This window comes from Streptomyces sp. NPDC028928 (assembly GCF_055564915.1).
In genome coordinates, this window is record NZ_JBVHVI010000015.1 from 101,662 (window position 1) to 157,358 (window position 55,697).

Consider the following 55,697-nt stretch of genomic DNA (forward strand, 5'->3'; position numbering starts at 1 on the left):
TCCGCTCTCCCCGCTTCGAAAGGCACAGGCCCTTCATGCCCCTGGCCCTGCTCGCACTGGCCGTCGGCGCTTTCGGTATCGGTACGACCGAGTTCGTGATGATGGGCCTCCTGCCCGACGTCGCGGACGACCTCGACATCTCCATCCCCACCGCCGGCCACCTGGTCTCGGCGTACGCACTCGGCGTCGTCATCGGCGCCCCGCTACTGGCGGCCGTCACCGCCCGCATGTCCCGCCGTACGGTGCTCATCTCCCTGATGGCCCTGTTCGTGGCCGGCAACGCCCTGTCGGCGTTCGCCCCAGGAAACGGCTCCCTGCTGGCCGCCCGCTTCCTCAGCGGCCTGCCGCACGGCGCCTTCTTCGGCGTGGGCGCGGTCGTCGCCACGGCGATGGTCCCGCCCGAGCGCAAGGCCCGCTCGGTGTCCCTGATGTTCCTCGGCCTCACCGTCGCCAACATCGCCGGCGTCCCCGTGGCCACGCTGATGGGCCAGCACCTGGGCTGGCGGGCGACGTTCCTCGGAGTGAGCGCGATCGGCGTGGCGGCGATAGCCTCCCTGGCCCTCCTGATCCCGCACGACGGAAAGCACGAGGCCGCCTCGACGGGCCTGCGCGGCGAACTGGCCGCCCTGAAGTCCCTGCCGGTCTGGCTGGCCCTCGCCACGACGGTGGCGGGCTTCGGCGCGCTGTTCGCGGCCTACAGCTACGTGACGCCGATGCTGACGGACACGGCGGGTTACGCGGAGACGAACGTGACCCTGCTGCTGGCCCTCTTCGGCGTGGGCGCCACGGCGGGCAACCTGCTGGGCGGCCGCCTGGCGGACCACTCGCTGCGCGGCACGCTCTTCGCCGGCCTGGCGTCGCTGGGTGCCGTGCTCCTGCTGTTCCCCCTGCTGATGCGGGCGGAGTGGAGCGCGGCCCTGGCGGTGACCCTGCTGGGCACGGCGGCGTTCATCACCGGCTCCCCGCTCCAGCTGATGGTCATGGAGAAGGCCGCGGCGGCCCCCTCCCTCGCCTCCTCGGCCAACCAGGCGGCCTTCAACCTCGCCAACGCCGGAGGCGCCTGGATCGGCGGCCTGGCCCTCGCGGCCGGCTTCGGCACGACGTCCCCCGCGCTCGCCGGCGCGGCCCTGGCGGTGCTGGGGCTGGGCGTGGCGAGCGTGGCGTACGCGGTGGACCGCAGGAGGGCGGCTCCGTCGGCGGGCCGGGTGGTGGCGTCCCGGGTTCCGCAGGAGTCGGGGGCGCTGCACGGCTGAGGCCGGGCCCGGGGGGCGGCTAGTCGCCGATGAACCACAGACAGCTGCCCGGCGTGGCCACACAGGCCTCCAGCATCTCGGCGAGGTCGAGCAGAGCGGCCTCCCGGAAAGGGTTGGCGCACTCCCGCACGAGGGCGGCCACCTCCGGAAGGGCCGCCCGCGCGTCCTGGTCGGTGAAGCGGGTGTCCCGGTAGGGGTCGATCTGCGCGAGCCGGCCCTGGGTCACCCCCTCGAGGGCCAGCGCGAGCATCTCCCCGTGCTCGTGGGACGTCCGGATCACGGCCTCCCGCTGTCGCCCTTTCCCCCGCGCCGCCGCCTGCTTGACGCGCAACTCCAGCTCTATGCCCATGGCACCTCCAAAGGTGAGTACCGGTACTCATCACAAGCCCCCGGGTGACGACGAGACTTGCGGCACACGTCGACACGGAAGGCCAGGCCGCCCATGCTCCAGCACCGCCGCACCTCAGTCCTACTCCTCGCCCTCGCGGCCGGAGTCGCGGCATCCCTGCTGACCGGCTGCGCCGGGTGGGGGAAGGAGCGGGTCTGCCGGTCCGGCGAGGACCCGGTGCTCGCCGTGAACGACTCGGGCGGCGACTGCGTACCCGAGGGCGAGAAGCCGGCCCCCGGCTGGGCGCGCTACCCCGAGGGCAAGGTGCCGGTGTACCTGGGCGACAAGTGGGACCGGTACTGGTCCGACAAGACCCTCGACGAGAAGGGCCGAGTCGTTCCGCAGCCGCAGCCGCAGTGATCCTTACGGCTGTGGGCAGGCAGCGGGTGACTGCCGGCGCGGGGAGGGCGTTCCCGTTGCCCGTGCTGGGGAGTTGCCGTGGGGCCGCTCGCTTCTCGGCCAGTGTCGGGCTTCCGCGAGGTGAGTCAAGGGCGCTCCCGTTCCGCTGCGCTCCACTCCCGCGTCGCCTTCGGCGATGGGCCTCCGGCCCACCCTTGACACACCTCGCTCCAGCCCGGGGAAGAAGCGAGCGAGCGGCCCGGAAAGGCGGTGGCCCAGCCCGGTACCGGGCCCCGGTGTCGGCTGCGTCCGCGCCGTGGGTGAGGGACGCGGTCCCGTCTCGCATGGACGCCGGGTGCGCTTGGCGGCTTGGGGCCCGGCGGGTGGGAGCCCGGTCGGCGTCCCATCAGTCCCTCTGGCCACACGGGATGGGTGATTGGCGGATCTGTGCCATCCCGCACCGGCATCCCATCCCGCTCACCTGCCCTTTCTCTCCCACCCTCCCTGGCACACATCTGCCAATCACTGTGCGTTCACGACACCCTGGCTGGGCAGGGCACGGCAGGGCTAGCGGTTGATCGTGTCCCGGGTCTGGGCGTAGACGGTCGCGTCGATGAGCAGGTCCGTGTGGCTGAGGCAGGTGGTCTCGGTGTTGGTCGCGCCGGACAGGGGGACGGAGCTGTCGGGGTTGATCACCGTGTCGCAGGGCGACCGCCAGGTCGCGTAGCGAACCGAACCGGGTGTCTCGTCGCCGGAGTTGAGCGCGGTGAGGAAGGCCGAGCCGATACGCATCTCGGTGCAGGACGTGTCCATGCAGGTGTTGGCGCTGTCGGTTCCGTGGTTCGGGCCGCCCAGGGACACCCAGGCGTCGACCTTGGCCGTTCCCGTGAGGTTCTTGAGGTAGTAGCGCGAGGAGAGCCCGCCCATGGAGTGGCTGACGATGTCGACCTGGGTGGCGCCGGTCGCCGCGAGCAGGCGGTCGACCTCGGTGGAGAGCTGCTGGGCGGTCGTGGCGTTCGACTGGTGCCAGTCGTAGGTCCACTGGTCCAGGTGGGAGGACGGCCAGCCGTCGTTCCTGAAGCGGGAGGCCATGGTGTTCCAGTTGCTGCTGTCACCGGTGTAGCCGTGCACGAAGAGGATCGGGTTGCTGCTGGACCGGAACGTGGAGCTGCCGGCCGCCCGCGCTGCGGGAGCCGGCGCCTGCACGGCGAGGAGGACGCCGGTCGCGGCGACGGCCGTGGACACGAGGGATCTGTTCAGAAGGGATCTCTGCACGGGGGCCTCACGGGGAGCGGTGGGGAAACGCGCCTGACGGCGCGACTGACGGGGACTGCGGGGCGTCTCCCGGGTTGCGGGAGTTGCGGGAGGCTGCGCAGGACACCGGTGTCGTTGAGGGGTGACGGGAGCGTACTGACCAGTAGGTATCAATGGTCAAGATGCGTGCGCCCAGTTTTTCACCCGCCCCCTTCACCCAGTGATTGGCGGATTTGTGCCATGCACTGGGAGAGAAAGCCCAGGTGAGCGGGCTGGGATACCAGAAGGGCTGGCCCAAATCCGCCAATCACCCCTCCCGTGTGATCCGAGGGACTGGTGGGGCGCCAGCCCGGCCCGCCCCCCGCCCCCCGCCCACCGGCCGGAAGCCGCTGAGCCGGCCCGGCGTGCTGGCGAGGCGCGTCCGCGCCCCTCGCCCACGATGCGAACGCAGCCGACGGCAGGGCCCGACGGACCTCAGCCGGCCACTTTCCCCGGGCTGCCCGCTCGCTTCTTACCCGTGCTGGAGCGGGCCGGGTCAAGGGTGGGCCGGAGGCCCATCGCCGAAGGCGACGCGGAACGCGCCCTTGACGCGGACCGTGGAAGCACGACACTGGCCGAAGAAGCGGGCGGCCCCACAGCCACGTATCGGCATCCGGTCACATCAGCTCCCCGCTCCCGCTCAGTTCCTCACCTCACACCACACCGTCTTCCGGTCCGGCCCCCGTTCCACGCCCCACCGCTCGGCGAGCGCGTCCACGAGAGCCAGTCCCCGCCCCGACTCCTCCGTCTCCGTGGCGGACAGCAGGACGGGCAAGGTGCGCGGCTCGGGGTCGGTCACCTCGATGCGGGTACGGCCGTGAAGCACCGCCGTACCAATGACCCGTACGGTCACCGGAGTCCCCTCCCCCAAGTGGTCGATGACGTTCGTCAGCAACTCCGTCGCACACAGACGGACGTCGAACCCGTGGTCCCGGAGGCGGTGGCGCAGGTCCGGTGCGGCCTTCGGCGTGGCGCGCAGCTCGAACTCCAGCAGCGTCATCACTCGGCCGCCGCCTTCCTCAACACGGCGGCCAGCGCACGCGCCGTGGCCGTGTTGCAGTTCCCGAGCGTGACGAGCCCGGCGGGCGGGGTGTACGTACCCGCGAAGCTCGGCAGGTCGACCCGGAGGGAGGGGAGCGTGATGCCGTGCAGGGCGAGCGCGGCACGGAGGTCCTCGACGCAGAGGGTCACGTCGTAGGCGGTGGGGGAGTGGTCCGGCATGAGAGTCGGCAACCTTCTGTGCGGTCTGTGACGAACACCTCACAGCGTGTCGCCAACCTCGCTACCGTGAAAGAGGTTTCGCGTTCGCGACCAGGGCAGCGGAGGAGGGTGAGCGGTGGCTCGCGGTAAGGACATCGACGGCTCGATGAGCGTCCCGACCTTCTACGGCAAGGAGTTGCGGTGGAAGAGGGAGGCGGCGGGGCTGTCGCTGGAGGCGTTCCTCGAAGGCAGCTTCTACGGCAAGACGTACCTCAGCGACATCGAGCGCGGGGAGCGGAGGATGCCGATCGATCTTGCTCGGCATGCGGATCGGGTACTCGACACCGACGGTTTCTTCGAGCGGCGTTGCGAGGATGTGAGGAGGGCGAGGACGGCGGGGCATCCCGCATATTTCGAGAAGGTCTTGGAGGCGGAGAAGTTCGCCCTGACCATCGAGGAGTGGTGTCCGACGCTCTTGCCGGGGCTGCTTCAGACTCCGGCCTACGCGCGGGCCGTCATCCTGGCCGGTCTCCCGCTGTCGTCCGACGCCGAGGTAGAGGAGAAGGTCAACGGCCGAACGGCGCGCGCCGACCTCTTCAAAGCGGACCACCACACCCCGGAGTACTGGGTCATCCTGCACGAGTCGCTGATCTTGGAGCCGATCCTCCCGCCGCAGGAAATGGCGGAACAACTTGACCGCATCGCGGAGCTGGCGGACCGGCGCCGTATCACTCCGCAGATTGTTCCGTGGAAGCAACGGGCGTATCCCTTGATGGCCGCCTACATCATGACCATGACGTTCCCGGATGCCCCACCGCTGGTGTACACCGAGGCGTCCTACAGCGGAGTCACCGTCGATGATCCGGCCCTCGTGGAGCGGTACCGCAAGGCATACGATCGGCTCAGGGCCGTCGCGCTGTCACCAGACACGTCCCTCGCCATGATCAAGGCCGCGGCAGAGGATTACCGAAATGGCAAGCAACCGGATCGACTTGAGTGAAGCTCTCTGGTTCAAGAGCAGCTACAGCAACGAAGACGGCGGCAACTGCGTCGAAGTCGCCCCCAACATCCCCGGCCTCATCCCCGTACGCGACTCAAAGGTCCCCCACGGCCCCACCCTCCTCCTCACCCCCACCGCCTGGACCCCCTTCATCACCGCCCTCAAGACCCCGTAACCCCGCAACGCAACGGGGGCGTGAGGTCCGAAGACCCCACGCCCCTTCAGCGAAGCAAGCCCAGCGACTTACCGCCGCCGGAACGACTGCACGTACCCACCCGCAGGCGAGCCCACGCCGGTGACGTCGTCGTAGCCCTTCACAGCCTTCAGCGAGCTGTCCTTGCCCAGGCTGCGAACCGAGGTCGCGAGGCCGCCGGAGGCGTCATAGCCGTTGACGAAGTCCACGCGGGCGACCGCCAGCCCCGACCCCGTCGGGTCGTCCGTGACGTCGTGGTAGACGCCCGCCTTGCCGTACTTGGCGTAGATCGACGGGTTGGCGAAGCCGATGGCCTTGCCGCCCCTCGCCTCCTGGGCCAGGGCCTGGACCGCGGCGATGACCGGGGCGGCGAGCGACGTGCCGCCGATGCGGTACTCGCTGTACTGCTCGGTGCCGTCCGGGAAGGTCTGCGTCTGGCCCACCAGGAAACCGGTGTTCGGGTCGGCGATGGCCGCAATGTCCGGGACGACGCGGTTGCCGGCGGCGTTGTTGGCGGTGGCCAGCGACTTCGGGACGACGCCCTTCTGGTAGTACGGCTGGGGCACCGTCTTGCTGGTGCCGCCGCCCGCGCCGGAGGTGAACGTGCCGGGGAAGCCGGCCCAGCTCTTGCCGTCGGCCGACAGCGAGGCCTTCTGGGTGCCCCAGCCGGTCTCCCACAGGTACTTGTCGCCCTTGCCGACGGCCAGCGAGGTGCCGCCGACCGCGGTCACCCAGGCGGAGTTGGCGGGGGTGTCGACCTGCTTCACACCGGTGTTGGCGACCTGGTCGCCGTCGTCGCCGGAGGAGAAGTAGAAGCCGATGCCCTGCACCGCGCCCAGCTGGAAGACCTGGTCGTAGGCGGCGGCGAGGTCCGGCGTCTGGTTGGCCTCGACGTCGCCCCAGGAGTTGGAGACGATGTCGGCCAGGTGGTTGTCGACGATCTTGCTGAGGGAGTCCAGCAGGTCGTCGTCGTAGCAGGACGAGGCGCCCACGTACGTGATGTCGGCGTTCGGGGCGACCGCGTGGACCGCCTCCACGTCCAGGGTCTCCTCGCCGTACCAGCCGGCGGCCCCGCACTCCTCGGTCTTGGTGTAGTTCTTCGGCAGCACCTGGTGCAGCTGGCCGGTCTTCCAGGCCGCGTCACCGTGCTTCAGCGCGTACGTGCCCGCGTCGTAGGCGATCGTCGGGGAGGCGTACGCGTCCGTGATCGCGATGCGGACGCCGCGGCCGGTGTACGTGCCCGCGCCGTACGCGGCGCGCAGCTGCTTGCCGGTGTAGCCCTTGACCGCGTACGGGATCTTCGAGCCGTACGCGTCCGGGAGGGTGGTCGCGAGGTTCGAGCCGTAGTAGGAGGAGAACGGGCCCGAGTTCTTGAACACCGCGTCCGGGGGCGGGAGCTGGTCGTCGTGGTTCGCCTTGTGCGGGGCGTTGTCCAGGCCGGTGACGGTCAGGACGGCGCCCTTGAGGGCGGCCGGGACCGTGGCCGCCGCGGCCGGGGCGCGGTAGGTCTTCGCGCCCTTGGTGAAGTTGTGCAGCTGGGTGCCGAACGCTTTCTCGGCGGCGGCCACGTCGCCGGAGACGGCGACGTAGTGCGGAGTGACCGCGGTGACGGTCAGACCGGCCGACTTCAGCCACGACGTGACCGCGCTGACCTGGGCCTTGGTGGCGCCGAAGCGGGCCTGGGCCTTCTTGGCGCTCAGGTACTTGCCGTACAGCGGCGAGCTGGGGTCGGACACCGCCTTGGCGTAGGCGGCGAGCCCGGCCGCGTCCTTGCCGGCGAGGTAGACGCGGGCCTTGACCTGGGCGCTGTCCGGGGTGGCGCCCTTGTCCGCCTTGGCCGTGGCCCACAGCGGCTTGGTGCCCTTCAGTACGTCACGAGCGGGGCTGTCCGCAGCGTGTGCCGCGGGTATGCCCAGCGCCAGCGCACCAGCGATCATGGGCAGTGTCGCTGCCATGCTCACGCCGGCGCGCACGGTGGCGCGGTTGGATCTCATAGAACCCCCTGCGATGCGGTTCGCATGCATGTAGTGGTCGGTACGTCGTGGATGCGCGCGCCGGCCCGCGGCGGTGTCGGCCGGCGAGTGGATCACACGGTGGGGGCCACTCTGTCGATGAACCGTTCATGTCAGGGGAACGCGGAAGTCAAGAGACGCTCAAGTAACCCGCCTCGTAGGGGGATTCGACGCTTTCGTCCGGACGGCGGCGTTACGAACGGGGTTGCGCGCCCCGCTCCTTGAGCATCCCGGCCATCAGTTCGATCTCCGGCTGCTGCGCGTCCACCATGCCCTGCGCGAGCCGCTTCTCCACGCCGACGGAGCACTTGGCGACACAGCCCTCGGCCATGTGGACACCGCCCTTGTGATGGTCCGTCATGAGCTGGAGGTAGAAGACCTCGGCCTGTTTGCCGCTGAGCGACTGGAGCTTCTTCAGCTCGGTGTTGGTCGCCATGCCCGGCATCAGCGCGCCGTCCTTGCCGGAGGCCATGCCGCCCATGCCCATCCAGGTCATCGGCGGGTCGGCGGACACCTTGGGCAGCTCCCACAGGTCGAGCCAGCCCAGCAGCATCCCGCGCTGGTTGGCCTGGGTCTGCGCGATGTCGTACGCGAGGCGTCGCACCTCCTCGTCCTTCGTGCGGTCCCGCACGATGTACGACATCTCGACGGCCTGCTGGTGGTGGACGGCCATGTCCCGCGCGAAGCCGGCGTCCGCCGACTCCGCGCCCGGCGTCTTCGCCTCCGGTCCGCCGGTGTCCTCGGCGACCGCGTACGTGATCGCGCCGGCCGCTACGAGCACCGCCGCCGCGGCCCCCGCGGCCCAGCCGATGTGCTGCCGCCTCACTTCATGACCCCGCCGGTGCACGAGGCGCCCGGCTCGGGCGTCTGCTTCCCCTGTACGTAGGTGGCGAAGAACTTGTCCACTTCCGGATCCTTGGCGCTCTTCACCGCCACCTGGTGGCCCCACGCCGACAGCACCAGCGGGGCGTCCTGGTTCTCGTACGGGCTCATCAGCGAGTACGGCGTCTTCTTCACCTTGGCCGCGAGCGCGTCGACGTCGGCCTTCGGCGCCTTGGCGGTGTACGTCACCCAGACCGCGCCGTGCTCCAGCGAGTGCACGGCGTTCTCGTCCGCCACCGGCTCGGTGTAGACGTCGCCGTTGCAGTTCAGCCAGACCGGGTTGTGGTTGCCGCCGACCGGCGGGTGCATCGGGTACGACACCTTGGTCGTCACGTGCGTCCGGGCCAGCTTGCCCGACCAGGTCTTCACGCCGTCCTTGCCGGTGGTGAACTTCCCGGAGTCCCCGGAACCCTTGGCGTCGCCGCTCGGCGTCGCCACGTCCTTGCCGGAGTCGTCCTGCGACTTCACCAGGACCACACCGCCGACGACGAGACCGGTGACGACCACCACGCTGGCGGCGATGGTGAGCACCCGGTTGCGGCGCTCGCGGGCACGCTCCGCGCGCCGCATCTCCTCGATGCGCGCCTTGCGCGCCGCGGTGCTGCTGTTCTTGCCGGAACCCATGAGGCGTGTCCTTCTGCGGAAGGGGACGTGGACGGTGGGGCTCGCTGATCGTAATGCGGCGGGGCCGCACTTCCGTAGGGAGGGCACAGGAACCGGATAATTTGAAGCGGGGATGCGTATTACCTACGCTCGCGGTATGCGGCTGCTGCGCTCCACCGACCTGGCCCTGCGTGTCCTGATGCGACTCGCCGTCGCCGCCGACGCCGTGCCCACCACCCGCCAGGTCGCCGCGGACATGGACGTCCCCTACACGCACGCCGCGAAGGTCGTCGCCGAACTCCAGCACCTGGGCCTGGTCCACGCCCGGCGCGGCCGGGGCGGGGGGCTGGCACTGACGGAGCGGGGGCGCACGGCGTCGGTGGGCGCGGTGGTGCGGACCTTCGAGGGCGACGGGGACGTGGTCGACTGCGAGGGGGCGCAGGGGACGGCCCCCTGCCCGCTGCGTTCCGACTGCCGGCTGCGGGGCGCCTTGCGGCGGGCCCAGGAGGCGTTCTACGCGGCCCTGGACCCGGTCACGATCGCGGACATCGTCACCGCCCCGACCGGCCCCCTGCTGCTGGGGATCTCCCGGGGGCCGGCGGTGCGGGACTGAGCCCGTCCTAGCCCTGTGCCAGCCACAGGTCCGGGCCGAACACCTCGTAGTGGATGTCCGCCGGGGCCACGCCCTTCTCGATCAGCTGGGCGCGGACCGCGCGCATGAAGGGCAGGGGGCCGCACAAGTACGCGCGCGTGCCGGGGTGTACGGCGATGTCCGTGAGGTCGACCAGGCCGGTCCGGGTGCCGGGCTCGGCGTCCTGCTCGTAGAAGAAGTGCACGGCGGCCTCGGGCAGCTTGCCGGCGTAGGCCGTGTGGTCGGTGCGCAGGGCGTGGTCGGCGGGGGAGCGGTCGCCGTGGACGACGGTGACCGGGGCGCGGTGGCCGCCGGCCGCGAGGTCGGCCAGCATCGCGATCATCGGGGTCACGCCGATGCCGGCCGAGGCGAGCAGCAGGGGCGTGTCCGGCTCGCCGGAGAGGACGAGGTCGCCGTACGGCTCGGACAGCTCCAGGACGTCGCCGGGGCGCACGCGCGCGTGGAGGTGGTTCGAGACCTCGCCGTCGGGCGTGGCCTCGCCCTGTACGCGCTTGACGCTGATCTGGCGCACCGCCTCGCCGGGGGCCCCGGTCAGGCTGTACTGCCGTATCTGCCGGGCGCCGTCGGGCAGGATGACGCCGACCGAGACGTAACTACCGGCGCGGAAGGCGGCCACCGGGCCCCCGTCGGCGGGCCGCAGCCGGAAGGTGACCACGTCCGGGGTCTCCTCGATACGCTCCTCGACCCGGAAGGCGCGGAAGCCAGGGCCGCCGCTCTCCTCGTACAGCCGCTTCTCGATCGCGATGAGCGCGTTCGCCATCAGCCAGTACACCTCGTCCCAGGCGGCGGCCACCTCGGGCGTGACGGCCTCGCCGAGGACCTCGGCGATGGCGGCGAAGAGGTGCTCGTGGACGACGTCGTACTGCTCGGGGGCCACACCGAGGGAGGCGTGCTTGTGGGCGATGCGGGCGAGCATCGCGTCCGGCCGCTGCTCCGGGTGGTCCAGCAGGTGCGTGGCGAACGCGGCGATCGAGCCGGCGAGGGCCTGCCGCTGGGTGCCGGCCGCCTGGTTGCCGCGGTTGAAAAGGTCGCGCAGCAGGCCGGGGTGGGCGGCGAAGAGGCGCGTGTAGAAGCGCTCGGTGATCTCGCCGATCGCCGCGCCGACGGCGGGCAGGGTGGCACGGACGGTGGCTGCGGACTGCTCGGTCAGCATCGGGACTCCTCGGAGAACTCGGCTGACTGGCACGCTATGAAAACTTGCATCTGAGATGCAAATTTAACGGGCGTGGTGTCGGTCACGGAGGAAGCGGGATCGGCCATTACGGATGGCGGTGCGAGCAGGCAAGATGGGCGAGAGCGCAGTACACCTGCCGTACGAGAGGCGTTCAGCACGGCGACGCTCGGGCGATCAAGGTCCGCAACGCGCGTGAAATGGTGTTGTGGTGGGATGCTCAGGTGCCCGACCGCCTCCCGTGGTACGGGGGACAGGCGGCCTGACCAGCAAGGATGGGGAAGCGGAAGATGGACAAGCAGCAGGAGTTCGTGCTCCGGACGTTGGAGGAGCGCGACATCCGGTTCGTACGCCTGTGGTTCACGGACGTGCTGGGCTTCCTCAAGTCCGTCGCCGTGGCCCCCGCGGAGCTGGAGCAGGCCTTCGACGAGGGCATCGGCTTCGACGGCTCCGCCATCGAGGGCTTCGCCCGGGTCTACGAGTCCGACATGATCGCCAAGCCGGACCCGTCCACCTTCCAGGTCCTGCCGTGGCGTGCGGAGACCCCCGGCACCGCCCGCATGTTCTGCGACATCCTCATGCCGGACGGCTCCCCGTCCTTCGCCGACCCGCGCTACGTCCTCAAGCGGGCCCTGGCGCGCACCTCCGACCTGGGCTTCACCTTCTACACCCACCCGGAGATCGAGTTCTTCCTGCTGAAGGACCGCCCGCTGGACGGCTCCCGCCCGACCCCGGCCGACAACTCGGGCTACTTCGACCACACGCCCACCAATGTCGGCATGGACTTCCGCCGCCAGGCGATCACCATGCTGGAGTCGATGGGCATCTCGGTGGAGTTCTCCCACCACGAGGGCGCCCCGGGCCAGCAGGAGATCGACCTGCGCTACGCCGACGCGCTCTCCACGGCCGACAACATCATGACGTTCCGCCTGGTCATGAAGCAGGTGGCGCTGGAGCAGGGCGTCCAGGCGACCTTCATGCCGAAGCCCTTCTCCGAGCACCCGGGCTCCGGCATGCACACGCACCTCTCGCTCTTCGAAGGCGACCGGAACGCGTTCTACGAGTCGGGCGCGGAGTACCAGCTCTCCAAGGTCGGCCGCTCCTTCATCGCGGGCCTCCTCCGCCACGCGGCGGAGATCTCCGCGGTCACCAACCAGTGGGTGAACTCCTACAAGCGCATCTGGGGCGGCTCCGAGCGCACGGCGGGCGCCGGCGGCGAGGCCCCCTCCTACATCTGCTGGGGCCACAACAACCGCAGCGCCCTGGTCCGCGTCCCGATGTACAAGCCCGGCAAGACGGGCTCGGCGCGGGTCGAGGTCCGCTCCCTGGACTCGGGCGCGAACCCGTACCTGGCCTACGCCGTCCTGCTGGCGGCGGGCCTGAAGGGCATCGAGGAGGGCTACGAACTCCCGCCGGGCGCCGAGGACGACGTCTGGGCCCTCTCCAACGCCGAGCGGCGCGCCATGGGCATCGAGCCCCTCCCGCAGAACCTCGGCGAGGCCCTGACCCTCATGGAGGGCAGCGACCTGGTCGCCGAGACCCTCGGCGAGCACGTCTTCGACTTCTTCCTGCGCAACAAGCGGCAGGAGTGGGAGGAGTACCGCTCGGAGGTCACGGCGTTCGAGCTGCGGAAGAACCTGCCGGTGCTGTAGGCGCAGGTCGGGCGGGTGTCCCGCCGAATCGATTCCCTGGGGCCGACGGTCGTGGACCGCCGGCCCCAGGGTGTCTCGGCATGGGCGTCACCGGGGTGGGTACCGCCCCGGCTCATTTGCCGCCTGCGGGGGCGCCGGCTTCGTCCATGCCGCTCGGTCTGCCGCCTGCGGGGGCGCCGGCTTCGTCCATGCCGCTCGCCCAGCCGCCCGCGGGTGCACCGCCGCCCTCGTCCACGCCCCCCGGTGTGCCGCCCGTGGGGCCACCGCAGGAGCCGCAGCCGGCGCCGGGGCCGGCTGGGTGCTGGCTGCCTGTGGTACCGCTGCCCGCGCCGGGGCCGGCTGGGTGCTGGCTGCCTGTGGTACCGCTGCCCGCGCCGGGGCCGGCCGGGTGCTGGCTGCCTGTGGTGCCGCGGCCCCCGGTATCGTGCCCGCCGCTGCCCCTCTTGGACGGCTGCATGGTCACGGTGCCGGTGTCCGGCGTGGCGGCGAAGGCGCTGGCCGGCAGCATCGCGGCTCCCGAGGTCAGGGCGGTAGCGAGGGTGAGCATCACGAGGTGACGCCTGTGAGATGTGCGAGGCATGGCAGTTCTCCTTCTGCTGAGAGACGGGAACTGCCGAGGGCCTCATCGGTCATGGGGCTCTCGGCAGCAGGACTCCCGTCCCGGAAACCGCGCCCCGGGCTTTCCCCGGGGGCGCGGCTCGGCGAGAGCCCGTGCATCGAGTAAGCCGCCTGTCGGCGTCCGGTGTCACCTCCCGACAATTCGTGACTTGACGGGTGTCACTCCGGGCGCAGGCACTCGATCTCGTAGTCCCCGCTGTCCTCGTCGATCGTCACGCCGTGGGTCTCGCTGCGGAAGCCCGGGAAGTGGCGGTCGAAGGTCTCCAGGGCGGTGAGGTAGCGCAGCAGGGGTCCGTCGGCGGCGCCGGTGGACTCGCCCGGCATGAGTACCGGGATGCCGGGCGGGGTGACCGTGACCATCGCCGCCGCCACCCGGTGCGCCGCGTCGGCGATCCGGACGCGTTCCGTGCCGCCCCGCACCAGCCGCTGGTAGCAGTGCTGCGGCGGGTGGACCGGCTCCGGGAGCTGCTGGAACGCCGTGTCCAGCAGCTCCACCAGGCGCACCGAGCGCAGCTGCTCGTGCATCTGCCGGCACAGCTCCCGCAGGGTCAGCCCGGCGTAGCGCTTCGGGTGCGCGGCGACCGCCTCGGGCAGGACGCGGTCGAGCGGGGCGTCGGCGTCGTACAGGGCCTTGAAGTCCATCAGGGCGTCCAGCAGCGTGCCCCACTTGCCCTTCGTGATGCCCATCGAGAAGAGGACGAGGGTGGTGTAGCTGTCCGTTTTCTCGACCACGATGTTCCGGGTGGCCAGGTACGCCGTCAGGACGCGCGCCGGGATGCCCTCCTCGGCCATCTCGCCGGTGGCGGTGATGCCGGGGCAGGTCAGGGTGACCTTGACCGGGTCCAGCATGCAGTGGCCCTCGGTCAGCCCGGGGAAGCCGTGCCAGGCGGCGCCCGGCTCGAGCAGCCAGCAGGACTGCTCGGTGCGCAGCAGCTCCGGCGGGGCCTCGTCGAAGGGCAGCCGCTCGCCCGTCGCCGGGTCGGTGACCTCCTCCGGCTGCCAGACGCCGAAGAACCACGGCGGCCGGTCCCCGGCGCTCGCCACCCGACGCCCGAGCCGCACCATCTCCTGCCGGAAGCGGATCGCCTCCGTCACCGCCTCGTCCACCAGCCACTCGCCCTGCGGCCCGTCCATCATGGCCGTCGCCACGTCCAGCGAGGCGATCATCGGGTAGAGGGGGGAGGTGGTGCCGTGCATCATCAGGGCCTCGTTGAACCGGTCGTGCTCCACCGGCGCCCGGGGCGCGGGCCGTACGTGCACCATCGCCGACTGGGACAGCGCGGCCAGCAGCTTGTGCGTGGACTGGGTCGCGAAGACCGTCGGCCGGTCCGGGCCGGGGAAGGCGTCCGCGTCCACCGACATGCCGTACCGGCCCCGGTACAGCGGATGGAAGCGGGCGTACGCGAACCACGCCTCGTCGAAGTGCACCCGGGGCGTACTGGCCGCGAGGGCCTGCGCGGCCGGTACGGCGGCGTAACTGAGCCCGTCGTAGGTGGAGTTGGTGAACACCGCGTACTGGGGGTCACGGGAGACGGCGCCCTCGGCGAGCGGGTGCGCGGCGATCCGGGCCGCGATCGAGTCCGCCGCCAGCTCGGCCGGGGGCAGCGGGCCCGCGAGACCGTACCCGTTGCGCGTGGGCACCAGGTAGACCGGCCGGGCGCCGGAGACCACCAGCCCGTGCAGCACCGACTTGTGGCAGTTGCGGTCCACCAGGGCGAGTTCGTCACGGGTGACGCTGAAGTGGCCGACGAGCCGGTTGCAGGTGGAGTCGCCGTGCAGCACGAAGTAGCTGAGGTCGGCGCCGAACACACGGGCCGCGTTGCGCTCCGCCTCCCCGATCGGGCCGGTGTGCTCGAACAGCGAGCCCAGTTCCTCCACCGAGATCGACAGGTCGGAGCGGAGCAGCCGTTCGCCGAAGTAGTCGTGGAAGGCGCGTCCGGCGGGTGACTTGAGGAAGGCGACGCCACCGGAGTGGGCCGGGGTGTGCCAGGAGTACTCGTGGGCGTCGTGGAAGCGGCGCAGCGCCCGGAAGAACGGCGGCAGCACGTCCTCCCGGTAGGCGCGGGCGGCGCTGGTGATCCGGCCCGCGATGAAGTTCGGGGTGTCCTCCAGCGGCCACACGTAGCCGACGACCGTCTCCGACACCCACAGCGGCAGGTCCCGCACGCCCTCCTCGGCCATGACCAGGAACACCGGCAGATCCCGGTACCGCCGCCCGATCCGCCGCAGCACGGCCGCCCCGCCACAGGCCCCGTCGAGGGTCTCGTCCGGCTTGGCGAGCGCGGCCCCGGGACCGTCCCCGACGGCCCGCGCGCCCCCGGGCAGATCCCAGGCGACCAGGGCCGCCGCCAGCCCCGCCTCGGTCCGCAGCACCGCGTCCGCGTCCTCCGCGCTGACCGCCCAGCGCACCCCGAAGCCGTCCGCCTCCACCGCGTCCCGGATCTTCCGCAGCTGCTCGGCCCCGGCGCCCTCGGCGCGCGGATGCTCCGGCACCGCGACCAGGATCCTGCTGTCGCCCATCCCGTGCCCTCACCTTCCCGACGGCCACCCGGCCGCCGCCCGGGAAAGTCTCCGGGCGACCGGGCACGACGACGGCAGCCGCGCACGGCAGGTCACCGTGATGACGGAAAAGCCGGCTCTCAGGATTGACGTCGCTGCCCGAGGTAAGCAGGCGACACGGCGGCCGGGCTGATCCTGCGCGCCCGCCCCGACCCGTTTGCCGGAACCTCGTACAGATCGGCGCCGTAGTCCCCGGGCAGCGCGTACACGACCGTACGGGCGTCCCGCCACACCGCCTGGTCGTCCACGCTCCGCGGCTCGGCGAGCGGCGTCTCGCGCAGCGTGCGCAGGTCCAGGACGTACAGGCGCCAGGGCGCGTCCTTCGACAGCCCCTCGACCCGCTTCTTGTAGGCGACGCGGGTGCCGTCGGGCGACAGGGACGGGCACTCCACGTTCGCGTGCAGCGTGGTGACGGTACGGCGGCGCAGGTCACCGCGGACCAGGTAGGTCCGCCCCTTCGTGGCGAGCGTCGCGTAGAACGTACGGTCGTCGTCCGCGAAGGTCACGCCCCAGAAGTTGACGTCCGCCGTCCGGTACGGATGCCCGTCCTTGACGATCCGGAAGGCCTCCAGGGAGGGGATCAGCTCCCCGCTGCGCGTGTCCGCGATCGCCGTGCGCGTGGAGAAGTTCGTCCCGGCGTACGAGTCACCGCCCACGAACGCCGTCCAGGCGGCGAAGTGCCCGCTGGGGGAGACCCGCGCCCGGGAGGGGATGCCCGGCACGTCGTACCGGTCCACGGTCCGCAGCCGCGCGTCCAGGATCAGCGCCCGATAGGTGTCCGACACGGCCCCGTGCACGGCCTGCAGACAGACTCCGGTGCCCGAAGCGGCGTGGAACCGCAGGCACGTGAGGCCGGAGGCGGTACGCGGCCCGCCCGGATCGTTGGCCGGTACGGCGGTCACCTCGTCCCGGTGCGGCCCCCACGCCATGTTCCGGAACACCAGCCGCCCGGAGTCACGCAGCGACACCGCGCCCGAGGTGACGCGCGGCCCGCCGGCCCGCACATGGTCACGGCGCTCCGCCCGGGCCGAGGCATGGAGCACGGACGCCACCCCCACCGCCGCCAGCACGGCGACGGCCGAGACCAGGATCAGCACTCGATGGCGTACGGTCATGCGGTCACGGTCCCCTTCGGGCGCAGGGTGAGGGAGAACGCGGCACACGCGGCCAGCGCCACCGCCGCGCCCGCCAGCGCCGCCCGGTCGCCCCACACCGTCCAGGCCGCGCCGAACAGCAGCGAGCAGGCGAACCGGGTCAGCGCCTGCCCGGTCTGTACGACGGCGAGCCCCGAGGAACGCAGCCCCTCGGGCACGCTGTCCGAGGCGGCGGCCATCAGCACCCCGTCGGTGGCCGCGTAGAAGCAGCCGTGCAGGGCGAGCACCAGGTACGGCAGGACGGGGCCGTGCCAGGAGGTGAGCAGCAGCCCGTACACCACCGACAACGCACCATGACCGGCCAGGAAGACGGCCCAGCGGCCCACCCGGTCCGCGAGCCGGCCGAGCGGCACGGCCAGCAGCAGGAACGCGGCGGCCGTACCCAGCGGCAGCAGCGCGAACCAGCGGTCGGGCACCCCGAGGCGGCGCTGGAGCAGCAGGTAGACGAAGGAGTCGCCGACCGTGGCGAGGCCCAGCAGCAGCGCGCAGACGGTGATCCGGCGCAGGTCACGGCGGCGCAGCAGGGCGAGGGCCGCACGGACGGTGGGCCGCGCGGCCCGGACGGCATCACCCCGCCCGCCCGGCACGAAGAGCACCAGCACCAGGACGCCCAGCACGGCGACACAGAAGCTCACGGTGAACACCGCGTCGTACCCGTCCACGGTGGCCCGCAGGATCAGGAACGCCACCAGCGGCCCGAGCAGGGCCCCGGCCGTGTCCATCGCCCGGTGCACCCCGAACGCCCGCCCGCGCGTCTCGGGAGTACTGGCCAACGAGATCAGCGCGTCCCTCGGGGCGGTCCGCAGCCCCTTGCCGGTCCGGTCGGCGGCGAGCACGACCCCGATCGGCGTCAGCGAGTGCGCCAGCAGCAACAGGGGCTTGCACACGGCCGAGATGCCGTACCCGATCCCGGCGACCCACTTGTGCCGCCCGCCGCCACGGTCGGCGAAGTGCCCGCCCACCAGCCGGACGAGCGCCGAGAACCCGTTGTGGATCCCGTCCAGCAGCCCGAACCCCAACGGCGACAGACCCAGCCCGCTCACCAGGTACAACGGCAGCACCGCCGTCACCATCTCCGAGGAGACGTCGGTGACCAGGCTCACCGTGCCCAGCGCGAGCACGGTCGGCGCGACCGCGGCACGGCGCCGCCCGGCGGAGGGCCGGACGGCGCCATGAGCGGACGTACCGGCACGACTGTCCGCTACGTACACGTCAGGACGCCCAGATGCCGGTGATGTCCTTGGCGGAGGCCGCGTTGCCCGCGTGCGTGCTCAGCCCCTGGGTGTCCTCCAGGGTCCGCAGCAGGTCGTAGTGGTTGTACGTGGTGGAGGAGCTGGACCCGGCGGCGACGGGCTGCCCGTAGAACACGGTGGGGATCCGGTTCCCGCTCAGCCGGTTGTCCTCGTCGAACGTCACGACGAGCAGACTGTTGTGCGTCTTGGCCCACGTCGCATAGGCGCCGAGGTTGTTCTTCAGCCAGGTGTCACCGGTGGACACCGAGCAGTCGTGCATGTCGCTGCACAGGTTCGGCACCACGAACGACAGCTGCGGCAGCGTGGTGTAGTCGGTCGGGAACTGCGCGAACGTCTTCGCGGTCGACGTCGGCACGTTGCTGAAACCGAACCAGGGGTTGTGCTTGCGCGCGTAGGTGCCGCTGCTGCACGTCGTGGACCCCTGGCTCGGCAGCGACTCGTTGTAGCTGGCCCAGCTGCGCCCGGCGGCGATCAGCTCGGACGCGAGGTTGGGCTTGGACGAGAAGCCCGGCGTGTAGCAGCTGTCGTCGGTGATGCCCTGGGTGGACCCGGAGAACATCGCGAAGTAGTTCGGCTGGCTCGGGTGGGTCTCGGCGTACGACTGCGTGAGGTTGGCACCCCCCGCCTTCAGCGAGTTGATGTACGGCGCGCTGGAGGAACCGATGACCTGGCTGTAGGCATGGTTCTCGAAGACCACGACGACCACGTGGTCCGGGCTGGGCACGGCACCCGCGGCGTGCGCGGACTCCTCGCCGAGCCCGGTCCACAGCCCGACCGCGGCTGCGGCGAGGGCCGCCGCGGACGCCACGACGGCTCGGGCACGGCGATACGCCGAACGAGCAGAACTGCCGGACACATCAACCTCCGGGAAAGGATGGACGGCTGGCGGTGCGGACAGAGCATGCACACGCCAACATGCCCCCACCCCACGACGCCCAACCCCACGGGTGAAGACCGGATGAACGCCGGGTACTCACGACCGCATGGCGGAGATCCTGATCGGCACCTGCGGCTGGACCGACCCGGCACTGCTCAGGAGCGGCTGGTACCCACCCGGCCACCGCGACGCCGAGAAACGCTTACGCCACTACGCGACCCGCTTCCCCCTGGTCGAGACCGACTCCCCCTACTACGCCCTCCCCACCTCCCGCACCACCGCCCTCTGGGCGGACCGCACACCTGCCGGCTTCCGCTTCGACGTGAAGGCGTTCTCCCTCCTCACCGGCCACCCCACCCGCCCCGCCGCCCTCCCCCCGGACCTCCGCGCCCACCCCCGGAACGAGGCCCTGCGCACGGAAGTCTGGACCCGCTACGCCGAAGCGCTGGCCCCCCTGCGCCACTCCGGCCGCCTGGGCACCCTCCTCTTCCAGTACCCGCCCTCCCTCGCCCCCGGCCCGGAAGCCGAGACCTTCATCCGCACCGCCCGCGAACGCGCCCACGACTGGCCGTTCGCCGTCGAGTTCCGCGACCCCGCCTGGTGGCACCCCGCCCAGGCCCCCCGCACCACCGCCTTCCTCAGGGACCTGAACGCCACCGCGGTGGCCGTCGACACGGCCCCCGGCCTCCCCACCTCCATGCCCCCGGACACGCCCGCCACCACCCCCCACCTCTCGGTGATCCGCTTCCACGGCCGCAGCCCCCACTGGGGCACGGGCACCAAGGAGGACCGCTTCCGCCACGCGTACACCGAGCGGGAGCTGAGCGAATGGCTGCCCCGCATCCAAGCCCTGGCGGCGACCACGGCCGAGCTGCACATCCTCTTCAACAACTGCTGCGGCGACGCGGCAGCGAGAGCGGCCGAGACACTGCGAGACCTCCTGCCCTGACGGCCCGCGGCCGCGTACGGCGGGAAGGGGACGTGCCGGGTGGTGTCCGCCCGCAGCGGCCGGCGAGTACTCCGGCAACGCACGGAAGACAGGGCGCCGGACCGAGGACGGACACCACCCGGCGCGGCCCCGACCCCCACCACACCGCAGGCGCAAGGGAACCCCCACGCACCCGCGGGGGCCGCCGCAGGCAAAGGAAACACACCGGCACCCGCCCACACACCGGCACCCGCACACACACCGGCACCCGCCCACACACCGGCACCCGCCCACACACCGGCACCCGCCCACGCACCGGCACCCGCACCCGCACCCGCCCACAAACCCGCACCCGCCCACGCAGCCCCCCCGCCCCCCCTCCGGTTAGGCTCTGGCCAGTACCACCGCAGATCCGAGGGGAGACCACGGACATGACGCCGGGCCGCAGGAGCAGCACCTTCACCCGTCTGCTGCGACACGGCTTCACCGACCCCTCCGCCGCCGAGCGCCTCCTGGACGGCCCCGAGCTGGCCGCCGTCCGCGACGACCCGGTCCTCCTCGAAGCCCTGGGCGCCACAGCCGACCCGGACCTGGCCCTGCACGGCCTGGTCCGCCTGCTGGAGGCCCAGCCCGGCCCCACCGCCCACCGCGAACTGCTGGACACCCTCATCGCGGCCAAACCCCTCCGCGACCGCCTCCTCGGCGTCCTCGGCGCCTCCGCCGCCCTCGCCGACCACCTCGCCCGCCACCCCGGCGACTGGCACGCCCTGGTCACCTACGAACCCCACGACCTCCACCCCGGCGTCACGGAGTTCGAACAGGGCCTGGCCGCCGCCACCGACCCGGTCTCCCTCCGCGTCGCCTACCGCCGCTGCCTGCTGTCCATCGCCGCCCGTGACGTCTGCGGCACCACGGACGTCGCCGAGACCGCCGCGGAACTCGCCGACCTGGCCACCGCCACCCTCCGCACGGCCCTGTCCCTCGCCGAACGCGCGGCCCCGGAGGACGCCGCCGCGTGCCGTCTCGCGGTGATCGCGATGGGCAAGTGCGGCGGCCACGAGCTGAACTACGTCTCCGACGTGGACGTGATCTTCGTGGCGGAACCCACCGAGGGCACCCCCGAGCACAAGGCCCTCGGATCCGCGACGAAGCTCGCCTCCCACCTCATGCGCATCTGCTCCGAGACGACCGTCGAGGGCTCCATCTGGCCGGTGGACGCCAACCTCCGCCCCGAGGGCCGCAACGGCCCCCTCGTCCGCACCCTCTCCTCCCACCTCGCCTACTACCAACGCTGGGCCAAGACCTGGGAGTTCCAGGCCCTCCTCAAGGCCCGCCCGGTAGCCGGCGACGCGGCGCTCGGCGAGGCGTACATCGACGCCCTGGAACCCCTCGTCTGGAAGGCCGCGGACCGCGAGAACTTCGTCCCGGACGTCCAGAAGATGCGCCGCCGCGTGGTCGAGAACATCCCCGCGGCCGAGATCGAGAGAGAACTGAAACTCGGCCCCGGCGGCCTCCGCGACGTCGAGTTCGCCGTCCAGCTCCTCCAGCTGGTGCACGGCCGCACCGACCCCACCCTCCGCAGCGGCACCACCCTGGACGCCCTCCAGGCCCTCGCCGCCGGCGGCTACGTCGGCCGCGAGGACGCCTCCCGCCTGGACGAGGCGTACCGCTTCCTGCGCTCCATGGAGCACCGCATCCAGCTGTACCGGCTGCGCCGCACCCACCTCGTCCCGGAGGCCGAGCCGGACCAGCGCCGCCTCGGCCGCTCCCTGGGCCTGCGCACCGACCCGGTGGGCGAGCTGAACCGCGAGTGGAAGCGGCACACCACGGTCGTACGCCGCCTGCACGAGAAGCTCTTCTACCGCCCGCTGCTCGACGCGGTCGCCCAGCTCGCCCCCGGCGAGGCCCGCCTGAGCGCGGAAGCGGCCCGGGAACGCCTCATCGCCCTCGGTTACGCCGACCCGGCCGCCGCCCTGCGCCACCTGGAGGCCCTGGCCTCCGGCGTGACCCGCAAGGCGGCGATCCAGCGCACCCTGCTCCCGGTCCTGCTCGGCTGGTTCGCCGACTCCGCCGACCCGGACGCCGGCCTGCTGAACTTCCGCAAGGTCTCCGACGCGCTCGGCAAGACCCCCTGGTACCTGCGCCTGCTGCGCGACGAGGGCGCGGCGGCGGAGAACCTGGCCCGCGTGCTGTCGGCGGGCCGCCTCGCCCCCGACCTGCTGATGCGGGCCCCGGAGGCGGTCGCCCTGCTCGGCGACGGCGACGGCGGCGGCCTGGAACCCCGGCGGCGCGCCGCCCTGGAGCAGGAGATCATGGCGGCCGTCGGCCGCGCGGGGAACGCCGCGCAGGGCGTCACCGCGGCCCGCGGTGTCCGCCGCCGTGAGCTGTTCCGCACCGCCGCCGCCGACATCGTCGGCTCCTACGGCACCGAGACCAGCCCCGCCGAGGCCGACCAGGGCGCCCTGGTCGACCGGGTCGGCGCGGCCGTCTCCGACCTGACCGCGGCCACTCTCGCCGGCACGCTGCGCGCGGTGGTCCGGGACGGCTGGGGCGACACCCTGCCCACCCGGTTCGCGATCATCGGGATGGGCCGCTTCGGCGGGCACGAGCTGGGCTACGGCTCGGACGCCGACGTGCTGTTCGTGCACGAGCCGCAGGACGGCGTGGACGAGCACGAGGCGTCCGCCGCCGCCAACAAGGTCGTCGCGGAGATGCGCCGGCTGCTCCAGCTGCCCAGCACCGACCCGCCGCTGCTGATCGACGCCGACCTGCGCCCGGAGGGCAAGTCCGGCCCGCTGGTGCGCACCCTGAAGTCGTACGAGGCGTACTACCGCCGCTGGTCCCTGGTCTGGGAGTCACAGGCGCTGCTGCGGGCCGAGCCGGTCGCCGGCGACGAGGAGCTGGGCCGGCGCTTCATCGAACTGATCGATCCGCTGCGCTACCCCCGGCAGGGTCTGCCGGACGACGCCGTCCGCGAGATCCGCCGGCTGAAGGCCCGTATGGAGTCCGAGCGGCTGCCGCGCGGCGCCGACCCCCGGCTGCACACCAAGCTCGGCCCCGGCGGCCTGTCCGACGTCGAGTGGACGGTCCAGCTGCTCCAGCTCCGCCACGGTCACCGCGTCCCCGCCCTGCGCACCACCCGCACCCGCCGAGCGCTGTCCGCGGCCCGCGCGGCCGGGCTGCTGAGCGCCGAGGACATGGAGACCCTGGACGAGGCGTGGGTGCTGGCCACCCGGGTGCGCAACGCGGTCATGCTGGTCCGCGGCCGGGCCGGGGACACCTTCCCCACCGAGCCGCGCGAGCTGGCCGCCGTCGGCCGCTACCTGGGCTACGGCGCCGGGCACGCCGGGGACATGCTGGACGCGTACCGCCGTACCACCCGCCGGGCGCGCACGGTGGTCGACGACCTGTTCTACGCGGACTGAACGGCCCCGGCCGGCTCCCGCCGGGGTCCCGGCACCAGCCGCGGCAGGGTGTACGGCAGGCTGCCGTACCACGCCCGGGCCACCGTGAACCCGAAGGCCAGGCAGAGCACCCCGCCGACCGCGTCCAGCCAGAAGTGGTTGGCGGTGGCGACGATCACCAGCAGGGTGGCCGCCGGGTACAGCAGCCCCAGCACCCGCACCCACGGCACCGACGCCAGCGCGAAGATCGTCAGCCCGCACCACAGCGACCAGCCGATGTGCATCGACGGCATCGCCGCGTACTGGTTCGACATGTGCTTGAGGTCGCCGGAGGCCATCGAGCCCCAGGTGTGGTGCACCATCACGGTGTCCACGAAGTGCCCGCCGCGCATCAGCCGGGGCGGTGCGAGCGGGAACAGGTAGTAACCGACGAGGGCCACACCCGTGGTCGCGAACAGCACCAGCCGGGTCGCCGCGTACCGGCCGGGATGCCACCGGTACAGCCACACCAGCACACCGAGCGTGACGACGAAGTGCAGCGTGGCGTAGTAGTAGTTCATCCCGACGATGAGCCAATTGACCGAGTTCACGGCGTGGTTGACCGACTGCTCGACGGCTATGCCGACCTGGTGCTCCGCACGCCAGATCCAGTCCGCGTTGCGCAGCGCCTCGCGCCGCTGCTCGGGTACGGCGTTGCGGATCAGCGAGTACGTCCAGTAACTGACCGCGATCAGGAGGATCTCGAACCACAGGCGGGGGCGTCGCGGATGGCGCAGCCGGCCCAGCGGGCCCCGTCGGTCCTCACCCGTGACGGCTCGCGGAACGGCCACCTCCTCGCGGCCTTCCGGCTGTGTCACGGTCGAGTCAGTCATGGGCACAGAGTCTGCCAGAAAAGGCCTCCTCGGCCGATCATCCCAAGGAAGGGTCCCAAGCGCACCTTCTACGACGTACGGAGGACATGCGGGGCAGAAGCCGTCGAACCGCGCACCACCAGCTCCGGCATGAACACGAACTCGCTGTGCGGCGCCGGTGTCCCGCCGATCTCCTCCAGCAGGGTGCGCACCGCCGCCTGTCCCATCGCCGGGACCGGCTTGCGGACCGTGGTCAGCGGCGGGTCGGTGAAGGCGATCAGCGGGGAGTCGTCGAAGCCGACCACGGACACGTCCCGGGGGACCTCCAGGCCGCGCTGCCGGGCCGCCCGTATCGCGCCGAGCGCCATCATGTCGCTGGCGCAGACCACCGCCGTGCAGTCCCGCTCGATCAGCGCCGTCGCGGCCGCCTGGCCGCCCTCCAGCGTGTACAGCGAGTGCTGCACCAGCTCCGTCTCGACGGTCTCCGCGCCGAGTCCGAGCTGGTCCTGCATCGCCCGGACGAAACCCTCGATCTTGCGCTGCACGGGCACGAACCGCTTCGGCCCGAGCGCGAGCCCGATCCGGGTGTGCCCCAGCGACGCCAGGTGCGTCACCGCGAGCGTCATGGCCGCCCGGTCGTCGGGGGAGATGAACGGCGCCTGCACCTTCGGCGAGAACCCGTCCACCAGCACGAACGGCACGCCCTGCGCGCGCAGCCGCTCGTAGCGCTGCATGTCGGCGGTGGTGTCCGCGTGCAGCCCGGAGACGTAGATGATCCCGGCGACCCCGCGGTCCACCAGCATCTCGGTCAGCTCGTCCTCGGTCGACCCGCCCGGGGTCTGCGTGGCGAGCACCGGCGTGTAGCCCTGGCGGGTCAGCGCCTGGCCGATGACCTGCGCCAGGGCCGGGAATATCGGGTTCTCCAGCTCCGGCGTGATCAGGCCCACCAGGCCCTCGCTGCGCTGCCGCAGCCGTACCGGGCGCTCGTAGCCCAGCACGTCCAGCGCGGCCAGCACGGACTGGCGGGTGGTGGCGGCGACGCCCGGCTTCCCGTTGAGGACCCGGCTGACGGTCGCTTCGCTCACCCCCGCCTGCGCAGCGATGTCGGCAAGCCGTGTGGTCACGGGAGTGGACTGTACCGGTCGTATCTGCCCTTGCACACCGGCCGGACGCCGGGCGCGGGCGGGCGCACGGCCTGCCGTGGGTTGCTGCGTCATCGCGCTCCCTCGGGATTCTTGGCGGCAAGAGCTTGCAAGTCTTGCACAAGTGCCGTCAACGCCGCTCAGCTCCTGCGTCACTGGGTTGCGCCCCGGTCGACGACCGGTCACGACGGGGTAACCATCGTGTCCCCTTGCACTTTTTTTCTGCAAGGTCTTTCGCAACGCTTACATGGCTGTTACGTTCCCAGTCGCCCGGCCGCGGCAACGGCGCAGTCGGCAAGTCGCAGGGGCGGACGGGACCGTCCTCTGTACCACTCGGGCTTAACCCTCAAGGAGAACTCATGCGGCGTGGCATAGCGGCCTCCGCGCTGGTGGCGTCCCTCGCCCTGACGGCGACGGCGTGCGGCGGGAGCGACAGCGACAGCGGGAAGTCGGACGGCCCGGTCACCATCACCTGGTGGGACACCTCCAACGCCACCAACGAGGCGCCGACGTACAAGGCCCTGGTCCAGCAGTTCGAGGCTGCCAACAAGGACATCAAGGTCAAGTACGTCAACGTCCCCTTCGACCAGGCGCAGAACAAGTTCGACACCGCGGCCGGTGCCAAGGGCGCCCCGGACGTCCTGCGCTCCGAGGTGGGCTGGACCCCCGCCTTCGCCAAGAAGAGCTTCTTCCTGCCCCTCGACGGCACCGAGGCCCTCGCCGACCAGGGCAAGTTCGAGCCGAACCTGATCAAGCAGGCCCAGTACGAGGGCAAGACCTACGGCGTGCCGTTCGTCACCGACACCCTCGCGCTGGTCTACAACAAGGCGCTGTTCAAGAAGGCCGGCATCACCGAGGCCCCCAAGACCTGGGACGACCTGAAGGCCGCCGCCGCCAAGATCAAGGGCAAGACCGGGGTCGACGGCTACTGGGGCTCCACCCAGGCCTACTACGCCCAGACCTTCCTCTACGGCGAGGGCACCGACACCGTCGACGTCGACGCCAAGAAGATCACCGTGAACTCGGCCGCCGCCAAGAAGGCCTACGGCACCTGGCTGAGCCTGTTCGACGGCAAGGGCCTGCACAAGGCCGACGCCACCGCCGACGCCTACGCCCACATCCAGGACGCGTTCGTCAACGGCAAGGTCGCCGCGATCATCCAGGGTCCCTGGGAGATCACGAACTTCTACAAGGGCAGCGCCTTCAAGGACAAGTCGAACCTGGGCATCGCCACCGTCCCGGCCGGCTCCACCGGCAAGGCGGGCGCCCCGACCGGCGGCCACAACCTCTCGGTCTACGCCGGCTCCGACCAGGCCCACCAGGCCGCGGCCCTGAAGTTCGTGAAGTTCATGACCTCCGCGCAGGCCCAGGAGACCATCGCGCTGAAGAACTCCACGCTGCCCACCCGCTCCGACGCCTACACCGACAAGGTCAAGGCCGACCCGGGCATCGCCGGCTACCAGGGCGTCCTGGCCGCCGCGCAGCCCCGCCCGGCGCTGCCCGAGTACAGCTCCCTGTGGGGCCCGCTCGACACCGAGCTGCCCAAGGTCGCCAGCGGCAAGGAGTCGCTGGACAAGGGCCTGGGCAACGCCGAGCTGGCCATCTCCAAGCTGGTCGACGGCTTCAGCAAGTGAGTCCGCGTGGCCGTCGGATCCTCCTGCCGCGAGACGGCACGAAGAGGGGGAAGGATCCGGCGGCCACCGCCTGTGCCCAGCCCAACCCCTTGATCGTTTGAAGGTGTCGAACCATGACAGTCGCCATCGACCGCGCGACCGGCAAGCGCCGCGGTGACCGCGCGCCTCGTCCCGGGCTGGGGCAGCGCGTACGGAACGGCTTGCAGAAGTACTGGTACGCCTACGCGATGATCGCCCCGGTGGTCGTCGTGCTCGGCGTCCTCGTGGGCTACCCGCTGGTGCGGGGCTTCTACCTCACCCTCACCGACGCCAACAGCCTCAACTCGGCGCGCACGATCGGCGTCAACCACATCGACGCCACCTACACGTTCATCGGCCTGGACAACTACCAGGACATCCTGTTCGGCCCGACGGCCTACGACCGGTTCTGGTCGCACTTCCTGTGGACCGTCTTCTGGACGGTCGCCTGTGTGGCCCTGCACTACACCATCGGTCTCGGCCTCGCGCTCATGCTCAACCAGAAGCTGCGCGGCCGTACCGCCTACCGGCTGCTGCTCGTCCTGCCCTGGGCCGTGCCGACCTTCGTCACCGTCTTCTCCTGGCGGATCATGCTCGCCGACTCCGGCGTGCTCAACCAGCTCCTCGGCGCCCTCCACCTGCCCCAGCCGGAGTGGCTGGAGGACACCTTCTGGCAGCGGTTCGCCGCGATCATGGTGAACACCTGGTGCGGTGTGCCGTTCATGATGCTGTCCCTGCTCGGCGGCCTGCAGTCGATCGACTCCTCGCTCTACGAGGCCGCGGAGATGGACGGCGCGAGCGCCTGGCAGCGCTTCCGGCACGTCACCCTGCCCGGACTGCGCTCGGTCAGCTCCACCGTCGTGCTGCTCGGCATCATCTGGACCTTCAACCAGTTCGTCATCATCTTCCTGCTGTTCGGCAAGAACTCCGCCCCGGACGCCCAGATCCTCGTCACCTGGGCCTACGCCCTGGGCTTCGGCCAGCAGCCGCGCGACTTCGCCCAGTCCGCCGCGTACGGCGTGCTGCTGCTGTCGATCCTGACCGTCTTCACCTCCTTCTACTTCCGCTGGCTGAAGCGCAATGACCAGCTCGCCGTCTGACGCCGCAGGAGCCGCCATGAGCACCACCACCCTGGACAAGACCGAGACCGCCCCGGCCCCCGCGCCCGCGCCCCGGCGCCGCGTCCGCCGGCGCGGCGAGCGCGGCCCGCTCGGCGCCGCCCTGCTGCACGGCGGCCTCGTCGTGGCGAGCCTGATCGCCCTGGCCCCGGTGGCCTGGCTGTGCTACCTGTCTCTCGGCCCGGACAAGGAGGACTACCTGCACCCGGGCGAGATCGCGGGCAAGGCGACCTTCTCCAACTACAGCTTCGTGCTGGAGCACACCGGGTTCCTCGACTGGTTCAAGTCGACGATGATCGTGGCCCTCGGCACCACGCTGATCGGTGTCCTGGTCGCCGCCACCACCGGCTACGCGGTCTCCCGGATGCGCTTCCCCGGCTACAAGCAGCTGATGTGGGTTCTGCTGCTCACCCAGGCCTTCCCGATCGCCATCCTGATCGTGCCGATGTACGAGATCTTCAGCGAGCTCGGCCTCATCGACACCTACTGGGCGCTGATCCTCATCAACTGCACCACCGCCGTGCCGTACAGCGCCTGGCTGCTCAAGGGGTACTTCGACACCATCCCCTTCGAGATCGACGAAGCGGGACGCGTGGACGGGCTCAGCCCCTTCGGCACCTTCTTCCGGCTGATCCTGCCGCTGGCCCGCCCGGGCCTGGCCGTGGCCGCGTTCTACAACTTCATCACCGCCGTCGGCGAGGTCGCCTTCGCGACGACCTTCCTGCTGGACGACTCCAAGTACACCTTCGCCGTCGGCCTGCAGACCTTCGTCAGCGAGCACGACGCCCAGTGGAACTACATGGCCGCCACCGCGGTGCTGATCGCGATACCCGTGACCGTGTTCTTCTACCTCGTGCAGAAGAACCTCGTCACCGGTCTCACCGCCGGCGGCACCAAGGGCTGACGCCCGCCACGGTCCAGGCGGGCCGCGGTGCCCATCCGGCCCCGCTGAAACCGCGGCCCGCCTCGCCGCCGCTCCCACCGACTGCCCACCATGCCCCAGTTACGTATCAAGGACGCCATGAGCCAGCAGCACCCTGCCGCACCGGCCCGCCACTCCGCCGCCGTCACCGTCGCCGACCGCCGCGACTGGTGGCGGGACGCGGTCATCTACCAGGTCTATCCGCGCAGCTTCGCCGACAGCAACGGCGACGGCATGGGCGACCTGCAGGGCGTACGCTCCCGTCTGCCCTACCTGCGTGACCTCGGCGTCGACGCCGTGTGGCTGAGCCCCTTCTACGCCTCCCCGCAGGCCGACGCCGGCTACGACGTCGCCGACTACCGCGCCGTCGACCCGATGTTCGGCTCCCTGCTGGACGCCGACGCGCTCATCCGCGACGCCCACGCGCACGGCCTGCGCATCATCGTGGACCTCGTCCCCAACCACTCCTCCGACCAGCACGAGTGGTTCAAGCGCGCCCTCGCCGAGGGCCCCGGCTCCCCGCTGCGCGAGCGCTACCACTTCCGCCCCGGCAAGGGGAAGAACGGCGAACTCCCGCCCAACGACTGGGAGTCCATCTTCGGCGGCCCGGCCTGGACCCGGGTCACGGAACCGGACGGCACGCCCGGCGAGTGGTACCTGCACCTCTTCGCCCCCGAGCAGCCCGACTTCAACTGGGACCACCCCGCCGTCGGCGACGAGTTCCGCTCCATCCTGCGCTTCTGGCTGGACATGGGCGTGGACGGCTTCCGCATCGACGTCGCCCACGGCCTGGTCAAGGCGGAGGGCCTGCCGGACCTCGGCTCCCACGACCAGCTCAAGCTGCTGGGCAACGATGTCATGCCGTTCTTCGACCAGGACGGCGTGCACGCCATCTACCGCCAGTGGCGGACCATCCTGGACGAGTACGCGGGGGAGCGCATCTTCGTCGCCGAGGCGTGGACCCCGACGGTCGAGCGCACCGCCAACTACGTCCGCCCCGACGAACTCCACCAGGCCTTCAACTTCCAGTACCTGGGCACGGAGTGGGACGCGAAGGAACTCCGCACGGTCATCGACCGCACCCTGGAGGCCATGCGCCCGGTCGGCGCCCCCGCCACCTGGGTGCTGTCCAACCACGACGTCACCCGGCACGCCACCCGGTTCGCCAACCCGCCCGGCCTCGGCACCCAGATCCGCACCGCCGGAGACCGTGACCTCGGCCTGCGGCGCGCACGCGCGGCCACCCTGCTGATGCTGGCCCTGCCTGGCTCGGCCTACATCTACCAGGGCGAGGAACTGGGCCTGCCGGACGTCGTGGACCTGCCCGACGAGGTGCGCCAGGACCCGGCGTACTTCCGGGGCGCCGGCCAGGACGGCTTCCGCGACGGCTGCCGGGTGCCGATCCCGTGGACCCGCGACGGCTCCTCGTACGGCTTCGGCAGCGGCGGCAGCTGGCTGCCCCAGCCGGCGGTCTGGGGCGAGCTGAGCGTGGAGGCGCAGACGGGCGTGCCCGGCTCGACGCTGGAGCTGTACCGGTCCGCGCTGCGCGTGCGCCGGGCGCAGCCGGACCTGGGCGCGGGTGACGCGGTGGAGTGGCTGCGGGCGCCCGAGGGCGTGCTGGCCTTCCGCCGGGGCGAGTTCGTGTGCGTCGCGAACACGACCGGCGAGTCCGTGACGACCCCGGCCTACGGGCGCATCCTGCTGACCAGCGGTGAGGTGACCGAGGCGGACGGCGAGACGAAGGTGCCCGCCGACACGACCGTCTGGTGGACGACCGCCGTCTGACAGCCCGTCCGAGGCCCGCCTGACAGCCTTTCTGAAAGTTCTTGCATCAACTTCACAACGGCCCGCTGCCTTTCGGCCAGCGGGCCTTTAACATCTGCGTCACCGCAAGTTTGCTGAAAGATTTCAGCAAGCGCCTTCAGCGGTCCTTGTTGCCTTCAACGTCGAAGGACCCCACACATGGCACGCAGAACACTCCCCACGGCGGCAGCCCTCACGGCCGCTGCTCTGGTTGGCATGACCCCGACTACCGCCGAGGCCTCCCCGCCCGGCACCAAGGACGTCACCGCCGTCCTCTTCGAGTGGAACTACGCCTCGGTGGCCAAGGAGTGCACCAGCACCCTCGGCCCCGCCGGCTACGGCTACGTCCAGGTCTCCCCGCCCGCCGAGCACATACAGGGCTCGCAGTGGTGGACGTCGTACCAGCCGGTGTCGTACAAGATCGCGGGCCGCCTCGGCGACCGCACGGCGTTCCAGAACATGGTGAACACCTGCCACGCGGCCGGTGTGAAGGTCGTGGCCGACACCGTCGTCAACCACATGGCGGCGGGCTCCGGCACCGGCACCGGCGGCTCGTCGTACACCAAGTACACCTACCCGGGCCTGTACTCGGCCAACGACTTCGACGACTGCACCTCCCAGGTGTCGAACTACTCCGACCGCTGGAACGTGCAGCACTGCGAACTCGTCGGCCTGGCCGACCTGGACACCGGCGAGGAGTACGTCCGCAAGACGATCGCCGGCTACATGAACGACCTGCTCACCCTCGGCGTCGACGGCTTCCGCATCGACGCGGCCAAGCACATCCCCGCCGAGGACCTGGCGAACATCAAGAGCCGCCTGAGCAACCCGTCCGTCTACTGGAAGCAGGAGGTCATCTACGGATCGGGCGAGGCCGTCCAGCCCTCCGAGTACACCGGCAACGGGGACGTCCAGGAGTTCCGCTACGCCTACGACCTCAAGCGCGTCTTCACCAGCGAGAAGCTCGCCTACCTGAACAACTACGGCGAGGGCTGGGGCTACCTGGGCAGCTCGTCCGCCGGTGTCTTCGTGGACAACCACGACACCGAGCGCAACGGCAGCACCCTGAACTACAAGAGCGGCGCCGACTACACCCTGGCCAACGTCTTCATGCTCGCCTGGCCCTACGGCGCCCCCGACATCAACTCCGGCTACGAGTGGTCGGACGCCGACGCCGGCCCGCCGAACGGCGGCCAGGTGAACGCCTGCTGGCAGGACGGCTGGAAGTGCCAGCACGCCTGGCCGGAGATCAAGTCCATGGTCGCCTTCCGCAACGCGACCCGTGGACAGGCGGTCGGCAACTGGTGGGACAACGGCAACAACGCGATCGCGTTCGGCCGGGGCAGCAAGGGCTACGTGGCGATCAACCACGAGTCCTCGTCGCTGACCCGCACCTACCAGACGTCCCTGCCCGCCGGGACGTACTGCAACGTCCAGAACAACACCACGGTCAGCGTGAACTCCAGCGGACAGTTCACCGCCACCCTCGGCTCGAACACGGCACTCGCGCTCTACGCCGGCAAGTCGAGCTGCTGAGCAGTCGCCTGACGGCGCGTGAAATCTCTTCCGGGAGGTTTCACGCGTCTTGCTGCAAACCACAGCCACCCTCGCAAGGAGTTACCGCCTGTGATACCGAGAGCGAGACGGGCCGCGGCCGTCACCGCCGTGGCCCTCGCCGCAGCCCTGGTCCAGGTGCCGGCCGCCCGGGCCGCCACCCCGCCCGCACCCCCCTCGGACGCGAAGCTCGCCGCCGAACCCGCCCGGCACGACGCCACCCGCGAGCAGTTCTACTTCGTCATGCCGGACCGGTTCGCCAACGGGGACACGTCCAACGACAAGGGCGGACTGACCGGCTCCCGGCTCAGCACCGGCTACGACCCCACCGACAAGGGCTTCTACCAGGGCGGCGACCTCAAGGGCCTGACGAAGAAGCTGGACTACATCAAGGGGCTCGGCACCAGCGCCATCTGGCTGGCGCCGATCTTCAAGAACCGCCCGGTGCAGGGAACCGGCAGCAACGCCTCAGCCGGCTACCACGGTTACTGGATCACCGACTTCACCCAGGTCGACCCGCACTTCGGCACCAACGGCGATCTCAAGAACCTCATCTCCAAGGCCCACGCCAAGGGCATGAAGGTCTTCTTCGACGTCATCACCAACCACACCGCCGACGTCGTGGACTACGAGCAGAAGTCGTACGACTACCTCTCCAAGGGCGCCTTCCCGTACCTGACCGAGGACGGCAAGCCCTTCGACGACGCCGACTACGCCGACGGCAGCCGGAAGTTCCCGGCCGTCTCCGGCGCCTCCTTCCCGTACACCCCGAAGGCCGCGGGCAAGGGCAAGGTCCCGGCCTGGCTCAACGACCCGACGATGTACCACAACCGGGGCGACTCCACGTACGCCGGCGAGTCCACGACCTACGGCGACTTCTCCGGCCTGGACGACCTGTGGACCGAGCGTCCCGAGGTCGTCCACGGCATGGAGAGGATCTACGAGCGGTGGGTGCGGGACTTCGCCGTCGACGGCTTCCGGATCGACACCGTCAAGCACGTGAACACGGAGTTCTGGACCCAGTGGGCGACCGCACTGGACCGGTACGCGGCCGAGCGGGGGCGGAAGAACTTCTTCATGTTCGGCGAGGTCTACTCCGCCGACACCGCCGTCACCTCCCCGTACGTCACCCAGGGCCGCCTCGACGCCACCCTCGACTTCCCCTTCCAGGACGCGGCCCGCGCCTACGCCTCCCAGGGCGGCAGCGCCCGGAAGCTCGCGGGCGTCTTCGGTGACGACTACCGGTACACGACCGACAAGGCCAACGCGTACGAGCAGGTCACCTTCCTCGGCAACCACGACATGGGCCGCATCGGGTACTTCCTGAAGCAGGACAACCCGAAGGCGACCGACGCCGAGATCCTCCGGAAGGACAGGCTCGCCAACGAGCTGATGTTCCTCAGCCGGGGCAACCCGGTCGTCTACTACGGCGACGAGCAGGGCTTCACCGGCTCCGGCGGCGACAAGGACGCCCGCCAGACCATGTTCGCCTCCAAGGTCGCCGACTACCTGGACGACGACGAGATCGGCACCGACCGCACCCACGCGAGCGCCGCCTACGACACCAGGGCCCCGCTGTACCGGCAGATCGCCGTGCTCGCGAAGCTCCGCAAGGCCAACCCGGCCCTGACCGACGGCGTGCAGGAGGAGCGGTACGCGGCCGACGGACCCGGCATCTACGCCTTCACACGCACCGACGCCCGCACGGGCCAGGAGTACGTCGTCGCCTTCAACAACGCCGGCTCCGAGAAGACGGCGACGTTCGCGACCGGATCCGCGGACATGGCGTACCGGGGCGTCTACGGCGCCACCGGCTCGGTGACGTCCGACGGCGACCGGAAGGTCACCGTCACCGTCCCGGCCGGCTCCGCCGTCGTCTACAAGGCCGCCGGCACCCTCGCCGAGCCCAGCGCCGAGCCGACGATCACCCTGACCGCACCGGCCGCCGGAGCCACCGGGACGGCCGTCCTGAAGGCCGACGTCGACGGCGGACAGCTCAACCGGGTCGTCTTCGCCGCCCAGGTCGGCAACGGCGCGTGGAAGACGCTCGGCTCCGCCGACCACGCCCCCTACCAGGTCACCCAGACCCTCGGCAGGGACGTGCCCGCCGGGACCGCCCTGCGCTACAAGGCCGTCGTCATCGACGCGGCCGGCCACACCGCGAGCGCCCTGGCGAGCAGCACCACCGGCACCCCGCCCGCACCCGAGGTCCCCACGGCCTCCTCCCGCGACTACGCGGTCGTCCACTACAAGCGCACCGACGGCGACTACGCCGACTGGGGCCTGTACGCCTGGGGCGACCTCGCCGACGGCGAGGCCACGAACTGGCCGGCCAGCCACCCCTTCACCGGCCGGGACGCCTACGGCGCCTTCGCCTACGTCAAGCTCGAGCCCGGCGCCTCCGACGTCGGCTTCCTGGTCATCGACAAGGACGGGAACAAGGACGTCTCCGCCGACCGGTCGATCGACGTCACCAGGACGGGTGAGGTGTGGATCGAGCAGGGGAAGACGGACGTCCTCACCCAGAAGCCGGACTACCCGGCCCAGGACAAGACCAAGGCCGTCCTCCACTACCACCGCGCCGACGGGAACTACGACGGCTGGGGCCTGCACGTGTGGACGGGCGCCGCGCACCCCACCGACTGGTCGGACCCGCTGGAGCCGGTGAAGACTGATGCCTATGGCGCGGTCTACGAGGTGCCGCTCACCGAGGGTGCCACCAGTGTCAGCTACATCATCCACAAGGGCGACGAGAAGGATCTCCCGGCCGACCAGTCCCTGGACCTCAAGGCCCACGGCAACGAGGTCTGGCTGTTGAACGGCCAGGAGCAGTACCTGCTGCCCCAGCCCGCCGGCAGCGCCGCCGCGCTGGACCTGACCACCTCCAAGGCGGTCTGGATCGACCGGAACACCCTCGCCTGGAACGGCGTCGACGGCGCCGCCTCCACCCAGCTGCTGTACTCCCCAAGCGGCTCGATCACCGTCAAGGACGGGACGCTGACCAGCGACGACGAGCGCTGGCTCCGGCTGCGGAAGACGACGCTCACCGACGCGCAGAAGGCGAGGTTCCCGCACCTGAAGGAGTACACCGCCTGGTCCGTCGACCCGCGCGACCGGGACCGGGTACGCGAGGCCGTCCGGGGCCAGCTCGTGGCCTCCCAGCGGGCCGCCGGCGGGGCCGTGCTGGCCGCGACCGGCGTGCAGACCGCTGGCGTGCTGGACGACCTCTACCCCGGCGCCACCAGGGCGAAGCTCGGCCCGGTCTTCCACGACGGCAGGCCCACGCTCTCCGTCTGGGCGCCGACGGCCCAGTCCGTGCACCTCGACCTCGACGGCAAGGCCGTGACGATGCACCGGGACGCCGGCACCGGCGTCTGGTCCGTCACCGGCCCCGCGTCCTGGAAGGGCAAGCCCTACCGGTACGTCGTGAAGGTGTGGGCGCCGAGCGTCCGCAAGCTGGTCACCAACAAGGTCACCGACCCGTACTCGGTCGCGCTCACCGCGGACTCCGAGCGCAGCCTGGTCGTGGACCTCGGCGACAGGTCCCTCGCGCCGGCCGGCTGGTCGGCGCTGCGCAAGCCGAAGGCCGTACCGCTGAAGGACGCGCAGATCCAGGAGCTGCACATCCGGGACTTCTCCGTCGAGGACCGCACCGCGAAGCACCCGGGGACCTACCTGGCCTTCACCGACAAGGACAGCGACGGCTCCCGGCACCTGCGGGCGCTGGCCGAGGCCGGGACGTCCTACGTGCACCTGCTGCCCGCCTTCGACATCGCCACCATCCCCGAGAAGAAGGCCGACCAGGCGACCCCGGACTGCGACCTGGCCTCCTACCCGGCCGACTCCGACAAGCAGCAGGAGTGCGTGGCCAGGACCGCCGCGAAGGACGCCTACAACTGGGGCTACGACCCGTACCACTACACGGTCCCCGAGGGTTCGTACGCCACCGACCCGGACGGCACCGCCCGCACGGTCCAGTTCCGCAAGATGGTGCAGGCCCTCAACCAGGACGGTCTCAGGGTCGTCATGGACGTCGTCTACAACCACACGGCGGCGAGCGGGCAGGCGGACACCTCCGTGCTGGACCGGATCGTGCCCGGCTACTACCAGCGGCTGCTGGCCGACGGCTCGGTGGCGAACAGCACCTGCTGCGCCAACACCGCGCCCGAGAACGCGATGATGGGCAAGCTGGTCGTGGACTCGATCGTCACCTGGGCCAAGCAGTACAAGGTCGACGGGTTCCGCTTCGACCTCATGGGCCACCACCCGAAGGCCAACATCCTCGCCGTGCGCAAGGCCCTGGACGCGCTGACCCCGGAGAAGGACGGCGTCGACGGCAAGAAGATCATCCTGTACGGCGAGGGCTGGAACTTCGGCGAGGTCGCGAACGACGCCCGGTTCGTGCAGGCCACGCAGAAGAACATGGCCGGCACCGGCATCGCCACCTTCTCCGACCGCGCCCGTGACGCGGTGCGCGGCGGCGGCCCCTTCGACGAGGACCCCGGCGTCCAGGGCTTCGCCTCCGGGCTGTACACCGACCCCAACGCGTCCACGGCCAACGGCACGAAGGAGGAGCAGAAGGCCCGGCTGCTGCACTACCAGGACCTGATCAAGGTGGGTCTGACGGGCAACCTGGCCGGGTACCGGTTCACGGACACCGGCGGCAAGGAGGTCACCGGCGCCCAGGTCGACTACAACGGGGCGCCCGCCGGATACGCGCAGGCACCCGGCGACGCCCTCGCCTATGCGGACGCGCACGACAACGAGTCGCTGTTCGACGCGCTGACCTACAAGCTGCCGAAGGACACCTCCGCCTCCGAGCGGGCCCGGATGCAGGTCCTCGCGATGGCCACGGCCGCCCTCTCCCAGGGCCCGGCGCTCTCCCAGGCCGGCACCGACCTGCTGCGCTCGAAGTCCCTGGACCGCAACTCGTTCGACAGCGGGGACTGGTTCAACGCCATCCACTGGAACTGCGCCGACGGCAACGGCTTCGGGCGCGGGCTGCCCCCGGCGGCCGACAACCGGTCCAAGTGGGACTGGGCCAGGCCGCTGCTGGGCACGGTGAAGGTCGGCTGCCCGCAGATCACCGGGGCCTCGGCCGCCTACCAGGACCTGCTGAGGATCCGCACGACCGAGAAGGCGTTCTCGCTGGGCACGGCCGCGCGGGTGCAGGAGCAGCTCTCCTTCCCGCTCTCCGGCAAGGACGAGACGCCCGGGGTGATCACCATGACCCTCGGTGACCTGGTCGTCGTCTTCAACGCCACCCCGCAGCGGCAGGAGCAGAAGATCGGTGCTCTCGCCGGGACGCCGTACCGGCTGCACCCGGTGCAGGCCGCCGGTGCCGACGAGACGGTGAAGACCTCCGCCTACGCGGCCGGCTCGGGCACGTTCACCGTGCCCGCGCGGACCGTGGCGGTGTTCACCCGGGCGGGGAACTAGGGTGAGGCCGTTGCCGTAGAACAGGAGTGCGCATGCCGCAGATCACCGTCGACTACTCCGACATCGTGGAGGACGCCTTCGACCGCGAGGGCTTCGCCCGGGCGCTGCACGAGGCGACCGTGGAGATCGCGGCGGCGAAGCCGGAGGCCTGCAAGACGCAGTTCCGGCCGAGCGCGTACACCGTGTTCGGGTACGAGGATCCCGGGGCGCGCGGGCACGCCGTCGTGCACGTGACGATCGGGCTCCTCGCCGGCCGCAGCGAGGAGACGAAGGCGAAGCTGACGGAGACGGCCCTGGACCTGCTCCGCAGGCACGTGGCGGACGGGGCGTTCGCCCTGCACGCCTCCGCCGAGGTCCAGGACCTCGATCCGTCGTACCGGAAGTCCGACCGCTAGCGGCCGCTCAGGAACCGAGGGCGATGAGCCGGCCGACCAGCTCCGCGAAGGGGCCGTCGGCCGGCTCTTCCTTCACCATCGTGCGGAGCAGGACGGCCATGTCCTCGTCGTAGGCGGCGCTGACGGCGGCCAGCGCGGCGAAGTCGTGCACCAGCTGGGTCTCCAGCTCGGCGCGCGGGATGCGCCGGCCGTCCAGCCAGATCAGTGCCGTGGACTCGGCGAGCGAGATCCAGGAACGGACCACGAGTTCCAGGCGCGGGGACGCCTCGGTCACGCCCAGGTGCGAAAGGATCTGGTCATAGGCGGCCTGCCGTACGGAGTCGATGAGCGCGTTCGTGGCGGACGAGCCGACGGCCGGCCCGCCGCGCATCAGCGCCGAGAAACCGGGGCCGTGCTCGTCCACGAAGTCGAAGTAGCGGCCCATCACCCGCAGCAGCCGGGCGCCGAGCGGGCCCTCGTGGGGCTCGGCGAACCGGCTCGCGAGATCCTCCGAGGCACGCTGCAACGCGGCCTCGTACAAGCTGAGTTTGCCCGGGAAGTAGTGGTAGACGAGCGGGCGTGAGATGCCCGCCGCCGTGGCTATCTCGTCGATGGAGACCTCGTCGGGCGAGCGTCGGCTGAACAGGTCGAGAGCGACACCGATCAGCTGCTGCCGACGCTCCTCGACGCCCATCCTGCGGCGAACCCCGGAACTCATGCGAACACTTTACCGATCGGATCCGGCCGCCCGTGTTCACATGTCGAGCACCAGACGATCGCTCCGGGACCGCGACACACAGATCAGCATCGAGTCGCCGCGCTCCGCGTCCGTCAGCAGCTCGTCCCGGTGATCGACCTCCCCTTCCAGCACCCGCTGTTGGCAGGTCCCGCAGAACCCCTGCTCGCAGGAGTAGGCGGTGTCCGGCAGCTCCTTGCGTACGGCGTCCAGCACGGTGGAGCCGGCCGGCACGGTCAAGGTCCGCCCGCTGCGGCGCAGTTCCAGCTCGAACCCGGTGTCGCCGCCGGCCGGCGCACCGGGCGCGAACCGTTCGAGACGGACGTCCGGGAAGCGTTCCGCGACGGCCGCCATGAGCCCCTCGGGACCGCAGCAGTAGACGGCGGTCCCCTCGGCCGGCTCCAGCGCGTCGAGGTCGGGCCGGCCCTCCACCACGGTCACCCGGTCGCCACCCAGCTTCTCGACCTCCTCCAGGAACGGCATCGAGGCCCGGTCGCGTCCCGCGTACAGCAACCGCCAGTCGGCACCGTCCGGGAGTGCCCGCAGCATCGGCAGCAGCGGGGTGATCCCGATCCCGCCGGCGACGAAGAGGTACGAGTCCGCCCCGACCAGCGGGAAGCGGTTCCGCGGCCCCCGCACCTCCAGCTCCATGCCCTCCGTCACCTGCTCGTGCACCTCGCGCGAGCCGCCCCGCCCGTCCTCGACCAGCCGGGTCGCGACGGTGTACGCGGAGGTGTCGTCGGGATCGCCGCACAGCGAGTACTGCCGGACCAGCCCCGACGGCAGGACCAGGTCGAGATGCGCGCCGGGCTCCCAGCGCGGCAGGTCCCGGCCCTCGAGCCGGAGCAGGACCACCCCGTCGGCCACCCTCTCGTGCGAGGTGACCAGCAGCCGCAGGGCCCGCGAGCGCGGCCGGCCCGACGTGGGCTCCTCCAGGGCGGGCAGCGGCCACAGCGGCGAGACCTGGATACGGCGGCGCAGGGCACCCCGGGTCAGCAGCAGGGCGCCCGCGACGAGCGCGACGGTACGCAGCCTCGGCATCACGCGGCCCTCCGCTCCGCCGCCGTGGCCGCGGGCGAGGCGGCCAGATAGGCGACGGCCTGCTCGGTGTCGCCCTCCTGCGAGGGGTGGTATCCGCGGCTCAGGTAGCGGGGGACGGACCGGAGCATGTCTCCGGTCGAGGGCAGCAGGCCCTGCCGGCCACGGACGTGGAAGTCCTTCAGTGAGGCCTTGCCGTCGACCAGGGTCGGGTCGTTCTCCATGAAGAACCGCACCCCGCGCTGCCACAGGAACACCAGTGCCGTGAAGGCGGTGGCCCAGGTCCGCACGCGCCGCCGGTAGCTGCCGTCGACGTGCAGGAACAGCTCGAAGGCGACCGAGCGGTGCTCGACCTCCTCCGCGCCGTGCCAGCGCAGCAGGTCCAGCATCGTCGGATCGGCACCGCGCCGGTCCAGCTCCCCGGCGTTGAGCACCCAGTTCCCGAGGAACGCCGTGTAGTGCTCGATGGCCGCGATGAGCGCGACCCGCTCCATCAGCCACCACCTGCGCGGCCGGCCCGGCGGCAGGGTCCGGTCGCCGAGCAGTTTCTCGAAGAACCAGTCGACCTGGGCGGTGTACGGCGTCGGGTCGAGCCCCTGCTCCCGGAGGTGGGGCAGCACCTCGTCGTGGGCCTGGGAGTGCATCGCCTCCTGGCCGATGAACCCGAGGACGTCCTCGCGGAGCCGCTCGTCGCGGATGTACGGCAGCACCTGCTTGTACACGTGCACGAACCAGCGCTCACCGGCGGGCAGCAGCAGGTGCAGCACGTTGATGGTGTGCGTGGTGAAGGGATCCCCCGGCACCCAGTGCAGCGGCGTGCCGTCCCAGGAGAAGGACACCTTGCGTGCCTTGAGCGGCACCCGGGCCTGCGTGTTAGACATGGCGTCAATGTACTGATGGGTAGGGGCGCTGAGAAGCCCCCTGCACCACCTTGTTGACGCTGGTGTCAGCTAGTGCAGCCCGCTGATCTCCCGCCCGTCCGCCAGGGTGCCCTTCAGATCGGCCCGCGCACCCTGCTCCGCCTTCGCCGCCAGCATCGGCCCCTGCCCGGACGCGGTGACCCCGCCCGTGGCCCGGACGGACGCCGTGTCCCTGCTCCCCGCCGCCAGCAGGTACCAGCTCCCCGCCGCCGACTTCCACAGCACCCCGGCCAGCACGTGCGGGTCACGCGGCCCGCAGGCCGGCACGTCCGTCCCCTTGGCGACGACCGCCCCGGCCGCCCCGCCCGGCGTGCGGAACTGCGCCAGCGCGGCCGTGCCGTCGCCGCGCCAGGTCTCCGCGCGGGTGCACACCCACGCGGCGGACCCGCTGCCGTCGGGCAGCGGCTGCTCGGCGAACGCCCAGGCGTTCACGCTCCGGATGCCCGCCGAGCGCCCGGCCGACAGGGAGCAGGCGAACGGCGCCCAGGTACGCAGCCCCTCCGGGCCGGACGCCTCCCCGGCCGAGCCGGGCCGGCCGGCCGTGAGATGGGCCGGGACCAGCTCGCCGAGGTCGGTGGTGAGCTGCGTACCGGAGGCGTCGGTCAGCTGGAGCACGGTCCACGAGGTGCAGCTGCCCGGCCGCAGGGCGGAGCTGGCCAGCGGTGCGGTGACCCCGTCGGACAGGGTGAGCGGCGTCGCGGCCGCGTCCGGCTTCGTCAGGTCCCGCTGGGCCGCCTTCCGCACCCAGGGGGCGGTCAGATAGCGGACGTTGCCGTCGGAGCGGCCCAGCACCAGCGCGCTCGCCCCGGCGCCGGTCGCCCCGTCGACCCGGGCGAAGTCCAGGGCCGCGCCCTGCGTGCCGTTCTTCGGCTCGGCGTAGCGGGCGACGCGCAGGCCGTCGTAGAGGACCACCACGCGGGCGGCGTCGACCTCGCCCGCGTACAGCAGCTGGGGCGGGCCGGCCGGGCCGCCGGTCTGGGTGCCGGGGGTCGCCGAGACGCGGACTGTCTCCCCGGGACGGGCCCAGACCGCGAGGGCGCGGCGCAGCAGCGCCCGGTCGCCGGTGAGGGGGCCGCGCGCGGGCCACACGGAGAAGTCGGTGCGGGCCGAGGTGCGCCAGGCGGTGGCGGGGACCCGGGTCAGCCTGCCGGGGTCGAGGGCGGCCTCGGCTGCCGGGTTCTCGGCGTAGACGGGCGCGGCGGCGCCGTCGGGGCCCCAGCCGCCGCCCGGCAGGGCGACCAGCGCGCCGCACACCGCGAGCGCCGCGGCGGCGGCGAGGGCGGCCTTGGTGTGCTGGCGGCGGCGCATCAGATCGGTGGGCCGGGCCTGCAGCGAGCACGGGTCGAACTCGGGGGAGGAGAGCAGCCCGGGCTGGGCGGGCACACCGTTCGCCGAGGCCAGCGCGCCGCCCGGGTCGGCCACCCCGGCGGCCGCGAGGATCTCGCGGATGTCCGGGTCGGCCAGCTGCTCCAGGCCGCGCAGGACGTAGGCGGCGCGGGCCGGGCCGGACAGGGCGGACAGCCGCTGGTCCAGGGCGAGTTCGTCGGCGCCGCCGGAGCGCGGGAACAGCCTCAGGCCCCACACCTGGGGGAGCAGCGGCGGCAGTGGGACGAGCCGGGGCAGGCCCTTGCGGGGGCGGGCCGCCTCCAGGGCCGCCCGCAGGACCCGCTCGCGCAGGCAGGCGTACCCGGGGTCGTCCTCCCGGCCCGAGGCCTGCGCCGGGAGCACGGTCGGCTGCTTGCGGCCGCGGGGCAGGGCGCGCTGGGCGAGGGCGTGTGCGGTCAGCACCCGGCGGCTGCGGCCGAGGCCCGGCGGCAGTACCAGGTAGGCGAGCCGGACCAGCCGGGGATAGTGCTCCACGAGCGCGGCCTCGGCCTGCTCGACGTCGACCGTGCCGGTGCTGCGGGCGGACTGGGGCGCGTGACGCTGGGATACATCCTGTGACTGCACGTCCGGGAGAACGAGCGAGCCGGTGGTTGGTCACCGGGGGGACCGGAAGCCCGGAGGGGATTTGAGCGCGCCGCGCGCGGGAGCCGTATCCGAAGGAGCTGGGGCATGCTTGGCACACCAGGACCGGAGGAACAGATGAGGTTGACGCGACTGGCGCTCGGCGCAGCGGCCCTGCTCGCGCTGGCGGGGTGCGGTTCGGGCGGGCACACCGACGCGGTGCCGCCCACCGCGACCGGCAGCCTGGAGCGTCTGGCCGCCGAGGTGAAGTGCAAGCCGAACATGCAGACCGACGCCGACGAGATCCGCCAGGCCATCTGCCGCAACTCCGACGGCCGGTTCGTCCTCGCCACCTTCGCCACCGACCGCGGCCAGCGCGAGTGGATCAACGACGCGAAGGACTACGGCGGTCACTACCTGGTCGGCCGCAAGTGGGTCGCCGTCGGCGACGACGGGGTGGTCAAGGCGCTGCGCGGCACGCTCGGCGGCGATCTGGAGGACGGCGTCGACCATCACGCGCACGGCGACGCCCACGGCGGCTGACGCGTTCCGGGGACACGGCGAAGGCCGGTGACGGGAGGGGGATCTCGTCACCGGCCTTCTGTCAGGTGCCCCGGGTGGGGATCAGGCGCAGTTCTGACCGCGGTTGATGCAGTTGGCGATCTTGTTGGCCAGACCGTTCTTCGTCACGCTGATGAAGTCGTCGTGGTCCGTGGCCGCCTTGTGCAGCTGCTCCGGGAAGCCGTCCACCGCGTAGGCGTTCTTCACCTGGCCGTTCTGGATGGTCGGCGGGTTGATGTTGTAGACGAGCCGCATGGTCAGCTGCGGGATCGCCTTGAACCCGTTCGGGCAGACACCGCTCGCCGGGTCGGCGAAGGCGACGTGCGTGCGGTGGTTGGCGCTGTCGATGTTCTGCCCGTCCCAGCAGCTCTGGAAGGCGAACGTCCGCACCACCTTGCTGCCCTGCGGACAGATCGGGTACTGCTGCGTCAGCTGCACCTTGTTCTCGAAGCCGGTGCAGCTCCAGTGCGCGTTGGCGTTCGCCAGACCGTTGGTCGTGGTCTTGGCGTCACCGGTGATGATGCGCAGGAACTGCGGCATCGGGACGACCTTGCTCGCCGGGCTGCCCACGTACTTGATCTGGGCCTGGACCGGGGTCAGGATCCGGCCGACGTTGCCTTCCTTGCCGCCGCCGTCCCGGTTCTGGTCGAAGTCCTGGGTGCCGTCCTGGATGCGGACCACCGGCCAGTAGTACGACGACAGGTCGTTCCCGTTCTGGCAGCTGGTGCCGCCCTGGAGGAACGTGTTGTTGCTGGAGAAGGCGTTGATCTTCTGGTTGCCGACGTAGTCGTGCAGGTGGTGCGCGCCGTTGGTCACGCCGGGCGCCACGATCACGTTGTCGGTGTTGAAGTTCTTGTTGGCGTTCACACCGCAGCGCGTGGTGAACGTACCGGTCGAGGCGTTGCCGGTCTTGCGCGGCTTGCCCTGGACGTTCGGGGCCACCTTGGTGATGTCGACGAAGTCGGCCGCGACCGGGCCGTTGCCGGCCTGCCCGCCGATGTTCCCCTGCTGCCCGTTCTGGCCCTGCTGCTGACCGCCCTGCTGGCCGCCCTGCTGCTGACCGCCGTTCTGCTGCTGGCCGCCCTGCTGCTGGCCGCCGGCGTTCGTCTGGTTGGCGGTCTGCGTCGTACAGGAGGCGAGCTGCTTGAGCGCGTTGTCGAAGGAACCGCCGGCTCGCTGGATGTCGATCCGGATCCGGTCGATCGTCGCCGCCCGCTTCTCCTTGAGGGGGCCGACGATCGCGTTCTGCACGAAGCTCGCGTCCTTCGTCTGGGCGTCCCGGGTGGAGGCGAGCCGGTTGTAGGCCTCGGTGATCTGCTTGTCGAGGTTCGCCAGCTCCGTCGCCACGCCCTGTCGTGCCGCGTTCGGCACGTTCGTCAGCTTCTGGCCGACGTCCGGGCAGGAGATGGTCGCGACCTGCGCCGTCGCGGCCTTGGTCGAGTTGCCTCCCCACGACTGATTGCTCGACTCGTGCGCCGAGGCATAGAAGTTCGCCCAGATCAGCCCGCCCCCACCGAGCGCTAGGGCCGCCGATGCGGCTATGGCCTTGGTGGCCAGCGGCGTACGGCGTTTTCGTGTGTTGCGTCCCATGGAACTCCTCTGACTTCCTTGCGGGGCAGCATCGAGGCGCCCGACAGGAGTGAAGCGGCGTCCCTACATACGGACGCCGTCCCAGAGGTGTTCACCGGTCTCACAAATTCCTCGCAGGAACAGGGGAGTTGACAGGTCAGCGGTCCCGGTCCAGATAGGCGAGGACCGCCAGCACGCGCCGGTTGTCGTCGTCCGACACCTCGAGTCCGAGCTTGGTGAAGATGTTGGAGGTGTGCTTGGCGATCGCCCGTTCCGTCACCACGAGCTGCGCCGCGATGCCCGCGTTGGACCGGCCCTGCGCCATCAGCTCCAGCACCTCCCGCTCGCGCGGGGTGAGACGGCCCAGCGGTGTCCCGCCGGCCGACCGCCGGGACAGCAGCTGCTGGATCACCTGCGGGTCCATCGCCGTACCGCCCGCCGCCACCCGCCGTACGGCGTCGACGAACTGCTCCGCGTCGAACACCCGGTCCTTCAGCAGATAGCCGACCCCACCGGTGCCGTCCGCGAGCAGCTCGCGCGCGTACAGCTGTTCCACGTGCTGGGAGAGGACCAGCACCGGCAGGCCCGGCCGCGCCCGCCGGGCCGCGAGCGCGCACTGCAGACCCTCGTCGGTGTGCGTCGGCGGCAGGCGTACGTCGACCACCGCGACATCGGGCGCCAACTCCTCCAGCGCCCGCGCGAGTTCCGGTCCGGACTCGACCGCCGCCGCGATCTCGAAGCCGTACGCCTGAAGCATCCGCACCAGTCCGTCGCGCAGCAGGAACAGGTCTTCGGCTAGGACAACACGCACGGGATCTCCATGGTCACCATGGTGGGACCGCCGGCGGGGCTGCTGACGGCCAGGACGCCGTCGAATGTACCGAGCCGGCGTTCGACCCCGGCGAGCCCCGAGCCCGCCCCGACCACCGCCCCGCCCCGGCCGTTGTCCGTGACGGTCACCCGCAGCCGGCCGTCGGTGTGGTGCACGTCGATCCACACCCGGTCGGCACCGGAGTGCTTGACCGCGTTGGTGAGCACCTCGTTGACCGCGAAGTAGGCCGCGGACTCGACCGGCGCGTCCGCGCGGCCGGGCAGCTCCACGGTCACCTCCGTAGGCAGGGGCAGCCGGAGCGCCAGCGCCCGTACGGCGTCGCCGAGCCCCCGTTCGGCGAGGACCGGCGGATGGATGCCGCGCACCAGGTCGCGCAGCTCCTCCAGGGCCTCGGCGGAGTTCCGGCGGGCCTGCGCGAGCAGCTTCTTCGCCTGCGCCGGGTCCCGCTCGACCAGCATCTCGATGGTGCCGAGGTCCATGCCCATGGCGACCAGCCGGGCCTGGGCCCCGTCGTGCAGGTCCCGTTCGATGCGGCGCAGCTCGGCGGCGGAGGTGTCGACCGCGTCCCGCCGGGTCTCGGTCAGCACCTGGACCCGCTCGGCGAGCGCGGCGCGGGAGGCGCCGATCACGGCCCGGGTGAGCGTGAAGTGCGCGGTCAGCAGGCGCGGGACGAAGCGCCAGGTACCGGCGATGATGAGGGCGCCCAGCCCGGCCGCGCCGAGGGCCGTCAGCTGGCCGGTGACCGGCACGAAGCCGTACCAGTAGGTGTGGCCCGGCTCGCCGGTGTACGGCCGCCACAGCCCGGCGCCCACCAGGAAGCCCTGGACCGGGTAGAACACCAGCACGGCCGGCAGCAGCGCGGTGACGAAGCCCGCGGTCATGTCCACCGGCAGCCAGAGCACGTCCCGCCGTACCTGCGGGTCCCGGAGCAGCGCGAAGGTGCGCGTCCAGGGGTTGGCGCTCTTCGGGCGCGGCCGGTACACCGCCGGGATCCGGATCCCGCACCACTCGGCCGCGAGCCTCCTGCGGGCGTCCGCCAGCGCCCGTACGCCGGTGAGGATCGCCGGAGTGGTGACGAGGCCGACGCCGAGCGGTATCAGTGCGACGGAGAGGAGGGTCAGGACGAGGAACGCCACACCGCACGGCAGGACGACGATGGCCAGCACCAGCCCCCGCACGGCGGCCAGCAGTGCCTCCCTGGCCCGGGTGCGGAAGGCGGCTCTGTCTTTGTCGGTGGTCATGCGGCCAGTCTTGCCGACGACCGCGGCCGGGTCAGTCGTCCGAGGACCCCTCCTGGAGGGTGGTGCCAGGTACACCCCCGGCCCGCGCCAGCACCTTGGCCTCCACCTCCGGGTCCAGGCCCTTGCGGGTCCGGTCCGGCCGCTGGGGGGCGGTGCCCCCGATCTCCGTCAGCCACCGCCAGGTGTCCGCGACGGTCTCGCCCACCGGCCGGCACAGCAGCCCCGTCGCCACCGCCCGCGACACGTCCGCGCCGTGCACGGCGTCGTGCATCTCGCCGCCCGGCGGCACCCACACCGGCAGCTCGGTCCACGGCTCGATCCCGGCCTCCAGGATCGGCTCCGGGTCGGTCCAGCGCAGCTCCGCGTCCGCGCCGGTGACCCGCAGGCACGCCTGGAGCAGCTCGCCCATGGTGGTGTGGCCGGGCAGGCTCACCAGGTTGTACGGCCCGGACAGGCCCTGCTCCAGCGCGCCGAGCAGCCAGTCGGCGAGGTCGCGTACGTCGACGTACTGCAACGCCAGGTCGCGCGGGCCGGGGGCCAGGACCGGGCCGCCGCGGGCGATCCGGGTCAGCCACCAGGGCAGGCGGCCGACGTTCTCGTACGGGCCGAGGATCAGCCCGGCCCGGACCAGCAGCGAGTCCGCCGCGCCGAAGGCACCGACGGCGGCCAGTTCGCCGCCGCGCTTGTCCGCCGCGTAGTCCGTCGCCCCGGCGTCCGCGGCGCCCTCGACCAGCGGGGCGTCCTCCGCGCTCCCGCGCGGCCAGGGCCAGACGTACACCGACCGGCTGGAGACGTACGCGTACCGTCCGGCCCGGCCGCGCAGCAGCCGGGCCGCCTCGTGCACGGCGCGCGGGGCGGCCGACCAGGTGTCCACCACGGCGTCCCAGCCGTCACCGCGGTCCGCCGCGAGGGCCGCGAGACCGCCGGGCTGGGTGCGGTCGCCGTGCAGCGACCGCACCCCGGCCGGGGCCTCGTGCCGTCCCCGGTGGAAGACGGTCACCTCCCAGCCGCGTCCGAGCGCGGCCTCCACGACGGCCCGCCCCACGAACTCCGTTCCGCCCAGCACAAGAAGTCTCATGCCGCCGATCGTGCCCGGTCCGGGGCCGTGGTGGCGCGGGGCTCTGCCGAGGGCAGAACGGTCAGCGGCCGGCCGGCGGGGTGTACTTGTAGCCGACCCGGCGCACCGTCTGGATCGTCTGCCGGTGCTCCGCGCCCAGCTTGCGGCGCAGCCGGGCGATGTGCACGTCGACGGTACGGCCGTCGCCGACATGGCCGTACCCCCACACCGTGGAGACCAGCTGGTCGCGGGTGTGCACCCGGTGCGGGTGTGCCACCAGGTGCGCGAGCAGCTCGAACTCCAGGTAGGTCAGGTCGAGTTCGCGGCCGTCGACGCTGGCGGTGCGCTGCGCGGTGTCGATCCGCACCAGCGGTTCGGCACCGGCGTCCGCCTCGGTCTCCGGCTGGTCCCAGGCCGCGGCCGGCAGGAACGGCGGCCGCTGGTCGGCCGGGACCAGCACCAGGTAGCCGACCATCGGCGGCCGGCCCGGCAGGGCGGGCAGGGTGTGCTGCGGCGCGGGCAGCCAGGTGGCGCCCGGTGGCAGGAAGTCGGTGACGTCCACCACCTCGTCCCGGTCGACGGCGCGCAGCCGGTGCCGGGTGCCGCTGGGGGAGGGGGTGGTCAGAGAGCGGGTGATCGCCATGAGAGGTCAGCTCTTTCGCGCGAGAGGTCGTCAGTGGACGTACGTCGTTTCGCGCTGGCCGGGGGCCGGGGGTACGGCTTCAGAGGGCCTGCGCGTTCGTCGCGCGGCAACACACCCGGTCGAAGTCGTGATGCTGACGGGAAGGCCAGAAGGGCTCGAGGTCATGGCGACCCGTCGCGGTGATCTGCAGGAAGCCGGCCATGTGCCCATTGAAGCAGAGGCCTGCGGCGGGCAGGAGCCTCCGCCCACTGCTTGGACACTTCCTTGGCGGGAAATCGACGTTTCCGTCTCATTCCTCGGACAACCCGCTGAGGGCGCACGAGATGCGCGAGGGGCGCCCGCCGTGACGGCGGGCGCCCCTCGGTGAAGCTGGGCGGATCAGACCTGGCCGGCCTTCTCCAGGGCGGAGCAGCAGGTGTCCACCAGCAGGCGGGTCACCACGTACGGGTCGACGTTGGCGTTCGGGCGGCGGTCCTCGATGTAGCCCTTGCCGTCCTTCTCGACCTGCCACGGGATGCGGACCGAGGCACCGCGGTCGGAGACGCCGTACGAGAACTTGTCCCAGGGGGCGGTCTCGTGCAGACCCGTCAGACGCTCGTCGATGCCGGCGCCGTAGTTCTTGACGTGGTCCAGCGGCTTGGAGCCCTCACCGAGGGACTCGCAGGCGGTGATGATGGCGTCGTAGCCCTCGCGCATCGCCTTGGTGGAGAAGTTGGTGTGCGCGCCCGCGCCGTTCCAGTCGCCCTTGACCGGCTTCGGGTCCAGGGTCGCGGAGACGCCGAAGTCCTCGGCGGTGCGGTACAGCAGCCAGCGGGCCACCCACAGCTGGTCGGAGACCTCCAGCGGGGCGAGCGGGCCGACCTGGAACTCCCACTGGCCCGGCATGACCTCGGCGTTGATGCCGGAGATGCCGAGACCGGCCTTCAGGCAGTTCTCCAGGTGGGCCTCCACGATCTCCCGGCCGAAGATCTCGTCGGCGCCGACACCGCAGTAGTAGCCGCCCTGCGGGGCCGGGAAGCCGCCCTCGGGGAAGCCCAGCGGGCGGGAGCCGTCGAAGAAGGTGTACTCCTGCTCGATGCCGAAGATCGGCTCCTGCGCGGCGAACCGCTCGGCGACCTCGGCCAGCGCGGCACGCGTGTTGGACCGGTGCGGGGTCATGTCGATGTCGAGGACCTCGCACAGCACCAGGATGTCGTCGCCGCCGCGGATCGGGTCCGGGCAGGTGAAGACCGGCTTGAGCACGCGGTCCGAGGAGTGGCCCTCGGCCTGGTTGGTGGAGGAGCCGTCGAAGCCCCAGATCGGCAGTGCGTCGAGACCGGCCGGGGCCCCCGTGATGATCTTCGTCTTGGAACGCAGCTTGGCCGTCGGCGTGGTGCCGTCGATCCAGATGTACTCAGCCTTGAAGGTCACGGGGCCACATCCTTCGGGGGTGGGTCGGCTCACTCGTCGTCGCGGGTGCTGCGGCGCTGCGGCACCGGTGCGCCGCTCGATCTGCCGCGCAGCCTGTCAACAGGCCGTTTCCCGTCCATTGCTCGTATGTGAACCCCGTGTTACCTGGCGCTTCTGTGCCGTGTCTCACATGGTGAGGTGGGCAGTGCTGCGATATGGGACGGCCGGCGACCGCCACCCCCGTCGCGGTCGCCGGCCCGACCTCACCCCACCTTCTCGATCACAGCCCGGCGGATGAGGAACTTGCCCGGCTCCCGGACCTGTTCGAAGGCCGCGTTGTTGAGCAGGACGCAGCTGCCGGAGACGGACGTCACCTTCACCGTCGTGGACTTGTTGTTGTCCAGGTTGGTGACCTTCAGGGTCGTCCCCGCCGGGAACTGGTTGCTGGACGCCGCCGGGGCGCCGCCCTCGCCGGAGAGGGTCACGGTGGAGCCCTTGCAGACCTGCTCACCGGCGGCCTGCTGCCCGTCGCCCTGCTGATCGGCACCCCCGGCCTGCTGGCCGTTGCCCTGCTGGGCGCCTCCGGCCTGCTGGCCGTTGCCCTGCTGGGCGCCTCCGGCCTGCTGGCCGTTGCCCTGCTGGGCGCCTCCGGCCTGCTGCCCGTCGCCCTGCCCGGCGTTGCCGCCCTGCGCCGCCTGGGAGTCCTGAGCCGACTCCCCAACGGTGCAGCCCGCCGCCTTCTGCTGGACCTTGATCTGTTCGATGACCTTCTCGCGGTTGGCGATCCGGGCCGCCGACTGGGCGTCCGGTTTCGCCTTCTGGTCCGCGATGAACTTCTCGTTGTTGCCGAGGGCCGTGGCCAGCCCCTGGCACGCCGTCGAGTTCCCGGCCGACAGCGTGCTGGCGTCGTGCGGGCTCTGCGCGGCGTTCGAGGTGGACGCCAGCGCGAAGGCCCCGCCGCCCGCCACCGCCGCGGCACTGACGAGCAGCGCGATCTTCTTCTTCGTACCGAGAGTTCTCCTGCGCGACATGCGCGCCTCCTGAAGAGGTAGGGGAGCGTACGCCGCTATGTACGAGATACCGAACGAGGTTACTCAGCGGTTGCGGAAGTCGGTGAAGTAACCTGCGTCACAGGGAAGTTGAGCCGCACTCAGCTCTTGCTGTGAGCGATGGCCTCCCGCACGGCCTCCTCGGTGCGGGCCACCAGCGCCGTGCCGTCGTCCGCGGTGATGATCGGGCGCTGGATGAGCTTGGGGTGCTCGGCGAGCGCGGTGATCCACCGGTCCCGGGCGCCCGCGTCCCGCGGCCACTCCTTGAGCCCCAGCTCCTTGGCGGCCGCCTCCTGGGTGCGGGTGATGTCCCACGGCTCCAGGTTCAGCCGCTCCAGCACGGCCCTGATCTCGTCCTCGCTCGGTACGTCCTCCAGGTAGCGGCGGACGGTGTAGTCGGCCTTCTCGGCGTCCAGCAGGCTGAGCGCGCTACGGCACTTCGAGCAGGCCGGATTGATCCAGATCTCCATGCGGAACACGGTACTCGGCATCGGCCCCTGTTCGAATTCGCGACACCTCGTCAGCCTCACCTCCCTCGCCTGTGACGTCCTGTCAATTCCGGGGCTCACCTGCGGCTTTACCCCCTCTCGCGAACCCCCGATTGTCAGTGCCCGCCGGTAGACTGGAAGCAGTGTTCGAGGGAGTCGCCGGAACCCCGGTGGACTGCCTGACCGCGACAGGAGGATGCCTGTGCCCGCTGCCGCTCTGAAGCCGAAGCCGTTGCCGACCCAGTCCACCGCCAAGCGTTCCGTGCTGTTCGACTCGCCCTACGAGCCCGTGGCGAAGCGACCGCTGCCGGCCGGACGGCCGCGCGCGTGGTACGTCACGCACAACCGGCGCCTGAAGGCCATGCGCCTCGCCATAGCCCTGCTCGACTCCGGGGTGTACCTGCCGGACCAGGCCCGGGACGAGACGATCCGCAGCACGGCCGAGCGGATCGGGATGCGCCCCCCGTCCGACACCACGTGCCACATGGTCCGGGCACTGATGCGCTACTCGCGCTGAACGGCGCCTGACGCGCCGACACCCTGACGCCGGGTGCCCCCAGCCGCTGGGGGCACCCGGCGTCTGTGTCCGTGCGGAAAACGGGATGCACCGGCGGTCACGCCCTCCCTACGCTGAACAAGCGGAGGCGAAATACACACACTCCACTCTTTCCACCCCCAACTCACCCCACGGAGGTCCGTCATGCGTGGCATTCTCGCGACCGGGACCGTCGTCCTGGTGATCCTCGGAATCGGAAACCATCTCTGGTGGCTCGCCGCCGTCGCCCTGCTGTATCTGTACGCCACGCACGGGCGCGGCTCGCCCGGTACGAGCCCGGCCCCGACCCCGCCCACCGGCTCCGGCGCCCTGCCCGACAGCTACCGGGCGTACCGGGAGCGCCGGGACCGGCAGGCCAGGTGGGAGCGCCGCTACCGCCGTGAGCGGCCCGGCGCGAAGTGAAGGGGGGCGTCACCGGCCGTCACAGGCCGGGGGCGCCCCACACCGGGAACCAGCGCCCCAGGTCCGGCTCGATCCGCAGGTCGTCCCCGAGCGTGGCCCTCAGGCGCAGCTCCAGCGCGGTGTCCCGCCGCTCGCCGGCTCCGGGCAGCGGGGCGAACGGATAGAACGTGCCGCGCTTGTAGAGGTACACGAGCGCCAGCTTCCGGCCGCTGTCGTCCCGGAACCCGGCCAGGGAGCACAGCAGTTGTGGGCCGAAGCCGTTGACCTCCAGCGAGGTGTTCACCGCGTGCAGGTCGTTGACCAGGTCGGGCAGCTGGTCGGGGGAGCGCCGGGACACCAGCCAGGAGTAGCCGTAGCCGTCCCGGCGCAGCTCGACCGGCGGGCCTCCCCCGCTCTCGGCTTCGCTCGAGCGGGGGGACCCCCACCGGTCGGTGTCCGCGTCCAGCAGCGCCCGCACCTCGCGGTGCGTCTGCTCGAAGGCCGCGCCCTCGACCGTGGCGAAGCACACCGCTCCGCTGCCGGTCGGCGTGAAACCGGCCGCCGCCTGAAGCGTCACGGCCGCCGACGGCAGCGCGAACAGCTGGTCCAGGTCGGGTGCGACCGGTTTCGTACGGCCCAGCAGGATGTCCAGCAGCCCCACCGGTCAGCCCGCCTTCCGCGAGCCCGCGGTACCCGGGCCGGCGCCGCCCGGGGTGGCGGCCTCGCCCAGTTCCGCCGAGATCCGGCCCAGCTGGGCAAGCCGCTGCTCCAGGCTCGGGTGGGTGGCGAAGAACCGCTCGATGCCTCCCTCCCGGCCGGTCGCCGGGGTGAAGTAGAACGCGTTGAACGCCTGGGCCGTCCGCAGATCCCTGGTCGGGATCCGCGCGATCTCCCCGGAGACCTTGGTGAGGGCCGCCGCCAGCGCCGAGGGCCGGCCGGTCAGCTGCGCCGCGGCGCGGTCGGCCGCCAGCTCCCGGTACCGGGACAGCGCCCGGATCAGCAGGAAGCTGATCGCGTACACGGCCGCCGAGACACCCAGCACGGCGGCGAGGACGGCGGCGGTGTTCTGGTCCCGGCGGCCGCCGCCGAAGACCTGGGAGTAGAACGCGAACCGTACGATCAGGCCCGCGACCACCCCCAGGAAGGACGCGATCGTGATCACGGCGACGTCCTTGTGCCGCACGTGCGACAGCTCGTGCGCCAGCACGCCCTCCAGCTCGGCGGGCTCCAGCCGGCGCAGCAGCCCCGTGGTCACACAGACCACCGCGTGATCGGCGCTGCGCCCGGTCGCGAACGCGTTGGGCATGTCCGTCTCGGAGACGGCCACCACCGGCTTGGGCAGGTCGGCGATGGCGCACAGCCGGTCGACGACGGCGTGCAGGCCGGGATACTCCGCCCGCTCCACGACCCGCCCGCGCATCGCGAACATCGCGATCCGGTCGGAGAACCAGAACTGCGCCACGAACAGCGCGCCGATCAGGACGGCGACCAGCACCCAGGACTTCAGCAGCACGATCAGCGCGGCGACGAAGCCCACGTACAGCAGCCCGAGCAGGAACAGCGTGAGCCCCATGCGTACGGTCAGCCGCCGATCGCTCCGGAAGCGGCTCTGCATCTTGCATCACCCCGCAGTCAGGCACTCGTCCCGCTGTCCAGTGTGCACCTGCCGCTTCCCGTGAAAGGGTCCGGAACGGCCCCGGGCCGGGCAAAGATCGCTGCGTCAGTACGGCGAGCGCATCTGGGCGTAGCCCAGCAGCACGATGACCACGGCCACGCAGCCGAGGACCACGGCCGTCGACACCCAGGAGGAGCGGCGTGGCACCGGGTCCGGGTCGGCACGGAAGGGTGCCGGCTCCGGCGGGTTCTCCTTCCAGCGGGCGGCGAGCATCCGGGCCCGGGCGGAGGGCTCCTTGTGCTCGGCCGAGTTCGCCCACGTGTGATCGAACTCGCGCTCCCAGTCGTCCTGTTCGGGCATCCCCGTTCAACCTCTCTCGTCCGGCAGAGTCCGGGGGCATGATCCCCCGACAATAGGAAGTTTGAGAAGCGCGAAAGGTTGCACAGGGCAGGCCGGCAGGCCGTCCGGTCATCCGGAACGGCGGAAACGGGACCGGTACGCGGTGGGTGTCGTGTCCAGCTTGCGGCGGAACGCCCGGATCAGGGTGTCCGTCGTACCGAATCCGCACGCGGACGCGACCCGGTCGAGGGTGTCGTCCGTGGTCTCCAGCCGGTTCCGGGCCGCCTCGACGCGGGCCGCCTCGATGTAGGCGGCCGGGGTCGTGCCGAGTTCCGTCTTGAAGACGCGGGTCAGCTGGCGTTCGCTGACGTGGGCGTGCCGGGCGAGGTCGGCGATGGTCAGCGGCCCGGCGAGGTGCTCGGCGACGAAGTGGCGCAGCCCGGCCATGCGCGGGGTGGTCGAGACGGGTTCGACGGGGACGCTGAACTGGCTCTGCCCGCCCGGCCGCTTCAGGTACATGACCAGCTGGCGGGCGACCCGCAGGGCGACGGCCTCCCCGAAGTCCTCGGCGACCAGCGCGAGGGACAGATCCAGACAGGCGGTGATACCCGCGCCGGTCCACACCCCGCCGTCACGGATGAAGATCGGCTCGGCGTCGACCTCGACCGAGGGATGGTCGGCGGCGAGCTGCTGCGCGGTCGACCAGTGGGTGGTGGCGCGCCTGCCGTCCAGCAGACCGGCGGCGGCGAGCAGGTGCGCGCCCACGCAGACGGAGGCGATGCGCCGGGTCCGGGCGGCGAGGGTCCGCACCCAGCCGACGACGCCGGGATCGGCGAGCGCGTGCACCCGGCCCTCCTCGTCGACCTCCACCGAGCCCGGCACCAGCAGCGTGTCGACGGCGCGCCCGGACACCTCGGCGAAGGTGACGTCGGGCAGCACCCGCACCCCGGCGGCGGTGGTCACGGGCTCCAGGCTCTCGCCGGCCAGCACCACCTCGTACCCGGTGTCGTCCCCCGTCTCCCGCCGCAGCAGGGCGAACACCTCCGGCGG

General features: G+C 71.4%; 50 protein-coding genes (1 of these 50 running past the window's edge). 18 read left to right on the forward strand and 32 right to left on the reverse strand.

Annotation, left to right across the window (positions count from 1 at the left end):
• Nucleotides 1–35 precede the first annotated feature (35 nt).
• Nucleotides 36–1,253, forward strand: coding sequence for an MFS transporter (locus ACZ4U1_RS31910; protein WP_467907641.1), 1,218 nt, complete (start codon nucleotides 36–38; stop codon nucleotides 1,251–1,253).
• Nucleotides 1,254–1,272: 19 nt separating this feature from the next.
• Here the strand turns inward: ACZ4U1_RS31910 and ACZ4U1_RS31915 are convergent, their stop codons facing one another.
• Nucleotides 1,273–1,602 carry a hypothetical protein gene (locus ACZ4U1_RS31915; protein WP_467907642.1) on the reverse strand — a complete coding sequence of 110 codons (330 nt, stop codon included), beginning with the start codon at nucleotides 1,600–1,602 and terminating at the stop codon, nucleotides 1,273–1,275.
• Between the two features lie 93 nt (nucleotides 1,603–1,695).
• Here ACZ4U1_RS31915 and ACZ4U1_RS31920 point away from each other — a divergent pair, with 93 nt between their 5' ends.
• Nucleotides 1,696–2,001 carry an SCO0607 family lipoprotein gene (locus ACZ4U1_RS31920; RefSeq protein WP_467907643.1) on the forward strand — a complete coding sequence of 102 codons (306 nt, stop codon included), beginning with the start codon at nucleotides 1,696–1,698 and terminating at the stop codon, nucleotides 1,999–2,001.
• 546 nt (nucleotides 2,002–2,547) lie between these two features.
• On the opposite strand, the gene ACZ4U1_RS31925 is transcribed toward ACZ4U1_RS31920, so the two are convergent.
• From ACZ4U1_RS31925 to ACZ4U1_RS31935, 3 genes are all read right to left on the reverse strand, one after another.
• On the reverse strand, nucleotides 2,548–3,255 hold the full coding sequence (locus tag ACZ4U1_RS31925) for an esterase/lipase family protein (protein ID WP_467907644.1): 708 nt from the start codon (nucleotides 3,253–3,255) through the stop codon (nucleotides 2,548–2,550).
• A 658-nt stretch (nucleotides 3,256–3,913) separates the two neighbouring features.
• Nucleotides 3,914–4,273 (reverse strand): ATP-binding protein, encoded by a 360-nt coding sequence (locus tag ACZ4U1_RS31930; protein WP_467907645.1) that lies wholly within the window; start codon nucleotides 4,271–4,273, stop codon nucleotides 3,914–3,916.
• The gene (locus ACZ4U1_RS31935; protein ID WP_467907646.1) at nucleotides 4,273–4,494 is read right to left on the reverse strand and encodes a hypothetical protein; all 222 of its coding nucleotides are present in this window, start codon (nucleotides 4,492–4,494) and stop codon (nucleotides 4,273–4,275) included. Before ACZ4U1_RS31935 ends, ACZ4U1_RS31930 begins: the two co-directional genes overlap by 1 nt.
• Before the next feature lie 115 nt (nucleotides 4,495–4,609).
• On the opposite strand from ACZ4U1_RS31935, the gene ACZ4U1_RS31940 reads away from it, so the two are divergent.
• Both ACZ4U1_RS31940 and ACZ4U1_RS31945 read left to right on the forward strand, forming a co-directional pair.
• Nucleotides 4,610–5,473: a helix-turn-helix domain-containing protein gene (locus ACZ4U1_RS31940; protein ID WP_467907647.1), complete on the forward strand. Its 864-nt coding sequence runs from the start codon at nucleotides 4,610–4,612 to the stop codon at nucleotides 5,471–5,473.
• The gene (locus tag ACZ4U1_RS31945; protein WP_467907648.1) at nucleotides 5,445–5,648 is read left to right on the forward strand and encodes a DUF397 domain-containing protein; all 204 of its coding nucleotides are present in this window, start codon (nucleotides 5,445–5,447) and stop codon (nucleotides 5,646–5,648) included. Before ACZ4U1_RS31940 ends, ACZ4U1_RS31945 begins: the two co-directional genes overlap by 29 nt.
• A gap of 68 nt (nucleotides 5,649–5,716) precedes the next feature.
• On the opposite strand, the gene ACZ4U1_RS31950 is transcribed toward ACZ4U1_RS31945, so the two are convergent.
• The 3 genes from ACZ4U1_RS31950 to ACZ4U1_RS31960 all read right to left on the reverse strand — a co-directional run bounded on the left by ACZ4U1_RS31950 (nucleotide 5,717) and on the right by ACZ4U1_RS31960 (nucleotide 9,184).
• Nucleotides 5,717–7,660, reverse strand: coding sequence for a S53 family peptidase (locus ACZ4U1_RS31950; protein WP_467907649.1), 1,944 nt, complete (start codon nucleotides 7,658–7,660; stop codon nucleotides 5,717–5,719).
• A gap of 211 nt (nucleotides 7,661–7,871) precedes the next feature.
• Complete coding sequence (locus ACZ4U1_RS31955) at nucleotides 7,872–8,504, reverse strand: DUF305 domain-containing protein (RefSeq protein ID WP_467907650.1); 633 nt, start codon at nucleotides 8,502–8,504, stop codon at nucleotides 7,872–7,874.
• The gene (locus ACZ4U1_RS31960) at nucleotides 8,501–9,184 is read right to left on the reverse strand and encodes a DUF3105 domain-containing protein (protein WP_467907651.1); all 684 of its coding nucleotides are present in this window, start codon (nucleotides 9,182–9,184) and stop codon (nucleotides 8,501–8,503) included. The genes ACZ4U1_RS31955 and ACZ4U1_RS31960 overlap by 4 nt, the downstream gene beginning before the upstream one ends.
• 136 nt (nucleotides 9,185–9,320) lie before the next feature.
• Between ACZ4U1_RS31960 and ACZ4U1_RS31965 the strand changes: the two genes are divergently transcribed.
• Nucleotides 9,321–9,776 (forward strand): RrF2 family transcriptional regulator, encoded by a 456-nt coding sequence (locus ACZ4U1_RS31965; RefSeq protein ID WP_467907652.1) that lies wholly within the window; start codon nucleotides 9,321–9,323, stop codon nucleotides 9,774–9,776.
• Nucleotides 9,777–9,783: 7 nt separating this feature from the next.
• Here the strand turns inward: ACZ4U1_RS31965 and ACZ4U1_RS31970 are convergent, their stop codons facing one another.
• Nucleotides 9,784–10,968 carry a globin domain-containing protein gene (locus tag ACZ4U1_RS31970; protein WP_467907653.1) on the reverse strand — a complete coding sequence of 395 codons (1,185 nt, stop codon included), beginning with the start codon at nucleotides 10,966–10,968 and terminating at the stop codon, nucleotides 9,784–9,786.
• Between the two features lie 308 nt (nucleotides 10,969–11,276).
• Here ACZ4U1_RS31970 and glnA point away from each other — a divergent pair, with 308 nt between their 5' ends.
• Entirely contained in the window at nucleotides 11,277–12,638 is a 1,362-nt protein-coding gene (gene glnA, locus ACZ4U1_RS31975; RefSeq protein WP_356343105.1) for a type I glutamate--ammonia ligase, read from the forward strand.
• A gap of 112 nt (nucleotides 12,639–12,750) precedes the next feature.
• Here glnA and ACZ4U1_RS31980 read toward each other — a convergent pair whose 3' ends face one another.
• From ACZ4U1_RS31980 to ACZ4U1_RS32000, 5 genes are all read right to left on the reverse strand, one after another.
• Nucleotides 12,751–13,218, reverse strand: coding sequence for a hypothetical protein (locus ACZ4U1_RS31980; RefSeq protein ID WP_467907654.1), 468 nt, complete (start codon nucleotides 13,216–13,218; stop codon nucleotides 12,751–12,753).
• Between the two features lie 197 nt (nucleotides 13,219–13,415).
• On the reverse strand, nucleotides 13,416–15,776 hold the full coding sequence (locus tag ACZ4U1_RS31985) for an Orn/Lys/Arg family decarboxylase (protein WP_467907655.1): 2,361 nt from the start codon (nucleotides 15,774–15,776) through the stop codon (nucleotides 13,416–13,418).
• A 119-nt stretch (nucleotides 15,777–15,895) separates the two neighbouring features.
• A complete protein-coding gene (locus ACZ4U1_RS31990) occupies nucleotides 15,896–16,930 on the reverse strand; it encodes a TolB family protein (protein WP_467907656.1) in 1,035 nt (344 codons plus the stop codon).
• Nucleotides 16,927–18,180 carry an MFS transporter gene (locus ACZ4U1_RS31995; protein WP_467907657.1) on the reverse strand — a complete coding sequence of 418 codons (1,254 nt, stop codon included), beginning with the start codon at nucleotides 18,178–18,180 and terminating at the stop codon, nucleotides 16,927–16,929. The genes ACZ4U1_RS31990 and ACZ4U1_RS31995 overlap by 4 nt, the downstream gene beginning before the upstream one ends.
• A gap of 1 nt (nucleotide 18,181) precedes the next feature.
• Nucleotides 18,182–19,078, reverse strand: a complete 897-nt coding sequence (locus tag ACZ4U1_RS32000) for an alkaline phosphatase family protein (RefSeq protein ID WP_467907658.1) — start codon at nucleotides 19,076–19,078, stop codon at nucleotides 18,182–18,184.
• A gap of 127 nt (nucleotides 19,079–19,205) precedes the next feature.
• On the opposite strand from ACZ4U1_RS32000, the gene ACZ4U1_RS32005 reads away from it, so the two are divergent.
• Complete coding sequence (locus ACZ4U1_RS32005) at nucleotides 19,206–20,048, forward strand: DUF72 domain-containing protein (protein WP_467907659.1); 843 nt, start codon at nucleotides 19,206–19,208, stop codon at nucleotides 20,046–20,048.
• Between the two features lie 410 nt (nucleotides 20,049–20,458).
• Nucleotides 20,459–23,452 carry a bifunctional [glutamine synthetase] adenylyltransferase/[glutamine synthetase]-adenylyl-L-tyrosine phosphorylase gene (locus ACZ4U1_RS32010; protein WP_467907660.1) on the forward strand — a complete coding sequence of 998 codons (2,994 nt, stop codon included), beginning with the start codon at nucleotides 20,459–20,461 and terminating at the stop codon, nucleotides 23,450–23,452.
• Here the strand turns inward: ACZ4U1_RS32010 and ACZ4U1_RS32015 are convergent.
• Nucleotides 23,440–24,303 carry a phosphatase PAP2 family protein gene (locus tag ACZ4U1_RS32015; protein ID WP_467907661.1) on the reverse strand — a complete coding sequence of 288 codons (864 nt, stop codon included), beginning with the start codon at nucleotides 24,301–24,303 and terminating at the stop codon, nucleotides 23,440–23,442. The genes ACZ4U1_RS32010 and ACZ4U1_RS32015 overlap by 13 nt on opposite strands.
• Nucleotides 24,304–24,371: 68 nt before the next feature.
• Nucleotides 24,372–25,406, reverse strand: a complete 1,035-nt coding sequence (locus ACZ4U1_RS32020; RefSeq protein WP_467907662.1) for a LacI family DNA-binding transcriptional regulator — start codon at nucleotides 25,404–25,406, stop codon at nucleotides 24,372–24,374.
• A 377-nt stretch (nucleotides 25,407–25,783) separates the two neighbouring features.
• Here ACZ4U1_RS32020 and ACZ4U1_RS32025 point away from each other — a divergent pair, with 377 nt between their 5' ends.
• The 7 genes from ACZ4U1_RS32025 to ACZ4U1_RS32055 all read left to right on the forward strand — a co-directional run bounded on the left by ACZ4U1_RS32025 (nucleotide 25,784) and on the right by ACZ4U1_RS32055 (nucleotide 38,307).
• Complete coding sequence (locus tag ACZ4U1_RS32025; protein WP_467907663.1) at nucleotides 25,784–27,058, forward strand: extracellular solute-binding protein; 1,275 nt, start codon at nucleotides 25,784–25,786, stop codon at nucleotides 27,056–27,058.
• A gap of 113 nt (nucleotides 27,059–27,171) precedes the next feature.
• Nucleotides 27,172–28,176, forward strand: a complete 1,005-nt coding sequence (locus ACZ4U1_RS32030; protein ID WP_467907664.1) for a carbohydrate ABC transporter permease — start codon at nucleotides 27,172–27,174, stop codon at nucleotides 28,174–28,176.
• A 16-nt stretch (nucleotides 28,177–28,192) separates the two neighbouring features.
• Nucleotides 28,193–29,098, forward strand: a complete 906-nt coding sequence (locus ACZ4U1_RS32035) for a sugar ABC transporter permease (protein WP_467907665.1) — start codon at nucleotides 28,193–28,195, stop codon at nucleotides 29,096–29,098.
• Between the two features lie 117 nt (nucleotides 29,099–29,215).
• Nucleotides 29,216–30,901 (forward strand): glycoside hydrolase family 13 protein, encoded by a 1,686-nt coding sequence (locus tag ACZ4U1_RS32040; RefSeq protein ID WP_467907769.1) that lies wholly within the window; start codon nucleotides 29,216–29,218, stop codon nucleotides 30,899–30,901.
• Nucleotides 30,902–31,078: 177 nt separating this feature from the next.
• Nucleotides 31,079–32,455 (forward strand): alpha-amylase, encoded by a 1,377-nt coding sequence (locus ACZ4U1_RS32045; RefSeq protein ID WP_467907666.1) that lies wholly within the window; start codon nucleotides 31,079–31,081, stop codon nucleotides 32,453–32,455.
• A gap of 90 nt (nucleotides 32,456–32,545) precedes the next feature.
• Nucleotides 32,546–37,912, forward strand: coding sequence for a pullulanase-type alpha-1,6-glucosidase (gene pulA / locus ACZ4U1_RS32050; protein ID WP_467907667.1), 5,367 nt, complete (start codon nucleotides 32,546–32,548; stop codon nucleotides 37,910–37,912).
• Nucleotides 37,913–37,944: 32 nt separating this feature from the next.
• Nucleotides 37,945–38,307 (forward strand): 5-carboxymethyl-2-hydroxymuconate Delta-isomerase, encoded by a 363-nt coding sequence (locus tag ACZ4U1_RS32055; RefSeq protein ID WP_467907668.1) that lies wholly within the window; start codon nucleotides 37,945–37,947, stop codon nucleotides 38,305–38,307.
• A 7-nt stretch (nucleotides 38,308–38,314) separates the two neighbouring features.
• Here the strand turns inward: ACZ4U1_RS32055 and ACZ4U1_RS32060 are convergent, their stop codons facing one another.
• From ACZ4U1_RS32060 to ACZ4U1_RS32075, 4 genes are all read right to left on the reverse strand, one after another.
• Nucleotides 38,315–38,980 (reverse strand): TetR/AcrR family transcriptional regulator, encoded by a 666-nt coding sequence (locus tag ACZ4U1_RS32060; protein WP_467907770.1) that lies wholly within the window; start codon nucleotides 38,978–38,980, stop codon nucleotides 38,315–38,317.
• A 60-nt stretch (nucleotides 38,981–39,040) separates the two neighbouring features.
• The gene (locus ACZ4U1_RS32065) at nucleotides 39,041–40,063 is read right to left on the reverse strand and encodes a PDR/VanB family oxidoreductase (RefSeq protein ID WP_467907669.1); all 1,023 of its coding nucleotides are present in this window, start codon (nucleotides 40,061–40,063) and stop codon (nucleotides 39,041–39,043) included.
• Nucleotides 40,063–40,941 carry a metal-dependent hydrolase gene (locus ACZ4U1_RS32070; RefSeq protein ID WP_467907670.1) on the reverse strand — a complete coding sequence of 293 codons (879 nt, stop codon included), beginning with the start codon at nucleotides 40,939–40,941 and terminating at the stop codon, nucleotides 40,063–40,065. Before ACZ4U1_RS32070 ends, ACZ4U1_RS32065 begins: the two co-directional genes overlap by 1 nt.
• Nucleotides 40,942–41,010: 69 nt before the next feature.
• The gene (locus tag ACZ4U1_RS32075; RefSeq protein WP_467907671.1) at nucleotides 41,011–42,930 is read right to left on the reverse strand and encodes a hypothetical protein; all 1,920 of its coding nucleotides are present in this window, start codon (nucleotides 42,928–42,930) and stop codon (nucleotides 41,011–41,013) included.
• A 135-nt stretch (nucleotides 42,931–43,065) separates the two neighbouring features.
• On the opposite strand from ACZ4U1_RS32075, the gene ACZ4U1_RS32080 reads away from it, so the two are divergent.
• Nucleotides 43,066–43,470, forward strand: a complete 405-nt coding sequence (locus tag ACZ4U1_RS32080; protein WP_467907672.1) for a hypothetical protein — start codon at nucleotides 43,066–43,068, stop codon at nucleotides 43,468–43,470.
• 81 nt (nucleotides 43,471–43,551) lie between these two features.
• Here the strand turns inward: ACZ4U1_RS32080 and ACZ4U1_RS32085 are convergent, their stop codons facing one another.
• From ACZ4U1_RS32085 to ACZ4U1_RS32125, 9 genes are all read right to left on the reverse strand, one after another.
• A complete protein-coding gene (locus ACZ4U1_RS32085; RefSeq protein WP_467907673.1) occupies nucleotides 43,552–45,078 on the reverse strand; it encodes a DUF1996 domain-containing protein in 1,527 nt (508 codons plus the stop codon).
• 136 nt (nucleotides 45,079–45,214) lie between these two features.
• Entirely contained in the window at nucleotides 45,215–45,868 is a 654-nt protein-coding gene (locus ACZ4U1_RS32090) for a LuxR C-terminal-related transcriptional regulator (protein WP_467907674.1), read from the reverse strand.
• Nucleotides 45,853–47,130 (reverse strand): sensor histidine kinase, encoded by a 1,278-nt coding sequence (locus tag ACZ4U1_RS32095; RefSeq protein ID WP_467907675.1) that lies wholly within the window; start codon nucleotides 47,128–47,130, stop codon nucleotides 45,853–45,855. The genes ACZ4U1_RS32090 and ACZ4U1_RS32095 overlap by 16 nt, the downstream gene beginning before the upstream one ends.
• Before the next feature lie 31 nt (nucleotides 47,131–47,161).
• Complete coding sequence (locus tag ACZ4U1_RS32100; protein ID WP_467907676.1) at nucleotides 47,162–48,208, reverse strand: NAD-dependent epimerase/dehydratase family protein; 1,047 nt, start codon at nucleotides 48,206–48,208, stop codon at nucleotides 47,162–47,164.
• A 61-nt stretch (nucleotides 48,209–48,269) separates the two neighbouring features.
• Complete coding sequence (locus ACZ4U1_RS32105) at nucleotides 48,270–48,830, reverse strand: winged helix-turn-helix domain-containing protein (protein ID WP_467907677.1); 561 nt, start codon at nucleotides 48,828–48,830, stop codon at nucleotides 48,270–48,272.
• A gap of 79 nt (nucleotides 48,831–48,909) precedes the next feature.
• Nucleotides 48,910–49,032 (reverse strand): hypothetical protein, encoded by a 123-nt coding sequence (locus ACZ4U1_RS32110; protein ID WP_467907678.1) that lies wholly within the window; start codon nucleotides 49,030–49,032, stop codon nucleotides 48,910–48,912.
• A gap of 176 nt (nucleotides 49,033–49,208) precedes the next feature.
• Nucleotides 49,209–50,240, reverse strand: a complete 1,032-nt coding sequence (gene glnII, locus ACZ4U1_RS32115; protein WP_467907679.1) for a glutamine synthetase — start codon at nucleotides 50,238–50,240, stop codon at nucleotides 49,209–49,211.
• A gap of 242 nt (nucleotides 50,241–50,482) precedes the next feature.
• Nucleotides 50,483–51,250, reverse strand: a complete 768-nt coding sequence (locus ACZ4U1_RS32120; protein ID WP_467907680.1) for a hypothetical protein — start codon at nucleotides 51,248–51,250, stop codon at nucleotides 50,483–50,485.
• A 119-nt stretch (nucleotides 51,251–51,369) separates the two neighbouring features.
• Nucleotides 51,370–51,738: an ArsC/Spx/MgsR family protein gene (locus ACZ4U1_RS32125; RefSeq protein ID WP_467907681.1), complete on the reverse strand. Its 369-nt coding sequence runs from the start codon at nucleotides 51,736–51,738 to the stop codon at nucleotides 51,370–51,372.
• 220 nt (nucleotides 51,739–51,958) lie between these two features.
• Here ACZ4U1_RS32125 and ACZ4U1_RS32130 point away from each other — a divergent pair, with 220 nt between their 5' ends.
• Both ACZ4U1_RS32130 and ACZ4U1_RS32135 read left to right on the forward strand, forming a co-directional pair.
• Complete coding sequence (locus tag ACZ4U1_RS32130) at nucleotides 51,959–52,273, forward strand: hypothetical protein (protein WP_467907682.1); 315 nt, start codon at nucleotides 51,959–51,961, stop codon at nucleotides 52,271–52,273.
• A gap of 183 nt (nucleotides 52,274–52,456) precedes the next feature.
• Entirely contained in the window at nucleotides 52,457–52,714 is a 258-nt protein-coding gene (locus tag ACZ4U1_RS32135) for a hypothetical protein (protein WP_467907683.1), read from the forward strand.
• 19 nt (nucleotides 52,715–52,733) lie between these two features.
• On the opposite strand, the gene pspAB is transcribed toward ACZ4U1_RS32135, so the two are convergent.
• The 4 genes from pspAB to ACZ4U1_RS32155 form a co-directional block, all read right to left on the reverse strand.
• Nucleotides 52,734–53,354, reverse strand: coding sequence for a PspA-associated protein PspAB (pspAB, locus tag ACZ4U1_RS32140; RefSeq protein ID WP_467907684.1), 621 nt, complete (start codon nucleotides 53,352–53,354; stop codon nucleotides 52,734–52,736).
• Nucleotides 53,355–53,357: 3 nt separating this feature from the next.
• Nucleotides 53,358–54,308, reverse strand: a complete 951-nt coding sequence (gene htpX / locus ACZ4U1_RS32145) for a zinc metalloprotease HtpX (protein ID WP_467907685.1) — start codon at nucleotides 54,306–54,308, stop codon at nucleotides 53,358–53,360.
• 105 nt (nucleotides 54,309–54,413) lie between these two features.
• Nucleotides 54,414–54,668, reverse strand: a complete 255-nt coding sequence (locus ACZ4U1_RS32150; protein WP_059248949.1) for an SCO2583/SCO2584 N-terminal domain-containing protein — start codon at nucleotides 54,666–54,668, stop codon at nucleotides 54,414–54,416.
• Between the two features lie 108 nt (nucleotides 54,669–54,776).
• Nucleotides 54,777–55,697, reverse strand: the 3' portion of a protein-coding gene (locus ACZ4U1_RS32155) for a GlxA family transcriptional regulator (protein ID WP_467907771.1). Its footprint extends 39 nt past the window's final position; only the last 921 of its 960 coding nucleotides appear in the window; its start codon lies off the right edge, out of view — the gene reads right to left on this strand; it ends in the stop codon at nucleotides 54,777–54,779.

Excerpts from the sequence above, each read along its gene's own strand:
- ACZ4U1_RS31910 (WP_467907641.1), top strand. The coding sequence starts at position 36 with ATGCCCCTGGCCCTGCTCGCACTGGCCGTCGGCGCTTTCGGTATCGGT.
- ACZ4U1_RS31915 (WP_467907642.1), bottom strand. The coding sequence starts at position 1,602 with ATGGGCATAGAGCTGGAGTTGCGCGTCAAGCAGGCGGCGGCGCGGGGG.
- ACZ4U1_RS31920 (WP_467907643.1), top strand. The coding sequence starts at position 1,696 with ATGCTCCAGCACCGCCGCACCTCAGTCCTACTCCTCGCCCTCGCGGCC.
- ACZ4U1_RS31930 (WP_467907645.1), bottom strand. The coding sequence starts at position 4,273 with ATGACGCTGCTGGAGTTCGAGCTGCGCGCCACGCCGAAGGCCGCACCG.
- ACZ4U1_RS31935 (WP_467907646.1), bottom strand. The coding sequence starts at position 4,494 with ATGCCGGACCACTCCCCCACCGCCTACGACGTGACCCTCTGCGTCGAG.
- ACZ4U1_RS31945 (WP_467907648.1), top strand. The coding sequence starts at position 5,445 with ATGGCAAGCAACCGGATCGACTTGAGTGAAGCTCTCTGGTTCAAGAGC.
- ACZ4U1_RS31950 (WP_467907649.1), bottom strand. The coding sequence starts at position 7,660 with ATGAGATCCAACCGCGCCACCGTGCGCGCCGGCGTGAGCATGGCAGCG.
- ACZ4U1_RS31960 (WP_467907651.1), bottom strand. The coding sequence starts at position 9,184 with ATGGGTTCCGGCAAGAACAGCAGCACCGCGGCGCGCAAGGCGCGCATC.
- ACZ4U1_RS31965 (WP_467907652.1), top strand. The coding sequence starts at position 9,321 with ATGCGGCTGCTGCGCTCCACCGACCTGGCCCTGCGTGTCCTGATGCGA.
- ACZ4U1_RS31970 (WP_467907653.1), bottom strand. The coding sequence starts at position 10,968 with ATGCTGACCGAGCAGTCCGCAGCCACCGTCCGTGCCACCCTGCCCGCC.
- glnA (WP_356343105.1), top strand. The coding sequence starts at position 11,277 with ATGGACAAGCAGCAGGAGTTCGTGCTCCGGACGTTGGAGGAGCGCGAC.
- ACZ4U1_RS31980 (WP_467907654.1), bottom strand. The coding sequence starts at position 13,218 with ATGCCTCGCACATCTCACAGGCGTCACCTCGTGATGCTCACCCTCGCT.
- ACZ4U1_RS31985 (WP_467907655.1), bottom strand. The coding sequence starts at position 15,776 with ATGGGCGACAGCAGGATCCTGGTCGCGGTGCCGGAGCATCCGCGCGCC.
- ACZ4U1_RS31990 (WP_467907656.1), bottom strand. The coding sequence starts at position 16,930 with ATGACCGTACGCCATCGAGTGCTGATCCTGGTCTCGGCCGTCGCCGTG.
- ACZ4U1_RS32005 (WP_467907659.1), top strand. The coding sequence starts at position 19,206 with ATGGCGGAGATCCTGATCGGCACCTGCGGCTGGACCGACCCGGCACTG.
- ACZ4U1_RS32010 (WP_467907660.1), top strand. The coding sequence starts at position 20,459 with ATGACGCCGGGCCGCAGGAGCAGCACCTTCACCCGTCTGCTGCGACAC.
- ACZ4U1_RS32015 (WP_467907661.1), bottom strand. The coding sequence starts at position 24,303 with ATGACTGACTCGACCGTGACACAGCCGGAAGGCCGCGAGGAGGTGGCC.
- ACZ4U1_RS32025 (WP_467907663.1), top strand. The coding sequence starts at position 25,784 with ATGCGGCGTGGCATAGCGGCCTCCGCGCTGGTGGCGTCCCTCGCCCTG.
- ACZ4U1_RS32030 (WP_467907664.1), top strand. The coding sequence starts at position 27,172 with ATGACAGTCGCCATCGACCGCGCGACCGGCAAGCGCCGCGGTGACCGC.
- ACZ4U1_RS32035 (WP_467907665.1), top strand. The coding sequence starts at position 28,193 with ATGAGCACCACCACCCTGGACAAGACCGAGACCGCCCCGGCCCCCGCG.
- ACZ4U1_RS32040 (WP_467907769.1), top strand. The coding sequence starts at position 29,216 with ATGAGCCAGCAGCACCCTGCCGCACCGGCCCGCCACTCCGCCGCCGTC.
- ACZ4U1_RS32045 (WP_467907666.1), top strand. The coding sequence starts at position 31,079 with ATGGCACGCAGAACACTCCCCACGGCGGCAGCCCTCACGGCCGCTGCT.
- ACZ4U1_RS32055 (WP_467907668.1), top strand. The coding sequence starts at position 37,945 with ATGCCGCAGATCACCGTCGACTACTCCGACATCGTGGAGGACGCCTTC.
- ACZ4U1_RS32060 (WP_467907770.1), bottom strand. The coding sequence starts at position 38,980 with ATGGGCGTCGAGGAGCGTCGGCAGCAGCTGATCGGTGTCGCTCTCGAC.
- ACZ4U1_RS32065 (WP_467907669.1), bottom strand. The coding sequence starts at position 40,063 with ATGCCGAGGCTGCGTACCGTCGCGCTCGTCGCGGGCGCCCTGCTGCTG.
- ACZ4U1_RS32070 (WP_467907670.1), bottom strand. The coding sequence starts at position 40,941 with ATGTCTAACACGCAGGCCCGGGTGCCGCTCAAGGCACGCAAGGTGTCC.
- ACZ4U1_RS32080 (WP_467907672.1), top strand. The coding sequence starts at position 43,066 with ATGAGGTTGACGCGACTGGCGCTCGGCGCAGCGGCCCTGCTCGCGCTG.
- ACZ4U1_RS32085 (WP_467907673.1), bottom strand. The coding sequence starts at position 45,078 with ATGGGACGCAACACACGAAAACGCCGTACGCCGCTGGCCACCAAGGCC.
- ACZ4U1_RS32095 (WP_467907675.1), bottom strand. The coding sequence starts at position 47,130 with ATGACCACCGACAAAGACAGAGCCGCCTTCCGCACCCGGGCCAGGGAG.
- ACZ4U1_RS32100 (WP_467907676.1), bottom strand. The coding sequence starts at position 48,208 with ATGAGACTTCTTGTGCTGGGCGGAACGGAGTTCGTGGGGCGGGCCGTC.
- ACZ4U1_RS32105 (WP_467907677.1), bottom strand. The coding sequence starts at position 48,830 with ATGGCGATCACCCGCTCTCTGACCACCCCCTCCCCCAGCGGCACCCGG.
- ACZ4U1_RS32110 (WP_467907678.1), bottom strand. The coding sequence starts at position 49,032 with ATGGCCGGCTTCCTGCAGATCACCGCGACGGGTCGCCATGACCTCGAG.
- ACZ4U1_RS32120 (WP_467907680.1), bottom strand. The coding sequence starts at position 51,250 with ATGTCGCGCAGGAGAACTCTCGGTACGAAGAAGAAGATCGCGCTGCTC.
- ACZ4U1_RS32125 (WP_467907681.1), bottom strand. The coding sequence starts at position 51,738 with ATGGAGATCTGGATCAATCCGGCCTGCTCGAAGTGCCGTAGCGCGCTC.
- ACZ4U1_RS32135 (WP_467907683.1), top strand. The coding sequence starts at position 52,457 with ATGCGTGGCATTCTCGCGACCGGGACCGTCGTCCTGGTGATCCTCGGA.
- htpX (WP_467907685.1), bottom strand. The coding sequence starts at position 54,308 with ATGCAGAGCCGCTTCCGGAGCGATCGGCGGCTGACCGTACGCATGGGG.
- ACZ4U1_RS32150 (WP_059248949.1), bottom strand. The coding sequence starts at position 54,668 with ATGCCCGAACAGGACGACTGGGAGCGCGAGTTCGATCACACGTGGGCG.